Genomic DNA, 56,553 nt, shown 5'->3' with positions numbered 1-56,553 from the left:
CCAGAATTACTACGGAACGCCCAAAGCCTATGTTCAGGAGCAGATGGAAAAAGGGAAAGACGTGATTCTGGAGATTGAGATTCAGGGCGCCCTGGAAGTAAAGGAGAAATATCCGGAGGCAGTTTTAATCTTTGTTACTCCTCCCAGCGCCGAAGAATTGAAAAGACGTCTGACAGAGCGGGGAACCGAATCAGAAGAGGTAATCGAATCCCGCCTGAACAGAGCCTATGAAGAGGCTTCTTATATGAAACAATACGATTATCTGCTAATCAATGACGACTTACAGGAATGCGTAGAGAACATGCATCAGATGATCGCCAAAGAACATTGTAAGATTCAGCAGAATCAGGTATTTATAGAAAACATGAAAAAGGAATTAAAAGTATTTAAGAAAGGGGATTCCATATGATACATCCATCTTACACAGAATTGATTCAGGCAGTAAATAAAACAGGGGAAGACGATGAACAGCCGGTAGTAAACAGCCGCTATTCCATCGTTCTGGCTACAAGTAAGAGAGCGAGACAGATAATCGGGGGTGCACAGCCGCTGGTGCCCCGTGCAGAGGGCAAAAAGCCGTTGTCTATCGCTATCGAAGAGCTGTATAAAGGGGAAGTGAAGATTCTTCCGGAAGAAGAGAAGACCCAGGAAGAAGAAAACCAGGAACAGGAAATTATTTCTCTGGAAGAAGCCCAGGAAGAGACAACTACAGAAACAACAGAAATCTGAATTTCAGGAGGTGCTGCAAAAGGAAATACCTATTTTTTGCGACACCTCTTTATGTTAGGAGTGAAAAATGAAAGTATTATTTATTTCCCTTGGGTGTGATAAGAATCTGTCAGATTCAGAAGAAATGCTGGGGCTGCTGCTTGGGCAGGGATATGAAATGGTTGACGACGAAAAAGAGGCGGAAATTATTGTGATTAATACCTGCTGTTTTATTCACGACGCCAAGGAAGAAAGCATCCAGACAATTTTGGAAATGGCCGGATATAAGGAAGAGGGAAGATGTAAAGTTCTTTTAGTAACCGGCTGTCTTGCACAGAGATATAAGGAGGAAATCCGTCAGGAAATTCCGGAAGTGGACGCTGTGCTCGGAACAACCTCTTATGACGAAATTCTGACGGCAATTGAAGCGGTTCTTAAGGGTGGTTCTTATGAACAGTATAAAGATATTAATTATCTTCCCCAATTACAGGCTAAAAAAGTTCTTACAACCGGGGGGCATTATGGATTCCTGAAAATTGCAGAAGGCTGTGATAAGCACTGTACATACTGTATTATTCCCAAACTTCGGGGCAATTACAGGAGTATCCCCATGGAACGGCTGATTCAGCAGGCTGAGGAAATGGCGGAAGACGGAGTAAAGGAACTGATTCTGGTGGCCCAGGAGACCACTTTGTATGGGAAAGATCTGTATGGAACGAAGAGTCTTCACCTTTTGCTTGAGAAGCTCTGCCGGATTCCCAAAATTCGTTGGATTCGGCTTCTGTACTGCTACCCGGAGGAAATCTACGATGAGCTGATTGCGACCATGGCAAAAGAAGAGAAAATCTGTCATTACCTGGATCTTCCCATTCAGCATGCCAATGATCAGATCCTGAAAAGGATGGGAAGAAGAACCACAAAGCAGCAGTTAAAGGACCAGATTGCCCGGCTGAGAAAGGAGATTCCGGACATTGTGCTTCGTACTACCCTGATTACCGGATTTCCGGGGGAAACCCAAAAGCAGCATGAAGAGCTGATGGAATTCGTAGATGAAATGGAATTTGACCGTCTGGGCGTATTTACCTATTCCCCGGAAGAAGATACGCCGGCGGCCGCTATGGATAACCAGATTGAAGAAGAGGTGAAAGAGGAGCGGCAGGCCGAACTGATGGAACTTCAGCAGGAAATTTCCCTGGAGAAAGGACAGGAAAAAATCGGTCAGGAAATGATTGTTATGGTAGAAGGTAAGGTGGCAGATGAAAACGCCTATGTTGCCAGAACCTACGGAGACGCTCCCAAAGTAGACGGCTACCTGTTTATACAGACAGGAGAGGCGATGATGACCGGAGACTTTGCGAAAGTCAGGGTAACAGGAGCGCTGGAATATGATTTGATAGGAGAGTTGGAAAATGAATACACCAAATAAATTAACGGTACTGCGTATGATTTTAGTCCCTTTTTTAGTTGTTTTCATGCTTACGGGCTGGGGAGGAGCAGGAAATCGCTGGATCTGCCTGGGGATTTTTGTGGCCGCCAGTGTTACCGACTGGCTGGACGGCTATCTGGCCAGGAAATATCATTTAATTACGGATTTCGGTAAATTTATGGATCCTCTGGCGGATAAACTTCTGGTATGTTCCGCACTGATTTGCTTTATTGAGCTTGAAAAGCTGCCGGCCTGGATTGTGATTATCATTATCGCCAGAGAATTTATTATCAGCGGTTTCCGTCTGGTTGCTGCCGATAACGGCGTTGTAATTGCCGCCAGCTACTGGGGGAAATTTAAAACGGTTTCCCAGATGATCTTAATTATTCTACTGCTTCTTAACTTCGGAGGAATTTTTACGACTCTGGAAATGATATTTATTGTTCTTGCAACGGCATTAACGGTTATTTCTTTAATTGATTACATTTGGAAAAACAGACAGGTACTGTCCATGCATAATGCATAATTGTATAAGGAGGAATCCCTATGGTTACAGAAATCATATCAGTGGGAACGGAAATCCTGCTGGGGAACATTGTAAACACCAACAGCGCATATTTATCAGAGATGTGCGCCAGACTGGGACTGAGTGTTTACTATGAATCGGTTGTGGGAGACAATGAAAAACGGATGGCGCAGGTAATAAAAACGGCGCTGGAGCGTTCGGATGTGGTGATTCTGACCGGCGGTCTGGGACCTACGGAAGATGATCTGACAAAAGAAGTTACCGCACAGGTTATGGGTGTGGAATTAAAAGAAGATAAGCACGTCAGAAAAAGAATTGAAAAGTATATGGAAATATACGCGAAAAATCACGCCGGAAGAAAGATTACGGCAAATAACTGGAAACAGGCAATGGTGCCGGAAGGAGCCCTGGTACTGGAAAATTCCAATGGAACTGCTCCCGGTCTGATTATTGAAAAAGACGGGAAAACAGCGATCCTGCTTCCCGGTCCGCCCAATGAACTGAAACCGCTGTTTGAAGAACAGGTTTATCCCTATCTGCGTAAGAGACAGCCCCATGTAATTTATTCCCAGATGGTAAAGATTGCGGGAATCGGGGAAAGCCAGGTAGCCGATGAAATTAAAGACTTAATCCACAGCCAGACCAATCCAACCATTGCTCCTTATGCGAAACCGGGCGAAGTGCATCTGCGGATTACAGCCAAAGCGGACAGCGAAAAAGAAGGAAAGAAACTGGTGAAGCCTCTTGTGCGCGAATTAAAAAGCCGTTTCGGAAAAAATATATATTCTACGGAAGAAAATAAAAGTCTGGAAGAAGCGGTGGTGGAACTTCTGCGGGATCAGAATCTGACGTTATCCCTGGCGGAGTCCTGTACAGGAGGGGCTGTGGCGGCCAGAATCGTAAATGTTCCGGGAGCGTCGGAAGTATTTCTGAACGGATATGTAACTTACAGCAATAAAGCCAAAAGGAAGAGCCTTTTAGTAAAAAAATCTACTCTGAAAAAAGAAGGGGCAGTCAGTGAAAAGTGCGCCAAAGAAATGGCAAAAGGCGGATGTATGGCCGGCAAGACGGATCTGTGTCTGTCCGTTACCGGTCTGGCGGGGCCGGAAGGCGGAACAAAGGAAACTCCGGTGGGAACCGTCTATATGGGATGCTGTTACCGTGGAAAAACCACAGTACAGAAATTCTTTTTTACCGGAAACCGGATGAGAATCCGCGAACAGGCCGTTACCAGCGCTCTGGTAATGCTGCGGGAATGCATTATGGATGCGGCCGCTGCAGATTCCTAAGCAGAAGAAGGAGGGATAATGGGGCAGAAAAATCTGCCCTGCTCCCTTCTTTTTTATTTCATTATTTTCATTAAAGACACTATCCGATCCAGACGTGCGGCTTCCTGTGGAGATTTTCCCATTTTTAATACCTCAATGATGGCGGAGATTTCCTGGGAACTGAAATTCAGTCCCTGCTCTTTTCCCTGTGAGGCGGCGGACATCAGGAAGGGAAGGAGTTCGTTCTGGGATTTCCCCTGCCCCTGGCTGGCCAGGGCAGACAGAAGTTCCAGTTTATCCTTGTCTACAGAAGCAAGTTTGGGATTTTTCATCCAGTCTTTGTTATCGGGCACTTCAATCACCTCTTTTTAAGAACTTTTCATCAGATTTATAATTTCCAGGGTTGCAAGAGTATTTACCAGAGAATCAATTTGACGGCAGGTAGGTTCGTCACAATAATTCTTTAAATCATTTAACATCTCCAGGGGGTCTGAAGACTGGGGAGCCTCGCACATCCGCACAGGGCTTGCGCCAAAAATCTCCCAGGTGTTTTTTAGCTCCAGGATTTTTGCATACAGAGAGACCATCTGCTGCTGAGGAGGACCCAGATAAGGCAGGGCAGCTTTTAATAATTGTCCCTGCCGAGTGGCGACCATCTGATCCAGGGCGGTCATTTCCGGTTTCTTTCTGTCCATACGCAGAGTTCCTTTTTTATTCATCTTATGGTCCCGGGAATTCGGATATGACAAAAAGAAGAAGTCTGACATATGATTAGGTATGACGAAAAAATCAGGAGAAAGGATTGAAATCATGGAACAAAAACAGGGCAGATTGATTATCGACGGAAATTCTTTTTATGAATTGGATTTGGATTGTGTAAATAGAAAAAGAAAAAGGAAAGAGCGGATGGAAGAGTTAAAGCAGCAGAGAAAAGAACAGAAAAAAAGAAAATAAAAGAGGGGGAATGTGTTTTCCATTCCCCCATAAGAAATTTTAGCATCCGCATCCGAATCCGCCGCAGCAGAACAGCAGTACCAGAAGGATAAGACAGGAATTGTCACATCCGTTTCCGCATCCGAATCCGCTTCTGTTGTCGCCGCCGCAGCAGGACATCAGAAGGATGATCCACAGAAGACAACTGCAGGAATTGTTGTTGGCAAGACCTATTCCGTTGTCACATCCGCATCCGTTATCACATCCACATCCACAATTTGTTGCCGCTAAATCACTCATGTTAAGTTCCTCCAAAATTTGATTACACTCCATCATATGTCACCCCCAAAGAAAGGGTGAATCTTTTTGAGCAAATATTTTGTTTCGGGAGACTCCAATCCGTATAGAAAACATTGACATGCTTTTTTCCATCTATTATAATATATTAAAATTATGTAATATTTTTGTAATTAAATTAAAGAAGGAGACACATTTAGCAGTATCTGGATGTGAAAACATCCCGTAGAAAATTGGGAGGAAGATGTATGAGAAAAAGAAGCGGGCATATGACGAGAGTTCTCTTTTGTCTGATATTCCTGGCAGCGGTGGGATTTCTGGCGTTTGGAAATACGAAAGAAGTACAGGCAGCCACGAAGACAGAATACTTCAAGCATGTGGGGAATAAAACCTATTATGTGGATAAAAACGGAAGCTACCATAAGGGATGGCTGACACTGAAAAAGGGGAACACTTCCTATAAGTACTATTTTAATAAGACAACAGGAGTTATGTATACGGGATGGATTTCTGACGGTACCAATCTCCGGTATTTCAGTAAAAATACCACCAGCGATTATACATATGGCGTTCTGGCTACCGGATGGCGGGCCAATGCCAAAGGGGACAAACGGTATTTTGCCACAGAATGGGGCGAGCTGGCCAGAGGATGGGCAACCATTGACGGAGCGAAACATTACTTTAACAAGAGCACCGGCTGGATGTACACCAAGTGGGTGAAAGACGCAGCGGGAAATTACCGGTATTTTGATCCGGAGACGGGCGCCATGTATACGGGATGGCGTTACTGGGGAACACAGAAGCGGTATTTCAATAAGACAAGCGGCGTCATGTATACAGGATGGATTTCTGACGGTACCAATCTCCGGTATTTCCGGAAACCGGGCGACAGTCTGAATTCCTTAAATTACGGTATCATGGCAACCGGCCTTGCAAAACCAACAGTCAACTATTACTATTTTGATACGGGAAGCGGCGTTCTCTTCACCGGCGGACGAAAGGTTATAAACGGAAACAATTATTACTTTGATCCGAAAAATAACGGACGGATGCTGCACGGATGGCTGGAGGAAGACGGAAAGAAATATTATTTCGGCTCTAACGGCGTAATGTATGTAAATAAAACAGCCACCATCAGCGGACAGAGCTGGACCTTTGATTCCAACGGAGTCGCCACGCTGAATAAATATACGACAGACGGCAATGGAAACGTCCGGGTATATGAAAACGGCAGATACTATACGCTGGAACCGGAATTTCTAAGCCATCCCAAAATTGCTGACGGCAGTATGTCCGATACGGATCTGCTGGCAGCCATTACGGACGCAGAAGCCAACGACCAGGGACTTGTGGGAATGACGGCAGTTGCACTGACCATTTTAAACCGGGTGAATTCATCTGATACCTATTATCCCGATACCCTGCGTTACGTGATTTACCAGAAGAGCCAGTACAGTCCTGTGACAGACGGAGCGCTGCTGAGGCGCCTGAATGGACAGTGGGAAGAAAAGAGCACCGCTCTGAAAGCGGCGCAGAACGCAATTTCCATTATGAACGCCTATAAGACACAGGGCACACCGAGAAAAATATCCGGATTTAATATGGGAAATAAAAAAGATTTTGATTTCCTGTTCTTTATGACTCCGGGAGCTTTCGCATCCTGTAATCTGGACTGGGATGCCTGTGAAACCTATCAGTATGTTCCCAGCGGATTAAATCCGGCTTATTCCCATGTATTCTTTGTAAAATGGGTGACCAATTAAAATACATAAACGTTTACGGGAGAAGAGTTGTTGAACAGACAGCTCTTTTTCCATCCAGGCTGATAAAAAGAAAGGACGGAAAATTTGGAAGTTTATCTGACAACAATCGGGATCATTGGGGCGGCCCTGGCGGCAATTGCTGTGGTGATGATAAGGGAAAACTGCAAACGCAGAAAATCATTTCTGGCTATGCTGCGCAGACAGTACGGAGCATGTGCAGAGCGGGAATACCGGCCGGGAGAAATGGAAAGGATTTCCCATTACTTTAAAAGGAAACAGGGGGCAGGATTTCAGATAGATGATATTACCTGGAACGATCTGGATATGGACCGAGTGTATGCTATGGTAAACCGTACGGTTTCTTCCCCGGGGGACGACTATCTGTATGACAGAATGAGAACGCCCGGCTTTTCGGAAGAAGAGCTGAGAGAGCAGGAGAGACTGGTGACATTTTTTCAGTCTCATCCCCGGGAAAGAGAGAAGCTGCAGCTTATCCTGCTGGAAGTAGGACGCTCCCGGTATGGTTCTCTGGCAGATATGGTTTTTACCATCCATGAGGCGCCGTTTATCTCTCCGGTTCCCCATATCATCGGAGATGTGCTTTTGGCAGGTTCTCTGGCTTTTATGCTGGCCGCACCGGTACCGGGGCTGCTGGCTTCGGTGTTCTTTATGTTTTATAATGTAGTTACTTATTATACCGGGAAAGAGAGAAAGAACATAGAACTTTACCTTTCCTGTTTTAACAGCCTGGTGGGAATGCTGCAGGCGGCTAAGAAGATGGAGACTCTGGAATGGCCCCAGATAAAAACCCGGATAGAGGCTATCAAAGAAGGACGAAAAGCTTTCGGAAGTTTTTCTCAGAGAGCGTTTTTCCTGGGGACCAGTTCCGCAACGGATTCGAATCCCTTACAGGCGATTCTGGATTATTTGCGGATTGTCTTTCATATTGATATTCTGGTTTATAATTCCCTGCTTCGGACAGCACAGAAGCAGGAGAAAGCCGTGTTTCTCCTCCTGGACAATATGGGAGCGCTGGATGCGTCCATTGCCATAGGTTGCTTTCGCAAGTTCCTTCCCTATTGGAGCAGTCCTGTTCTGGATAAAGAGGAGACCGGGATTCAGATGAAGGATTTGTATCATCCTCTGATTGAAAACCCGGTGGCAAACAGTCTGGATATGAAAGGCCCGGTGCTGCTGACCGGATCCAATGCTTCCGGTAAATCCACGTTCTTAAAGACGGTAGCCGTCAATGCCATTCTGGCTCAGACCCTGGGCACCTGTACGGCTTCTTATTATCAGGCGCCGTATGTAAAAATACTGACATCCATGGCTCTGAAGGATAATTTGCAGGGAGGGGAGAGTTATTTTATCGTAGAGATAAAGTCTCTGAAAAGAATCCTGGATGAAAGCCGGAAGGGGGAGCCCCTTCTTTGCATTGTAGACGAGGTGCTTAGGGGAACCAATACCATTGAGAGGGTCGCCGCTTCTTCCGGGATCCTCAGGTATCTGAAGAAAGAAGGAGTCTTCTGTATGGCAGCCACCCATGATTTGGAGCTGACCCATATCCTGAGTAAAGAGTATGAGAATTATCATTTTGAAGAGGAAGTCGGAGAAAAAGAGGTAACCTTTTCTTATCAGTTAAAGAAAGGAAGGGCGGATACAAGAAACGCCATCCGTCTTCTGGAGCTTATGGATTATCCGAAAACCGTTGTGGAAAGAGCAGAAACATCGGCAAAGGAGTTTGAACGTACGGGAATCTGGAGAGAATCATAGGAGGAATATTATGTTAGTAAAGATTTATACCGACGGGGCGGCAAGGGGAAACCCGGACGGACCGGGGGGATACGGAACCATTCTGCATTATACGGACCCCAATGGAAAACTGCATGTGAGAGAATACAGCCAGGGTTATAAAAAAACTACGAATAACCGCATGGAGCTGATGGCGGCCATAGTGGGCCTGGAGGCTCTGACCAGACCCTGTCAGGTGGAGCTGTATTCCGACTCCCAGTATCTTGTAAACGCTTTTAATCAGCACTGGATTGATTCCTGGATTCAGAAAGGATGGAAACGGGGAAAAAACCAGCCGGTGAAAAACCGGGAGCTGTGGGAGCGGCTTCTGAAGGCAAAGGCTCCTCATCAGGTGACCTTTCACTGGGTAAAAGGCCATGACGGCCATCCGGAAAATGAACGGTGCGATCAGCTCGCAACCGGGGCTGCAGACGGGGAAGATTTACTGGAAGATCCGGGAATTTAGGCTTGACAAATGAAATCGCCGTTTGTATACTTAGCCATAGATAAGAGAAAGGCGAAGAAGAGAACCAGTAAGCTAAGGAAGGCGGAAAGAGAGCAGCCGGAAGGTGAGAGGCGCAGCGTCAGAATTAGACTGAATACATCTCGGAGCTTTGCACTGAACAGAGAAATCCCAGTAGGCTGCAACGGAGTGGCGGACGTTATCCTGCTAAAGTATTGGAAAGCGATACTTATGAAGGCAGAAGGTGCGAGCCTTTTGTGAATTTAGGTGGTAACACGGGCCCGGCTCTCGTCCTAAGGGACAGAGCCGGGCTTGATTATTATACAGGAGGAAAGAAAAGTGACAGTTTGGGAAGAATTAAAGGCCAGAGGCCTGATTGCTCAGGTAACGGATGAAGAAGAAATTAAGGAACTGGTAAATGCGGGAAAGGCGACTTTTTATATTGGATTTGATCCTACGGCGGACAGCCTTCATGTGGGACATTTTATGGCCCTGTGTCTGATGAAACGTTTACAGATGGCAGGAAATAAGCCAATCGCCCTTTTAGGCGGAGGCACCGGATACATCGGTGATCCTTCTGGAAGAAGCGATATGCGCTCCATGATGACCCCGGAAGAGATTCAGCATAACTGCGACTGCTTTAAAGAGCAGATGAGCCGCTTTATTGATTTTTCCGAAGGAAAAGCGCTGATGGTAAATAATGCGGAATGGCTTCTGCAGTTAAATTATGTGGAACTTTTAAGAGAAGTGGGACACTGTTTCTCTGTGAATAATATGCTTCGTGCAGAGTGCTACAAACAGAGAATGGAAAAAGGGTTAAGTTTCCTGGAATTCAACTATATGATTATGCAGAGTTACGACTTCTACATGCTGTATCAGAAATACGGCTGCAATATGCAGTTCGGCGGCGACGACCAGTGGAGCAACATGCTGGGCGGAACGGAATTAATCCGCAGAAAATTAAACAAAGACGCCTATGCCATGACCATCACCCTGTTATTAAATTCAGAAGGAAAGAAAATGGGAAAAACTCAGTCCGGAGCCGTATGGTTGGATCCCAATAAGACATCCCCCTTTGATTTCTATCAGTACTGGAGAAACGTAGGAGATGCAGACGTACTGAAATGTCTGCGGATGCTTACCTTCCTTCCTCTGGAACAGATTGAGGAAATGGAAAAATGGGAAGGAAGCCAGTTAAATCAGGCCAAAGAGATACTGGCTTATGAATTAACTTCCCTGGTACACGGAGAGGAAGAGGCGAAGAAAGCGCAGGAAGGAGCCAAGGCTCTGTTTTCTGCCAACGGAGATACGGCCAATATGCCGACTACAGAATTAGAAGAGGAAGACTTCCGGGACGGCTCCATTGACGTAATTTCCCTGCTGGTAAAAACGAAACTGGTGACCAGCCGTTCCGAGGGAAGAAGAGCCATCGAGCAGGGCGGCGTTTCCCTTGACGGAGAGAAGGTCACCGATGTGTATCATGCAGTTGCAAAGGAAAATATCCCGGAAGAAGGGCTGATCTTAAAAAGAGGAAAGAAAAAATTCCATAAAATTTGCCTGAAATAATGAATTGTGCTATGATAAAAATTATTGTGGAAGAATGAATTTTCAGTTTAGGAGGAAATAGAGTTGGAGAAATATGGAGTAAATGAACTTCGGAAAATGTTCCTGGAATTTTTTGAGAGCAAGGGACATCTGGCTATGAAAAGCTTTTCTCTTGTCCCGCACAATGATAAGAGCCTGCTTTTGATCAATTCAGGAATGGCGCCTCTGAAACCTTATTTTACAGGGGCTGAGATTCCGCCCAGAAAAAGAGTGACCACCTGCCAGAAGTGTATTCGTACGGGTGATATTGAAAATGTGGGAAAAACAGCCCGTCACGGTACCTTTTTCGAAATGCTGGGAAACTTCTCTTTCGGAGATTATTTTAAGAAAGAAGCCATTGCCTGGTCCTGGGAGTTTCTGACAGAAGTCATCGGACTGGATCCGGATCGTCTGTATCCGTCTATTTATCTGGACGATGAAGAGGCTTTCGAGATTTGGAATAAGCAGCAGAAGATTCCGGCAGAACGTATTTACCGTTTCGGAAAAGAAGACAATTTCTGGGAGCACGGGGCAGGTCCCTGCGGACCCTGTTCCGAAATTTATTATGATCGGGGAGAAAAATACGGCTGCGGCAAGCCGGACTGTCAGGTAGGCTGTGACTGCGACCGCTATATGGAAGTCTGGAACAACGTATTTACCCAGTTTGACAATGACGGGGAAGGACATTACACAGAACTTGACCAAAAGAATATTGATACCGGAATGGGCCTGGAAAGACTGGCTGTAGTGGTTCAGGATGTGGACTCCATCTTCGATGTAGATACCATCTGCGCCCTTCGGAACCTGGTTTCTGAGCTGGCTCAGAAGACTTACGGAGAAAAGGAGACAGATGATATTTCTATCCGTCTGATTACGGATCATATCCGTTCTGCCACCTTTATGATTTCCGACGGAATTATGCCTACAAATGAAGGCCGGGGATATGTTCTGCGCCGTCTGATCCGCCGGGCAGCCCGCCATGGACGCCTGCTGGGCATCGAGGGAAGCTTCCTTGCCAGACTCAGCGCCAAAGTAATTGAGGATTCCAGAGACGGTTATCCGGAATTAGAAGAAAAGAAGGAATTTATCTTTAAAGTTCTTACCAATGAAGAAAACCAGTTTAATAAAACCATTGATCAGGGGCTTCGTATTCTGAGTGAAATGCAGGAAGAAATGAAAAAGGCCCGGAAGACGGTTATGGCAGGTGCGGATGCTTTCAAACTTTATGACACCTATGGATTCCCCCTGGATCTGACAAAGGAGATTCTGGAAGAGCAGGGATATACCATTGATGAAGAAGAATTCCAGAAGGAAATGGAAGAGCAGAGGAAGAAAGGCCGTACAGCCAGAGGCGAAACCAATTACATGGGCGCTGATGCAACCGTATATGATGAGATCGATCCGTCTGTGACTACAGAATTTACAGGCTACGATCACTTATCTTACCAGTCGGAAGTAACTGTACTGACCACAGAGACAGAGATTGTGGACGCTCTTACAGACGGACAGAAGGGAACCATCTTTGTAGAGAAAACCCCATTTTATGCTACTATGGGCGGACAGGAAGGAGATACCGGCCGGATTGAAACTGCCGGGGGCGTCTTTGAAGTAGAAGCTACGATTAAACTGCTGGGCGGAAAATACGGACATGTGGGACATATGGTATCCGGTATGATTAAAACCGGCGACTGCGTGAACCTGCAGGTAAACGAGCAGGGAAGAAAAGATACGGAGAAAAACCACAGTGCGACCCATCTGCTTCAGAAAGCCTTAAAGACGGTTCTGGGTTCTCATGTGGAACAGAAAGGTTCTCTGGTTACTCCGGACAGACTGCGTTTTGACTTCGCTCATTTCCAGGCTATGACGCCGGAAGAACTTCAGAAGGTGGAAGATCTGGTAAATGAAAAAATTCAGGAATCCATTCCGGTAAAAACGGAAATTATGAATATTGAAGAAGCCAAGAAGACAGGGGCTATGGCTTTATTCGGCGAGAAGTATGCAGAAGAAGTGCGTGTGGTCTCTATGGGTGATTTCTCTAAAGAGCTGTGCGGAGGAACCCATGTTGCCAACACCGGAAATGTGATGTTATTTAAAATCGTATCGGAATCCGGAATAGCCGCAGGCGTTCGTCGTATCGAAGCATTAACAGGAAACGGGGTTCTTGCTTATTATAAAAATATGGAAGGTCTTCTTCGCCGGGCAGCAAAAGAGGTAAAAGCTTCGGCAGAAGAACTTCCGGAGAAGATCCGTCATCTTCAGAATGAAATCAAACAGCTCCAAAGCGAAAATGAATCCCTGAAGAGTAAGATGGCAAAAGAGTCTCTGGGGGATATTTCCAGCCAGGTGGAAGAAATCCAGGGAAGAAGCGTCCTGGCAGCAAAACTGGAAAACGTGGATATGAATGGTCTCAGGGAACTGGGCGACCAGTTAAAGGAGAAAGTCAGCCAAGGTGTAATTATCCTGGCTTCTGCTGCCAACGGAAAGGTGAATCTGCTGGTTATGGCTGCTGATGAAGCGGTAAAAGCCGGAGCGCATGCAGGAAATGTAGTAAAAGCGGCCGCAGCCGTTGTCGGCGGAGGCGGCGGAGGACGTCCGAATATGGCTCAGGCAGGCGGGAAAAACCCGGCTGCAATTGAGGATGCACTGAAAAAAGCCAAAGAAGTTTTAGCAGAGCAATTAGCCTGAGAAAAGGGTGTTTCTGAAAAAAAGCGAGAAAAACCTATCGGAATGTCAGGAAAAATATTGACGTAAAAAAAATATGTGCTATAATCTTAGATGTGCAAGAAAAATACCCAGACAGTTGTATTTAAGCACAATCTACAACTGGAGGGAGGTTAGGTGTGAGTCTATGTCAAATGTAATCGTAAAAGAGAATGAGACTTTAGATAGCGCTCTTCGCAGATTTAAGAGAAGCTGTGCCAAAGCAGGCATTCAGCAGGAAATCCGCAAGAGAGAGCATTACGAGAAACCAAGCGTTCGTCGTAAAAAGAAATCTGAAGCCGCAAGAAAACGTAAATATAACTAATTGTGCGCAAAAAATCCCTGACCCAACGGCCAGGGATTTTTTAAAGTTAATCCCTGTTTTTGAGGCGGAAAGGAAACTGTTTTGATTAAAATACTGAAAATGCTGTCAAAAATTTTATTTAACCGTATTTTTTATATTGCCCTTGCCATGCTGATACAGCTGGGCTGGATTTCTCTGATGGTATGGAGACTGAATAATTATTCCAAGTATGTTTCCGTCGGTATCAGTATCCTGAGCTTTCTTATGGTTCTCTGGATTGTGAACAATAAGATAAATCCATCCTATAAACTGGCCTGGACAATTGTCATTCTGGAAATCCCGATTTTCGGCCTGTTGTTTTATATTCTGTTTGGAAAATCCAGAGTGGCGAAGACCATGCAGAGCCATTTTGATGCAGTTCTGGATAAAAGCAGAACCTATCTGAAAGAAGATGAAACAGCCCGTTTGAAAATCCGCCTGATGGATCCTTCGGTGTCCTGTGAATCTTCTTACATTACTAATTTTTCCCGTTATCCGCTGCATGAACATACAATAGCGGATTATTACAGTGTGGGAGACGATATGTTTCCCATCCTTGTAAAAGAGCTGGAGAGCGCCCGTCATTTCATTTTTATTGAATATTTTATTATCAACGACGGGGTAATGTGGAGGACGATTCTTGAAATACTGGAGAGAAAAGCGGCAGAGGGCGTAGACGTGCGTCTGATTTACGATGATTTCGGATGCCTTATGACCCTTCCCCATCAATACTATAAGTTTCTGGAAAAGAAGGGAATTCGCTGCGCCGTATTTAATCCTTTCCGGCCGTTTTTGAGTATTCTGTATAATAACCGGGATCACAGGAAGATCTGTGTAATTGACGGGCATACCGGATTTACCGGAGGAATCAATCTGGCGGATGAATACATCAATCAGAAGATTCGTTTCGGACACTGGAAAGACACCGGGGTGATGTTAAAAGGCGAAGGCGTCTGGAATCTGACGGCCATGTTCCTGCACATGTGGAACGTGGTAAAAAAAGAAACCGGCGAGATCCCTTATGAGAAATATCTGCCTCATGCTTATCATCCGGAGGAATTTCCCGGCGACGGTTTTGTACAGCCTTACTGTGATACCCCTCTGGATTCGGAAATTGTGGGAGAAAATACGTATCTGCATATTATCAACCGGGCGAAAAAATACGTTTATATTTTTACCCCTTATTTAATTATCGACAATGAGATGATGACAGCCTTATGTCTGGCGGCCAAAAGTGGAATTGATGTAAGAATTATGACCCCGGGAATTCCGGATAAAAAAATTGTCTTTTTGCTGACCCGTTCTTATTATGAACAGCTTCTGGAGGCAGGGGTAAAAATCTATGAATACCAGCCGGGATTCCTTCATGCAAAATCCTTTGTCAGTGATGATGAAGTAGCTGTAGTGGGAACCATTAACATGGATTACCGCAGCCTGTACCTGCATTTTGAGAATGCAGTCTGGATGTACCATAACTGTGCGGTAAAAGATATTAAAGAGGATTTTATTAAAACCCTTCCGTACTGCAAATCGGTCAGCCTGGAGTTCTGTAAAGAACGCCCCCTTGCAGTACGTGCAGCCCAAAGCGTTCTGCGGCTGTTTGCACCGATGTTATAGAATTTCTGAATAAGTGACATATTTTCCCAGAGAGATGCCTAGAATAGAAATAGGAAAATCTATCTGGGAGAATAAGAAATGGAAAAAAAGACATTACAAAAAAGAAGCTTTCTGCCAGCCCTGTGCTTCTTCTTTTTTTTGTCCGTAATCTGGCACCCCTGTGTGGCGCTGGCTCAGCCACAGGAAAGGACGGATGTCTCAGCCGATTCCCTGATCGAAGCCCCTTATGGTGTCTTGATGGAGGCGTCCACCGGTCAGGTGATTTACGAAAAAGAAAAAGATACCCAAAGAAGTCCGGCAAGCATTACTAAGATCATGACTCTGATTCTGATTTTTGATGCCCTTGAGGAAGGAAGCGTACATATGGATGATCTGGTAACTACAAGCGCCTATGCAAAATCCATGGGCGGTTCCCAGGTCTTTCTGGAAGAAGGAGAGCAGCAGACAGTAGAAACCCTGATTAAATGCATTGTTATCGCATCCGGAAACGACGCCAGCGTGGCCATGGCGGAACATCTGGCAGGCAGCGAGCAGGAGTTTGTAAAAAAGATGAATGCCAGAGCCAAAGAACTGGGGATGGAGAATACGCATTTTGAGGACTGCTGCGGACTTACAGAATCTGAAAACCACTATACCACAGCTTACGATGTGGCGTTAATGTCCAGGGAGCTGGTGACCCGCTATCCCAAAATCCTGGAATATTCCTCTGTCTGGATGGATACCATGACTCATGTTACCAGACAGGGGGAAAGTGAATTCGGACTGACAAATACCAATAAGCTGATACGAAGCTACGAAGGATGCGTAGGATTAAAAACGGGAAGCACCAGCATTGCCAAATACTGTGTTTCTGCTGTGGCCCAGAGAGATGGGATCACCCTGATCAGTGTGGTAATGGCCGCTCCGGACTATAAGGTACGTTTCAAAGATGCGGCGGCTATGCTGAATCTGGGCTTTTCCAAATGCAGAATCTACCAGGATGAGAATAAAGAAACCCTTCCGGAAATACCGGTGAAGGGCGGCGTCCGGGAAGAAGTTTCCTGTGAATATAAGGGCAGTTTTACCTATCTGGATACCAACGGAGCTTCTCTGGAGGGAATTACGAAAGAAGTAACTTTGCCGGAGGAAACAGAAGCTCCTGTAAAAAAGGGAGAAACAGCAGGCAAAGCTGTTTACTATCTGGATGGGGAAGTCATCGGAGAAATGCCTGTACTTTTTTCAGAAGATGTGAAAGAAGCCGGATTTTTCGACTGTCTGAAAAAAGCGGCAGAGGAACTGTTTTAATGAGAAAACCGCCGGCGGTCCGGCAAAAAACGGGACGCCGGCATAAGGAAGAATAAAGGAGCGAACTATGATTCAGGATATTGCACCGCATACATATCATAATGAATATCTGCCAAGAGAAGCGAAAGACGACGACCTGGTACTGGGATATGGGGAAAGAACGGTTTTTCTGAAAGAAAATCAGGATACCATACAATTCCTTCCGGTCAAAGAGTATGGGGAGGGGAAACGAGAGGCTCTGACCTATCTTTTTACCATTGATGAAACGGCCTTTTACCTGGCAAAGGAGCTGAAAGAAGAAACCTTTCCCGGCTATTCCTATGTGCCTCTTTCCAGACTGCGTACGGCAGTCCCCGGCCACCTGGCTTTTGCAGGGGTAACAGGCTCCCAGCTGGCCCGCTGGTACCAGAGCCATACATTCTGCGGAAAATGTGGAAGTCCCATGAAAAAATCTGATAAAGAAAGAATGCTGTACTGCGAAAACTGCAGACATACTGAATATCCAAAAATTTCTCCGGCGGTGATTGTAGCCGTGCGGAATCAGGATCAGCTTCTTCTTACTAAGTATGAGGGAAGAGAATATAAAAGGTACGCGCTGATTGCCGGATTTTCTGAAATCGGTGAATCGGTGGAAGATACCGTACGCCGGGAAGTGATGGAAGAAGTAGGTTTAAAGGTAAAAAACCTGAAATTCTATAAAAGTCAGCCCTGGTCGTTTACGGATACGCTGCTGATGGGATTTTACTGTGATTTGGACGGGGACGCTACAATTACCCTGGATCGGCAGGAACTTTCTGTGGGGGAATGGCGAAACCGGGAAGAAATACCCGATGAGGGGGAGAATATCAGCCTGACCAAGGAAATGATGATGCGTTTTAAGCATCATCAGGATTAGCTTTTCAAAAAAGCGGTTTCGTGCTATACTACCCAAAGAAATTCAGACAGGGGATACGAGGGAGTTTTATGAAAAAATTTAAAGTCAGGAATTATCGTTATCCGTCAAAAAAAATAAAAGAGGAAACAGGGCGTGTCAGATTCTGCGCTTTCAGCGATCTGCACGGCCTTTCTTTTGGAGAGCAGAACAGCCGCTTAATCGGGCAGATACAGAAATGCTGTCCGGACGGAATCTTTGTGGCGGGGGATATGTTTGTAAGGGAAGATCAGAAGACCATGGAGACTGCCCGGGATTTACTGAGCCGGCTGGCGAAGGAATTTCCTGTCTGGTATGCCCTGGGAAATCATGAATACAGTATGATTCTGAATCCTCAGTACCGGAAAATATATCTGGAATATGAAGATGCGCTCCAGGATACGGGAGTGATATTTCTGCACAACTCCTGGTGTGAGTTCCAGGTACGGGAGACCAGTTTCGTGGTACACGGTCTGGAACTGGAACATGAGTATTACGGCAAACCCCGGACTCCGGATCTGACTCTGGAACATATGGAGGATCTGATTGGAAAACCGGAGGAGGATGCTTATCACATTTTGCTGGCCCATAATCCAAGGTACGGACGGACCTATTTTGACTGGGGAGCACAACTGACCATTTGCGGCCATTATCACGGGGGAATGATTCGCTTTGGGAAGAGGACAGGCCTTATTTCTCCCCAGTTTCAGCTTTTGCCCTCTTACTGCTGCGGGGATTTCCACCGGGGAGATTCCCATTTGCTGGTAAGCGCCGGAATCGGGGAACATACGATTCCCGTGCGGATTCACAATCCGAGAGAGCTGCTGCAGATAGATATTTATCCGGAAAAAACATCCAACATGAAACAGTAAAAGAGGAGACTTATGGCAATTCCTGTAAAATTACCTGTGTTTGAAGGACCCCTGGATTTGCTCCTTCATTTAATTGATAAAAATAAAATTGATATTTACGATATTCCTATTGTGGAAATTACGGATCAGTATATGGAATACATTCACTCCATGGAAACAGAAGATCTGGGAATCATGAGTGAGTTTATGGTTATGGCGGCTACCTTAATCGACATTAAGTGCAGAATGCTTCTGCCCAAAGAAGTTACAGAAGAGGGAGAGGAAGAAGATCCCAGAGCCGAACTGGTGGAACGTCTGCTGGAATATAAAATGTATAAATATATGTCTTACGAGCTGAGGGACAGGATGGAAGAATCTTCCTCTGTCTTTTATAAAACTCCGTCTGTTCCCAAAGAAGTACTCTCTTACCGGGAACCGGCAGATCCGAAGGCTCTTTTGGAAGGGATGACGCTGCAGCGGTTAAACCAGGTCTTTCAGTCTATATTGAAACGGCAGGAAGAAAAGGTGGATCCTATCCGGAGCAAATTCGGAAAAATTGAAAAAGAAGAAGTCAATCTGCCGGATAAAATGCAGGATGTGCGCCAATATGCCAAAGAACACCGGTTTTTCCGGTTTCGGACCCTTTTAAAGGCCCAGGCAAGTAAAACCCAGATTGTGGTAACCTTTCTGGCGATTCTGGAGCTGATGAAGATGGGAGCTATTCGTATCATGCAGGAGCATTTATTCGACGAGATACAGATAGAGACGGTAGATTATACTGCGGGGCTGCAGGAGGAAGAGGAGAATTATGGAAATTAAGGAAATGCAGGCAGCTATTGAGGCTATCCTGTTTACGATGGGAGATTCCGTAGAACTTGCCCAGATTGCAAAAGCGCTGGAGCAGGATACAGAAACCACCAGAAAGATGATTCATCGGATGATGGACTTTTACAGAGAGAAAGATCGGGGTATACAGATCATTGAGATAGAGAATTCCTTTCAGATGTGTACGAAGAAGGAATATTATCAGTACCTGATTAAAATTGCCATGCAGCCGAAAAAACCGGTACTGACAGACGTTATGCTGGAAACCCTTTCTATTATTGCCTATAAGCAGCCGGTAACAAAGGCGGAGATAGATAAAATCCGGGGAGTAAAATGCGATCATGCAGTAAATAAGCTGATTGAATATCGGCTGGTAACGGAACTTGGACGTCTGGACGCTCCCGGAAGACCTATTTTGTTTGGCACTACAGAAGAATTTTTACGGGTATTCGGGGTCCGTTCCCTGGAAGAGCTGCCTTCGGTGAATCCGGTACAGATGGAGGACTTTAAGGCAGAAGCAGAAGAGGAGATTCAGTCTATTACGGAAAACAGCTAAAGGAGGAAGAACATGCCTACCACATACACCCATGATTTGTTCGGAAAGGAAGTTTACCGGTCTCTCGATCCCAAATTAAGAAAGATTATCCGCCGTCATGGTGATTTATACCGGATCGGACTTCACGGACCGGATATTTTATTTTACTATCATCTGTGGAAAAACAGAGTCAACCGGCTGGGTTCCCGGATGCACCGTCAGCCGGCAGCCGCCTTTTTTCAGGAGACAATGGAAAAGGCCAGAGAAACAAAGGATGAAGCCCTGTTTGCCTATCTTCTGGGATTCGCCTGTCATCATCTGCTGGATTCCACCTGTCATCCCTACATTAATTCGGTGAAAGAGGAGGTTTCCCATACCGTTATTGAAAAGGAACTGGATCGTATGCTGATGCTGAAAACCGGGAAGAACCCCTATCGTTACTACCCTTCCTGCTGTATCCGGCCCCGGCATTCCTATGCGGCTGTGATTCATAAAGGAATTCCTCAGGTAAGCACGGGGAAGATTTTAAAGTGTTTAAAACTCATGAAACGTTATACCAATTTTATGGTCTATGATGACGGTGGACGAAAAAGAGCTGTTCTGGTACCTCTTCTGAAATTATTAAAACATCCTTCCCTGGGGGAACATTTAATGAAAGAGTCTTGCGATAAAGCCTGCCTTCCTCATCTGAGGGAACTGGAAAGACTTTATCAGCAGGCGAGAAAAGAAGCCCCCCAATATCTGGAAAAACTGGCGGGGCAGTGGAAGACTCCAGGCCCTCTTCCGGAAAGAATGAACCTGGACTATAATGGAAATTAAACCGTTTACTCGGTTACATGGTTAATTCCCTGCTGGAGAATGGTGGAGACATGATCGTCTGCAAGGGAATAGAAAACCGTTTTTCCCTCCCGGCGGAATTTCACCAGCCGGCTCTGCTTTAATACCCGAAGCTGATGGGAAATAGCGCTCTGGGACATGTCTAAAAGCTGGGCGATGTCGCAGACGCACAGTTCTCTGGCAGATAAGGCATATAAAATACGGATTCTGGTCGGATCTCCGAAAATTTTGAAGAGGTCGGCCAGATCCTGGAGAACTTCCGAATCCGGAATCACGTTTCTCTGAATATAATCATGACAGTGAATCTCTGAACAGATTTCACATTCTTCTTGTTTCTTTTTCATATCATTTTCACCTCGACTTCTATCATACACGAATTTTTCACTTTACGCAAACATATATATAAATCATACAGCAAAGAGGGAGGAGGCGGAGACATCTGACAGTATTAAAGGGCTTCTGGAAATATCTGTTTCTGGCTATTGCTGCAGGGGCGCTTTTATGGACCGGCCCCGTGCAGGCAGAGGAAAGCCATCTGGTACCGTTCATAGCCAGCCAGGTTCAGGAAGAACCGCAGGGACTGTATGCCATGTCGGCAGTGCTGATGGACGGGGACAGCGGTCGTGTACTATTTGAAAAGGATGGCTATATCTTTCGTCCCAACGCCAGCACTACAAAAGTTATGACCTGTATTCTGGCTCTGGAGAATTCAAAAGGCGATGAAATTGTAACCGCATCTTCCAACGCGGCAGCTCAGCCGGATGTCCAGCTGAATATGCAGGAGGGAGAAAAGTTTTACATGGAAGATCTTCTGTATTCTCTTATGCTGAAAAGTCACAATGATACGGCTGTGGCAATTGCAGAACACATTGGAGGTACTGTGGAAAACTTTGCAGAAATGATGAATCAAAAAGCAAAGGAACTTGGGTGCAGAGACACCCATTTTGTCACGCCCAACGGCCTGGACTCCCGGGACGCAGGAGGCGTCCATGGCACAACGGCCAGGGATCTGGCGCTGATTATGAGATATGCCATTGAAAACGAAACCTTTTTAAAGATTACCCAGACAAGATCCTACCGTTTTACTGATATTGAGAAAAAACGGGTATATACGGTAACCAATACCAATGCGTTTCTGGATATGATGGACGGAATGCTTTCCGGAAAGACAGGCTTTACCGGAGATGCAGGATACTGCTATGTCTGTGCCTGCAGACAGGATGGCAGAACTTTTATCGTTGCCCTGCTGGGATGCGGATGGCCCGGAAATAAGACTTACAAATGGTCAGATACGAAAAAGCTTTTAGAATACGGACTGGATAATTATCAGTACAGGACCATCTGGGAAGAACCGGATTTGCCTTCGCTGGAAGTGGAGGAAGGAATTCCAGAGAGCGAAATTCTGACTGACACCGCCCGCACGCCTCTGGCCTGCCCCTGCAGCAGGGAGGAAAAAGAGAGAAAGATACTTCTTCGAAAAGATGAAACCATTCAGATAAAAACGGAGATTCCCAAGAAGCTTGAGGCCCCGGTTAAAGCGGGAGAAAAGGTGGGGGAGATTCGATATTATCTAAACGGAAGCAGGATTTGTTCCTATGACATTATATCAGAAGAGAAGGTGGAAAAACGAAATTATCTCTGGTGTGTAAATAAAGTTTTCCGGGACTTTTTTCACTGAATCAGTAAAGACAGTCACTGCAGGTTCTGCAGCGGCTGTTTTTGCTTTTTAATTTTTTCGGTAAAATGAGGGTGAGGGTTAAATAATTAACATAAATCAACAAAAAGTATTGAAAAAACTTGTTAAAAAAGGTACAATTATAGACAGTGTAGGTTTGATATACTTTAAATTTTTATAAAATGGAGGGCAAAATAGAATGAGTAACGCAACACAAAGTTTAGCGGGCACAAGAATTACTTCTTTGCTTGACGAGAACAGTTTCGTTGAAATCGGCGGCCGTGTAACAGCGAGAAATACCGATTTTAATTTAACTGGAAAGAAACAGCCATCCGACGGTGTCATCACCGGATATGGCGTAATTGATGGAAATTTAGTGTATGTATACAGCCAGGATGTTTCTGTGTTAAATGGAACCGTCGGAGAAATGCATGCCAGAAAGATTTCCAATCTTTACGACTTGGCGCTGAAAACAGGAGCACCGGTAATTGGCCTTTTGGATTGTGCCGGAATTCGTCTGGAGGAAGCAACGGATGCACTCCATGCATTTGGAGAAATTTATATGAAGCAGACTATGGCTTCCGGAGTAATCCCTCAGATTACGGGAATTTTCGGAACCTGCGGAGGCGGTATGGCATTCTTTCCTGCACTGACAGACTTTACATTCCTGGCTGAAGGAAAAGGCAAACTGTTTGTCAACACTCCAAATGCGCTTGCAGGCAATGAAGTTTCCAAATGCGATACAGCTTCAGCAAAATTCCAGAGTGAAGAGACAGGTCTGGTAGACGCAGTGGGAACAGAAGAAGAGGTTCTTGGAAAAATCCGCGAACTTGTCTGCCTTCTTCCTTCAAATAACGAAGACAATGATTCCTATGAAGAATGCAATGACGACTTGAACAGAAGCTGCGAGGCAATGGAAGCCTGTGCAACAGATACAGGACTGGCTCTGGCTCAGATTGCAGACGGACAGGATTTCTTTGAAATTAAAGCAGATTACGGAAAAGATATGGCAGTTGGTTTCCTCCGCTTAAACGGCGTAACCGTGGGAGCCATTGCAAACAGAAGTGAAATTTATAATGAAGACGGAGAAAAGGTAGAATCCTTTGATACGGTTATTTCTTCCAGAGGAGCGAGAAAAGCGGCAGCCCTTGTTAAATTCTGCGACGCATTCTCCATTCCGGTACTTACCCTTACAAATGTTACAGGCTTTGCCGCTACGAAATGTGCAGAAAAGACTATGGCGAAGGCTGTCGGAGAAATGATTCATGCATTTGCAGACGCTACCGTGCCAAAAGTAAATGTAATCATTGGAAAGGCATATGGAAATGCTTATGTGGCTATGAACAGCAAAGCAGTGGGAGCAGATATGGTATACGCCTGGCCGAACGCAGAGATTGGCATGATGGATGCCTCTCTTGCTGCAAAGATTATGTATCCTGATGCCGGCGCGGCAGATCTGACAGAAAAAGCACAGGAATATGCAGCGCTTCAGTCAAATGTGGATTCTGCAGCGGCAAGAGGATACGTGGATACCATTATTGCACCGGAAGACACCAGAAAATATGTCATTGGCGCTTTTGAAATGCTGTTCACAAAGAGAGAAGAACGTCCGAGCAAAAAACATGGTACGGTCTAAGCGAGGTGAAGCAGATGAAGCATAGAATGAAAAAAATAATGAGTATGCTGGTGATAGGAGTCAGCGTCCTTTCTCTGAGCGCATGTGCAGGACAGAAAGAAGATACAGAGAACAAAGGGGACGAACTGCTTTCCCAGCAGGCAGTAACAACCGCAGAGGGGCTTACTGATACCATTGTAGTTCTTACGGATGAAGAGATTGAAAGTTATAAAGAATCTACAGATGATTTTACCGTTCAGGCCATGGAAGCATGGGAAACTTCAAAGGAAGAGCTGGGCAGTTTCGTTTCTTCAGAAGAGGCTCAGGTAGAATATGACGATGAGGTTTATACTGTAACCATTCCCTCTGAATTTGAAAAAGCAGATGCGAACTTTGTTTATACATTTGATGAGACAGGAGTTCCCACAGGGATGAGTATGGACATTCAGTATTCTCTGGCTGTGAATATGCAGAGAGCAGCGCTGAATACAGTGATGGGGCTTGGAGTCGTATTTATCATGCTGATTTTCCTCAGCTTTGTCATTTCCCTGTTCCGGTTTGTTCCGAAGCTTCTGGATAAGAAGAGCAAAGAGACGGAGGAAGATTTAACTCCGGTAACTGTTCCGGCACAGGAGACTGCCGAAGCAGCCGAAGAGGAAGTTCAGGACGATACAGAACTGGTGGCAGTAATTGCAGCGGCGATTGCAGCAGCGGAAGGAACAAGTCCGGACGGATTCGTTGTTCGTTCCATTAAAAAAGTAAACCGAAAAAAATGGTAAAAGTATAATTTTAGGAGGATTTTAATATGAAAAGCTATACAATCACTGTAAATGGAGTCGCATATGATGTTACGGTAGAAGAAACAGGAGCCGCAGCAGGAGCAGTTTCCGCACCGAAAGCCGCACCAAAGGCAGCGCCGAAGGCCGCTCCGAAGCCGGCAGCCGCACCAAAGGCCGCAGCAGGAGCAGGCGCAGTGAAAGTTGCCGCATCTGTACCAGGAAAGGTATTAAAAGTAGAGGCATCTGTGGGACAGGCAGTAAAAGCAGGAGATAATATTGTAATTCTGGAATCTATGAAGATGGAAATCCCAGTTGTTGCTCCTCAGGACGGTACGATTGCAAGCATTGATGTTGCAGAAGGTGCCTCTGTTGAAAACGGAGATACTTTAGCAACAATGAACTAATACGGGAGGTAGTCAAATGACTTATGTAACAGAAACATTGTCTAACCTGATTCATCAGACTGCCTTTTTCAATCTGACCTGGGGCAACTATCTGATGATTGTGGTGGCATGTATATTCTTATATCTTGCGATTAAAAAGGGATTTGAGCCCCTTCTTCTGGTTCCGATCGCATTTGGTATGCTTTTGGTCAACATCTACCCGGACATTATGATTACTCCGGAAGAGGCATCCAACGGGGTAGGTGGACTTTTACATTATTTTTACCTGTTAGATGAATGGAGTATCCTTCCATCCCTTATTTTCATGGGTGTAGGTGCGATGACAGACTTCGGTCCTCTGATTGCCAACCCCAAAAGTTTCCTGATGGGCGCAGCCGCACAGCTTGGTATTTATGTGGCGTATTTCCTGGCAATCTTCATGGGATTCAACGGCAAGGCAGCCGCAGCGATTTCCATCATCGGAGGCGCCGATGGTCCGACTTCCATTTTCCTTGCAGGAAAACTGGGTCAGTCTGCCTTAATGGGACCGATTGCGGTGGCGGCATATTCTTATATGTCACTGGTTCCGATTATCCAGCCGCCGATCATGAAACTCTGCACAACAGAAAAAGAACGGAAAATTAAAATGGAACAGCTTCGTCCGGTTTCCAAACTGGAAAAAATCCTGTTCCCCATAGTAATTACCATCGTTGTATGTCTGATTCTTCCTACCACAGCACCTCTTGTAGGTATGCTGATGCTGGGTAACCTGTTCAGAGAAAGCGGTGTGGTAAAACAGCTGACAGAGACAGCGTCCAATGCAATGATGTATATCGTTGTTATCTTCCTTGGAACTTCTGTAGGCGCATCCACAAGTGCAGAAGCTTTCTTAAACCTGGATACTTTAAAAATCGTAGCCTTAGGTCTGGTTGCTTTCGCATTTGGTACCTTCGGCGGCGTTATGCTGGGTAAACTGATGTGCAAAATGTCCGGTGGTAAGATCAATCCTCTGATTGGTTCAGCCGGCGTATCTGCCGTGCCGATGGCAGCCCGTGTATCTCAGAAAGTCGGAGCGGAGGCGGATCCCACCAACTTCCTTCTGATGCACGCAATGGGACCAAACGTGGCGGGCGTTATTGGTACTGCCGTAGCAGCCGGAACATTTATGGCAATCTTTGGAGTATAAAAGGAGAAGAGAATTATGGCTGAAGTAAATAAAAAACCGATTAAAATTATGGAAACCATTCTGCGTGATGCACATCAGTCTCTGATCGCAACCAGAATGAGTACAGAACAGATGCTTCCCATCGTGGAAAAAATGGATAAAGTCGGCTACCATGCAGTAGAATGCTGGGGCGGAGCAACTTTTGACGCGTCCCTTCGTTTTCTGAAAGAAGATCCATGGGAAAGACTTCGTAAATTCCGCGACGGATTTAAAAACACAAAACTGCAGATGTTATTCCGCGGACAGAATATTCTGGGCTACCGTCCTTATGGAGATGACGTAGTAGAATACTTCGTACAGAAATCTGTGGCAAATGGAATTGACATTATCCGTATTTTTGACTGCTTAAACGATCTGAGAAACCTTCAGACTGCAGTTACCGCGGCAAATAAAGAAAAGGCACATGCTCAGGTTGCTCTTTCCTATACACTGGGAGATGCCTATACTCTGGAATACTGGACAAAAATGGCAAAACAGATTGAGGAAATGGGAGCAGATTCTATCTGTATTAAAGATATGGCAGGACTTCTTCTTCCTTATAAGGCTACCGAGCTGGTAAAAGCCTTAAAAGAAACGGTTAAGATTCCGATTGATCTGCATACTCATTATACATCCGGTGTGGCTTCCATGACTTATATGAAGGCAGTAGAAGCAGGAGTGGATATTATCGACACAGCAATGTCTCCATTCGCTCTGGGTACTTCACAGCCGGCTACAGAGGTTATGGTAGAAACATTCCGCGGAACTCCTTACGATACCGGATTCGATCAGAATCTGCTGGCAGAAATCGCAGATTACTTCCGTCCGATCCGTGATGACGCTCTGGATAGCGGACTTCTGAATCCGAAGAACCTGGGTGTGGATATTAAAACCTTACTGTATCAGGTTCCGGGCGGTATGCTTTCCAACCTGACTTCCCAGTTAAAAGAACAGCATGCAGAAGATAAGTTCTACGACGTGCTGGCAGAAGTTCCCCGTGTAAGAAAAGACTTGGGAGAGCCGCCGCTTGTTACTCCTTCTTCACAGATTGTTGGTACACAGGCTGTATTCAACGTTCTTATGGGAGAACGCTATAAGATGGTAACAAAGGAGACAAAAGACATTCTTCTTGGAAAATACGGCGCTACAGTAAAACCATTCGATAAAGAAGTACAGAAAAAATGTATTGGAGATCAGGAAGTTATTACCTGCCGTCCGGCAGACTTAATTGATGACGAGCTGCAGACTCTGGAAAGTGAAATGGCACAGTACAAGGAACAGGACGAAGACGTTCTTTCCTATGCTCTGTTCCCGCAGGTTGCAGTTGATTTCTTCAAGTATCGTCAGGCACAGGAAACAAAGATTGATGAGACAGTGGCAGACAAAGAAAACGGAGCTTATCCCGTTTAATTGTTCTGGCTGAATCATGGAAAAACAGCAGACGGGTCCGGAAATATACCGAACTGTCTGCTGTTTTTTTGAGACGGGAAGGGAGTTGGAAGTAAATAGTGAAGAAAGCAGATATATGGCAGATCACAATGGAGGAAGAGATGGAACAAATCCGTCTTACTTATGAGAATTTAGATAAGAGGGCCTTTATGCTGGCCGTGCAGATGATCTGCCGGGCAAGGCATATTTATATTATGGGTGTGCGGGATTCCATGCCGATGGCTGCCTTTTTGAGTTCCCAGTTAGCCCTTGTTTCCGACAATCTCCATTTTCTTAATTCCAGCGGAAGCAGGGAACTGCTGGAACAGATGCTCCACATTGGAGAAAGAGACGTAATCATTGGCATCAGCTTTCCTCCCTATTCCATACGTACCTTAAAAGCGCTGGAATTTGCAAGTGAACGCAAAGCTTCGGTAATTACCATTTCTGATGATGCAATGGCTCCCATACATTTGTATTCTTCCTGTAAATTAATCGCAGGAATTGGAGCGGCACAGACTCCCTACTCTCTGGCGGCGCCCATGAGTCTTATGTATCTGCTGGCACGGGAAATCTGCAGAAAAAAGAGAAAGAAAGTTGCCCGTACGCTGGAAGAGATGGAGTATGTAAGAGAGAAATATCAGGTATTTGACAGAGACGGAATGGATTTTTTTCCTTTCCCGAAGAAGGAGTAAAAGGATGTCTGAAATTATTATTATAGGAGGCGGAGCCGCCGGAATGATGGCGGCGGTATTTGCTGCCAAAAAGGGAAACCATGTACAGGTTTTTGAGAAAAATGAAAAACTGGGAAAAAAATTATATATTACAGGAAAAGGACGCTGTAATCTGACCAATGCCTGTGAAACAGAAGAGCTTTTTAACGCTGTGTGTCGAAATCCGAAATTTTTGTACAGCGCTTTTTATTCTTTTAACAGTCAGGATGTAATGGATTTTTTTGAAAAGGAAGCAGGTATTCCTCTGAAAACAGAGAGAGGGAACCGTGTTTTTCCCCGTTCCGATCATTCCTCGGATATTATCCGGGGACTGCAGAATCTGATGAAAAAATACGGCGTTACCGTGCATCTGAATACGGAGGTGGAGTCTCTGATTGCATCGGAAGAACGGGTCAGAGGAATCCGGATAAAAGAAGGGAAAAAAGAAATCCTCTGTGATCAGATAATCGTTGCAACGGGAGGTCTTTCCTATCCTTCCACAGGTTCTACCGGGGACGGATACCGTTTTGCCAAAAGCTGCGGCATGAAAGTTTCTCCCTGTTCCCCCTCGCTGGTACCCCTGGTTACGAAAGAGGACTATATACCGCAGATGCAGGGTCTGTCTCTGAAAAATGTATCGCTTACCATCTTTCGGGGGAATAAGAAAGTTTATCAGGACTTCGGAGAAATGATGTTTACCCATTATGGTGTGACAGGCCCCATGATTTTATCTGCCAGTGCCTATATCGGGGATCAGACGGAAAAGGGCGAACTGAAAGCAGAGCTTGATCTGAAACCGGCGCTGTCTCCGGAACAGCTTGATCAGAGGCTGTTAAGAGAGTTTGAAGGAAATAAAAACAAACAGTTGAAAAATGTGATTGGCGTTTTATTCCCGGCCTCTCTGACACCTGTATTTCTGGAACTGTGCGGAAGTTCTCCGGACAAAAAAATTCATGACATCTCCAGAGAAGAGAGAAGCCGTTTCATTCATCTGATGAAGCACTTTCCTTTTACCATTACCGGAAGAGGGGAGTTTAAAGAAGCCATCATTACCAGAGGAGGCGTATCAGTAAAAGAAGTGAATCCTCATACTATGGAATCCAGGAAGGTACAGGGGCTGTACTTCATCGGCGAAGTGCTGGACTTAGATGCTGTGACAGGTGGATTCAACCTCCAGATCGCCTGGTCCACCGCTTATCTGGCAGCTCAGGCGGCAGGAAACGAAAGGGAATAAAGGAACTTTTTCTTGTACATACGTTCCCTTTGGTATATACTATGGTCACAGGTGGGATAGTTTTGTCCTGAAAACCAGCGAGAAGGGAGTATTACAATGGGTATGAATATTGCAATCGACGGACCTGCAGGAGCGGGGAAGAGCACAATTGCAAGGAAAGTTGCAGAAAAACTATCGTTTTTATATGTGGATACAGGGGCCATGTACCGGGCAATTGCTGTTTACTTTCTGAGAAACGGGCTGGATCCGGAAAAAGAAGAAGATGTGAAACAGGTTTGTGAAAAAGCAGACATCTCCATTGCGTATAAGGAGAAAGAGCAGCGGATTTATCTGAATCAGGAAGATATAACAGGGCTTCTTCGGACGGAAGAAACCGGAAAAATGGCGTCGTTGAGTTCTGCACATCCTCTTGTACGTGAAAAACTGCTGGAAACCCAGAGAGAACTTGCAAGAAAGAATTCTGTTGTGATGGACGGCCGGGATATTGGTACAAAAGTGCTGCCGGAAGCGGAGGTTAAGATCTATCTGACCGCCAGCGTTCACACCCGGGCGCTGCGCCGTTATCAGGAGCTTAAGGAAAAGGGAATTGACTGTCAGCTTTCTGAAATAGAAAAAGATATCGAAGACAGAGACTACAGGGACATGAACCGTCCGGTCTCCCCCCTGCGTCAGGCGGAGGATGCAGTTCTGGTGGACTCTTCAGAGATGACGATTCCTCAGGTTTTAGATAAAATTCTGGAAATCTGTAAAGAAAAAGTCGGATAAGGAGCTGGAAATGAGAGTAATTACAGCAGATTCCGCAGGTTTTTGTTTCGGAGTAAAACGGGCGGTAAATACCGTATACGAGCTGACAGAATCCTGCGATACTCCCATATATACTCTGGGACCTATTATTCATAACGAAGAAGTGGTCTCTGATCTGGAAAAAAAGGGAGTCAGAGTTATTGAAAAGGAAGAGGAACTGAAAAAGATTACAGAGGGAACCGTTGTAATTCGTTCTCACGGAGTGGGAAAGAAGGTGTACCGGCAACTGGAAGAACAGGGACTTTCCTATGTGGATGCAACCTGTCCCTTTGTTTTGAAAATTCACCGGATTGTGGAGGAGGAAAGTCAGAAGGGAAAGCAGATTATTATTGTGGGAGATCCCAGCCATCCGGAGGTGCAGGGAATCTGTGGCTGGTGTTTTTCCTCCTGTACGGTAATTCGAAACAAAGAGGAGGCCCAAAATCTGGAACTGAAAGAGGGCGTTTCTTTTTGTATTGTTTCTCAGACGACATTTAATTACAACAATTTTAAAGATATAGTTGAAATTCTAAGGAAAAAGAGTTATGATAATAATGTTTTAAATACGATTTGCAATGCGACTGAGCAGAGACAGAAGGAAGCAAAAGCAATCGCTGAGAAGGTGGATACGATGCTGGTAATCGGCGGAAGAAACAGTTCCAACACTCAGAAATTATTTGAAATATGTAAAAATGAATGTGACAATACTTACCACATACAGACACTTGTTGACTTGGATTCTGAAATGTTCCAATCCAGTAGTTGTGTAGGTATTACAGCAGGGGCGTCAACCCCAAAGAAAATTATTGAGGAGGTTCAAGAACATGTCAGAATTAAGTTTTGAACAGATGCTAGAGGATTCGGTGAAGACCATCAGAAACGGAGAAATTGTAGAAGGAACCGTCATTGATGTAAAGGAAGATGAAATCATTTTAAATATTGGTTATAAAGCAGACGGAATCATTACAAAAAGCGAGTACTCCAACGACCAGAACCTGGTACTTGCAGACTGCGTTCATCCGGGAGATACCATGGAAGCGAAAGTTCTCAAGGTAAACGACGGAGAAGGACAGGTTCTGCTGACCTATAAGAGACTGGCGGCAGAGAAAGGCAACAAACGTCTGGAAGAAGCCTTTGAAAACCAGGAAGTATTAAAAGCTCCTGTAAAACAGGTATTAGACGGCGGTCTGAGCGTTGTTGTCGAGGAAGCCAGAGTATTTATTCCGGCCAGCCTGGTATCTGACGTATATGAGAAAGATTTATCAAAATACGCAAATCAGGAAATTGAATTCGTGATTACAGAGTTTAATCCGCGCAGAAGAAGAATCATCGGTAACCGCAAACAGCTTTTAGTAGCAGAAAAAGAAGCAAAACAGAAAGAATTAATGGAACGTATCCATGCCGGCGATACCGTTGAAGGCGTTGTTAAGAATATTACCGATTTCGGTGTATTTATTGATCTGGGCGGTGCAGACGGACTTCTGCATATTTCAGAAATGTCCTGGGGAAGAGTAGACAATCCGAGAAATCTCTTCAAAGTAGGGGACAATGTAAAAGTCTTAATCAAAGAGATTAACGGCGATAAAATTGCTTTAAGCCTGAAATTCCCGGAAGAGAATCCATGGCTGACAGCAGCAGAGAAATTCGCTGCAGGCAATGTGGTAACAGGAAAAGTTGCCCGTATGACAGACTTCGGCGCTTTCGTAGAACTTGCTCCGGGCGTGGACGCACTTCTTCACGTTTCCCAGATTTCCAGAGAACACGTGGAAAAACCGGCAGATGTATTATCTATCGGCCAGGAAATCGAAGCAAAAGTGGTTGATTTCAACGGAGAAGAAAAGAAAATCAGCTTAAGTATGAAAGCTCTGGAACCGGCAAAAGAAGAAGCTGCTCCGGAACAGGAAGAAGCTGCAGACGAAGAATAAAAACAAAAGAAAGGCCCGAAAGGCCTGAGAGATGTCCCTCAAAGCAGAGGTGAAAGATTCTGCTTTGGGGGATTTTATTTTGTAATAGGAAATCCGACGGATTTCCTTCAGGATTCAGGAAAGGTGTAAAATTCTGGAGAAAATATTGTGCCGGACATAGCGTTGAAGTTCTTCGCTGCTGCTTAGGAACTGTTCTGTACAGGGAAACCAGGTATAACAGTTTTGCACAGTGGCCGGAATACGCAGAGCAGGATCCAGATAAGAACCCAGGCTTTTATGAATTGCCGTATCTTCTCCGGGGAGATAGTAATAATTTTTATAATCAGAATAAAACTGCCGGAGATTTCCATTTTTCATTGTAATAGACAGACGAAGTGTTTTTTCCTGTCCGGTAAGGTAAAAGCCGTCTCCTCCATGGGAAAATAAAACCGGAAGGGGATATTTAAGATCCAGGGTAAGAAGCAGTTCCCGGTCGGTTGTATTTACCCTTTGGATTTGAAAATCACCCTCTAAAAACGCGCAGTAAGAAAGAAGAGGAGACAGGGAAAAGAGTCCTTCCAGGTCTTCCTGGTTGTGGCCCAAAAGGAGTTCCAAATCCTGGGAACAGGGATTTTTCCGGTAGGCTTTATAGAGAGAAATGCAGTCTTTTCCGCTGCAGTTTTTTCTGTGTTTATCCGGGTATAAAAAGGATTCCAGACTGACCTGGCGAAGCCGGGGCAGCTTTAATAATTCTTTCAGAGGTCTGGCTTTCAGGTAAAGATCCAGAGAATTTTTTCCGGAAAAACAGGTGGGAAGCTGATATTTGCGAAACCGGTATTCCAGAAAAGGAATGTCGAAACGGGAACCGTTAAAGTGAACATAAGTGGAATAGTCCCCGGCATAATCCAGAAATGTTTCCAGAAGTTCTGGCTCCTGGGAAGGATCTTCGCAGAACCACTGGCGGAGACAGGTACCGCTGTCTTTCTCATAAGAAAGGCAGCCGATAAGATATACCTGACAGTGTTCTTTTGCCAGACCGGTAGTCTCAATATCAAAAAACAAGGTGTTATCCCTGGTACAATTTTCAGATTTCCAGAAGTCCCAAAAGCTCTCTTTCGCTGACGGAAGGCTCAATATTTTTTTAACAATCATGATAATTTTTTACCTTTCTTAGATTGTTCTTAATTATATCCCAAAACTTTCAAAAAACATAGTGATTTTCTTAAAAAAAAGATGTATTATTAAATATATCCAAATAAAATACAATGAAATGTATTAAAAAGGCGAATGCTTATAAAACATAAAGGAGGGATTATATTATGGGAGTTTTGACCTTTAAAGGTGGAGTCCATCCATTTGAAGGGAAAGAACTATCGAAGGACAAACCGGTGCAGGAATATCTGCCTCATGGTGAGATGGTATATCTTTTATCTCAGCATATCGGCGCTCCGGCCAGTCCAATCGTAAAAAAGGGAGATCGGGTTTTAGCAGGGCAGAAAATCGCCGAAGCCGGCGGATTTGTCTCTGCACCTATCCATTCTTCTGTTTCCGGTACAGTGAAAAAAATAGAACCCCGTGTAACCGCACAGGGGGGCAAATGTGATGCGATTATTGTTGAAAATGACGGTCAGTACGAGGAAGTTTCTTATGAGCCGGTTACCGATCTGAATGCACTTACCAAGAAAGAAATTTTAGAACGGATTAAAGAAGGCGGAGTTGTGGGAATGGGCGGCGCCGGATTTCCCACCCATGTGAAACTTTCTCCGAAAGAACCGGAGAAAATAGAGTATGTTCTGGTCAACGGGGCGGAATGCGAACCTTATCTTACCAGTGATTACCGCAGAATGCTGGATGACGGGGAAAAAGTGGTGAAAGGTCTGGAAATCATGCTGAAGCTTTTTGATCATGCCCGGGGCTGTATCTGTATAGAAGATAACAAACCGGAATGTATCGCCAGAATGAAAGAACTGACTCAGAAAATGTCCCGTATTGAAGTAAAAGAACTGAAAACGAAATATCCTCAGGGCGGTGAGAGAACACTGATTTATGCGGTTACCGGCAGGGAAATAAATTCTTCTATGCTTCCTGCGGATGTGGGCTGTGTAGTAGATAATGTGGATACGGTAACAGCTATTTATGAAGCCGTTATGCTGGGACGTCCCGTAATGGACAGAATTGTTACTGTCACAGGCGACGGCATCGAGAATCCCGGGAATTTCCTGGTGAGAACAGGAACCAATGTCAGAGAGCTGATTGAAGCGGCAGGAGGACTGAAGGGTGATACCCAGAAAGTAATTTCCGGAGGTCCTATGATGGGATTTGCACTGTATCAGCTGGATGTACCCTGTGCGAAAACTTCTTCTTCCGTTCTCTGTCTTCAGGAGGATCCGGTGGCAAAAACAGAGGAAACTGCCTGCATTAACTGCGGCAGATGTGTTTCTGTCTGTCCCGGTCATGTCCTTCCTTCACGTCTGGCTACTTTTGCTATGCATGGAGATATGGACAGCTTCCAGAAATTTGACGGCATGGAGTGCTGCGAGTGCGGATGCTGCAGTTACATATGTCCTGCGAAACGGCCATTAACCCAGTCCATTAAATCTATGAGGAAAATGGTTCTGGCCATGCGGAAAAAGAAATAATAGGGAGGAAAGAGAGCATGAACGAGAAATTTCACGTGTCATCCAACCCTCATGTAAGGGATAAGATGACCACCAGCCGGATTATGCAGATGGTTGTCCTGGCTTTGCTTCCTGCAAGCATATTCGGCATTTATAATTTTGGACTGCGGGCGCTTCTGGTGATTCTCATATCCGTTGCAGCCAGCGTGGGAAGCGAATTTGTCTATGAGTATTTTATGCATAAAAAGATAACGGTGAAGGACTTCAGCGCCGTTGTAACCGGACTTCTTCTGGCTTTGAATATGCCCCCGCAGATTCCTCTTTGGATGCCGGCGCTGGGCAGCATCTTCGCTATTATTGTGGTAAAACAGCTTTTCGGAGGACTTGGCCAGAACTTTATGAACCCGGCTCTTGCAGGAAGATGTTTTCTGCTGATTTCCTTTACGGGTCCAATGACCAATTTCGCCACTACCGGAAAGAATATTGTGGATACGGTTTCCGGAGCAACGCCGCTGGCTGCTTTAAAAGCAGGCGAAGCAGTGGATGTTTCCAGTATGTTTCTGGGTAATATTAAAGGAACCATAGGAGAAACTTCTGTGATTGCCCTGCTGATCGGAGCTGTTTTCCTGCTGGCGATGAAGGTGATTGATCTTCGGGTTCCGCTGACTTACATAGGCAGTTTTTCCATTTTTATTCTTTTATATAAATTAGTCGGAAGCCATACTCTTGACTGGCAGTTTTTGCTGGCTCATCTGTGCGGCGGCGGTTTAATGCTGGGAGCCTGGTTTATGGCCACAGATTATGTGACGACCCCCATTACCAAAAAAGGGCAGCTTGTTTACGGATGTGTGCTTGGTATATTAACGGCGATTTTCCGTCTTTTCGGCGGTTCAGCGGAAGGCGTTTCTTACGCAATTATCTTCAGTAACCTTCTGGTTCCGCTGATCGAACGCGTAACACTTCCTACTGCATTCGGCAAAGGAGGTAAGAAGAAATGAAAAACACAATTATGAAAGACACCATTATTCTGACGGTTATCACCCTGGTTTCAGGATTCCTTTTAGGGCTTGTAAACCATATTACCGAGGAGCCCATTGCACATCAGCAGCAATTGGCAAAAGAAGAGGCTTATGCGGCAGTATTTGAGGAAGCGGACTCCTTTGAAGGGGTTTCTGTGGAAACGGATCTTCAGGAGTATGTAAACGCTCAGGGATATGAGGCCCAGACCATAGATGAAATTATGGAAGCAAAGGATGCTTCCGGGGAAACTCTGGGTTATGTCATGACTGTGACGTCCTCGGAAGGCTATGGAGGAGATATTCAGTTTGCCATGGGAGTACAGGAAGACGGAACCATGAACGGAATTTCCATTCTTTCCATCAGCGAGACAGCCGGACTGGGCATGAAGGCGGATACAGAGGAGTTTAAGTCTCAGTTCGCCGGCGTACAGACGGATGCTTTTGAATACACCAAGGACGGCGCCACCCAGGATAATCAAATCGATGCAATCAGCGGCGCTACCATTACGACCAATGCCATGACAAACGGCGTCAACGCCGGTCTTGCCGCGTTTGCATATGAGAAAGGAGGAACACAGTAATGGCGAAAACGAATTCTCCTGTGGAACGGTTACAGAACGGAATTATTAAAGAAAATCCCACATTTGTTTTAATGCTGGGTATGTGTCCTACCCTGGCAGTCACCACATCTGCCACAAACGGAATCGGTATGGGACTGACCACGACAGTTATCCTGGCAGCTTCCAATATGATGATTTCCATGCTTCGGAAAATCATTCCGGATAAAGTGCGTATGCCTGCATTCATTGTAATTGTTGCTTCTTTTGTTACCATCGTACAGTTTCTTCTGGAGGCGTTTATTCCTTCTTTATATGCGGCTCTGGGTATTTATATCCCGCTTATTGTAGTAAACTGTATTATTCTGGGACGTGCGGAAGCCTACGCTTCAAAGAATCCCGTGATTCCCTCCATCTTTGACGGAATCGGCATGGGTCTTGGATTTACTCTGAGTATTACCTGTATCGGCGCTGTCCGGGAATTATTAGGAGCAGGCCAGTTATTCGGCAAACAGCTTTTGCCTCTGGCAGACTCTGCCCAGGGAATCATGGGGTATGAGCCGATTACCATTTTTGTACTGGCTCCGGGTGCGTTCTTTGTTCTGGCTATGCTTTCTGCATTGCAGAATAAATTTAAACTGGGCGCGGCTAAAAGAGGAATTGATCCCAGTAACCCGGACAAATGTTCAGGAAGCTGTGTTTCCTGTCATAACAGTATGTGCAGCGGGAAAGGAGGAGAGAAGGCATGAAGGAATTATTAATGATTGGAATTGGAGCAGCCCTTGTAAACAACGTGGTTCTGAGCCAGTTTTTAGGACTGTGCCCCTTCCTTGGCGTTTCTAAAAAAATTAATACGGCAGCGGGTATGGGTGCAGCCGTTATTTTCGTTATCACCCTTTCTTCCTTTGTTACCAGTGTGATTTATTTACTGATACTGGAGCCTGCCGGTATGTCTTATCTGCAGACCATTGTATTTATTCTGATCATTGCGGCTTTGGTACAGTTTGTGGAAATGTTTTTAAAGAAATCCATGCCTGCCCTTTATAAGAGTCTGGGTGTTTACCTGCCTCTGATTACCACCAACTGCGCCGTACTGGGTGTGGCAATCATCAATGTTCAGGACAGCTATAATATTCTGGAAGGAACTATCAACGGACTGGCTACTGCAGTAGGTTTCACAATCTCCATTGTGATTATGGCAGGTATCCGGGAAAAAATCGAATACAATGATATTCCGAAAGCATTCCAGGGATTTCCGATCGTTTTGCTGACTGCAGGACTGATGGCTATTTCCTTTTTCGGATTTTCAGGATTAATTTAAGGAGGAGAACAGTATGACAGCGATTATCATTGCAACAGTGATTGTTGCAGGAACAGGCCTCTTTATCGGGATTTTCCTGGGAATTGCCGGCAAAAAGTTTGCCGTTGAAGTAGATGAACGGGAAATCGCCGTTCGGGAAATGCTGCCGGGAAATAACTGCGGCGGCTGCGGATATGCCGGCTGTGACGGTCTGGCGGCAGCTATTGCAAAGGGAGAGGCTCCCTGTAACGCCTGTCCGGTGGGCGGCGAACCAGTGGGGAAAGCCATTGCGGAAATTATGGGAGAAGAGCTGACAGAGACGGTCCGTCAGGTTGCATTTGTAAAATGTGCCGGAGACTGTGAGAAGACTCAGGAAACCTTTGATTATACAGGAGTGGAAGACTGTGAAATGATGGCTTTTGTTCCGGGAGGCGGAGCCAAAGGCTGTGTCTATGGATGTCTGGGATTTGGAAGCTGCGTTAAGGCATGTCCCTTTGATGCCATCCATATTGTAAACGGAATTGCCAAAGTGGATAAAGAACAGTGCAAAGCCTGCGGAAAATGCGTGGAAAAATGTCCGCGTCATTTGATTGAGCTGATTCCTTACGCACAGCAGACAAAGGTAGTATGTGCTTCCAGAGGAAAAGGAAAAGAGGTCACCGCAAATTGTGAGGTTGGCTGCATTGGCTGTAAGAAATGTGAGAAAACCTGTCCGAACGGCGCAGTAACCGTAACGGATTTCTGTGCCCACATTGATTATGAAAAATGTACAGACTGCGGGGCATGTAAAGAAGTATGCCCGCGTCAGGCTATTCAATAGTTTGCTTTTTTATACTTCCTGTGATATGATAGCGTCAGTATGTTCTGACGCTATTGTATTTCAGGAGAAAGTATGAAAAAGGCAGATAAACTTTTTTTGGCAGTTGTGGCCGGGATTTTTCTGGCCGCATCCTTTCTTTTTTTTCATTACAGACCCTCCGGCGGCGGATACATTCGAATTACTGTAGACGGAACGCTGTATGGAGAGTACTCTCTTAATGAAGATCAGACAATTTCCATTAATCAGACAAATATCTGTCAGATACAGGATCAGAAGGTTCGAATGATTGAAGCGGATTGTCCGGATCATTTATGTATGAAGCAGAAACCAGTGGGAAAAGACGGAGGTTCTATTATTTGTCTTCCCAATAAAGTAGTTATTGAGCTGGTTTCCCAGGGAGAAAAGTCGCCGGATCAGTTAGATGATGTGGCGTAGTTTGAAAATCAGATAAGGCAAAAACATGAATAAAAGACTTGCTTATTTAGGACTGTTTTCAGCAGTTGCCATGATACTGGGGTATGTGGATACGCTTCTTCCTGTTTTTCCCGTTCCGGGAATTAAACTGGGACTGGCGAATTTAGCCGTAATTCTGGCATTGTATTTCTATGGCCCCAAAGAGGCGCTGCTGGTTTCTTCTGTCCGTATTTTAACTTTGGGATTTTTATTTGGAAATTTATTTTCGATTGTATACAGCTTCTGCGGTGCGGTTTTAAGCCTGGGCGTTATGACCCTGTTAAAAAAGGTAAACCGGTTCAGTCTGGTGACAGTCAGCATTGCCGGAGGAATCAGCCACAATCTGGGACAGCTTGCAGCAGCCTCTCTGATCGTGGAAAATTTTCATTTGTTTTATTATTTTCCGGTGTATTTTATGGCCGGGTTCCTGACAGGTCTTGCCATTGGTGTGGCTGCCGATCAGGTAAAGAGACGGATAGGAGTAGAAAAATAGAATGTTAGCATATATTACAGGAGAGATTACAGAGATTACAGAGCATGGAATTATCCTTGATAATCAGGGAATGGGATATGAAATCGCCATGCCGGTTTCCCATCTGGACCGGGGAGGAAGACCCGGGAAAAAGGTAAAAGTACATACTTATTTTCATGTGCGGGAGGATGCGGTACAGCTCTATGGATTCTGGCAGAAAGACGAACTGGAGGTATTTAAACTGCTTCTGGGAGTAAATGGAATCGGTCCCAAAGCAGCCCTGGGGATTCTTTCCGGGCTAAGTGCGGATGAGCTGCGTTTTGCAGTTTTGTCCGATGATGTGAAAACCATTTCCAAAGCCCCCGGAGTGGGAAAGAAAACGGCACAGAAGCTGATTCTGGAATTAAAAGATAAGTTAAATCTCCGGGATGCTTTTGAACAGAAACTTGCAAATGAAGAGAAGGAACCAGAAAGAATGCAGATCAGCAATGCGAAGCAGGAGGCTGTGGAGGCATTAAGGGCACTGGGCTATGGGGGCGCAGACGCTCTCAGAGCCGTTCAGAAAGTCGATCATGCAGACACAATGGATGTGGAAACGTTGCTGAAGGCAGCGCTGAAGAATATGTAACGGAGTAGGGAAATGGAAAAACGAATCATTACTACGGATGTCACAGAAGAAGATTTGAAACTGGAGGGCAATCTGCGCCCGCAGCTTCTGGACGAATATATCGGACAGGAAAAAATCAAAAGCACCCTGAAAATTTATATCGAAGCGGCCAGACAGAGGGGAGATGCTCTGGATCATGTGCTGTTTTACGGCCCTCCGGGACTGGGAAAGACCACTCTGGCAGGAATTATTGCAAATGAAATGCAGGTGCATCTGAAGGTTACCAGCGGCCCAGCCATAGAAAAACCGGGAGAAATGGCAGCCATATTAAACAACCTCCAGGAGGGAGACGTACTGTTTGTAGATGAAATCCACCGTTTAAACAGACAGGTGGAGGAGGTTCTTTATCCCGCAATGGAGGATTTTGCCATTGATATAGTAATCGGGAAAGGAGCCTCTGCCCGTTCCATCCGTCTGGATCTGCCCCAGTTCACCCTGATCGGAGCTACAACCAGAGCCGGACTTCTGACAGCGCCCCTGCGGGATCGATTCGGAGTGATGCATCGCCTGGAATTTTATACCCGGGAAGAGCTTAAAACCATTGTACTGCGTTCTGCAGAAGTTTTAAATGTGGAAATTGAGGAAAGAGGAGCCGAAGAGATTGCCGGTCGTTCCAGGGGAACGCCCCGTCTTGCCAACCGTCTTTTAAAAAGAGTGCGGGATTTTGCTCAGGTGAAGTACGACGGAAAGATTACTTACGAAGTGGCTGTCTTTGCTCTGGATCTCCTGGAAGTGGATCAGCACGGACTGGATAAGAACGACCGGAAAATTCTGAAAACCCTTATCCTGAATTTTCAGGGCGGTCCTGTGGGGTTGGAAACCCTGGCGGCAGCAATCGGAGAAGATGCGGGAACACTGGAAGACGTCTATGAACCCTATCTTCTGCAAAACGGTTTTCTGAACCGCACGCCCAGGGGAAGAGTGGCCTCAGACCTGGCCTATTCACACCTTGGAATTACAAAACCGAAATAAAAGGTTGTCTTTTGACAAAATTCGATTATAATAGAAGTAAGATTGAGAAAGAACTTTAGGAGGCTTGTACTATGGCAGCAAAGAACACAGCACAAGTAATCATAGGTGGTAAGATTATTACGCTGGGGGGCTACGAATCAGAAGAATATTTTCAAAAAGTAGCGTCTTATATGAATGGAAAAATAGCAGAATTAAGTGAGATGCCCGGATATTCCCGGCAGCCCATGGAAACGAAACACACATTATTAAGTTTAAATATTACGGACGATTATTTTAAAGCCAAAAGGCAGGCCGAGATTTACGAACAGGATTTGCAGCAGAAAGATCAGGAAATGTATGATTTAAAACATGAATTGATTTCCCTGCAGGTGCAGATTGAGGCGTCACAGAAACAACTGAATCAGGAAGAAGAAGAGAAAAACAGCCTCCGTGCCAGAATCAGCGAACTGGAAAAGGAACTGGACGAAATGCTGCAGGATTAAAATATACATAGTGGAAGGGATTGCTTCGGTAATCCCTTTGTTTTATCTTTGGAAAAAGAAAGGACGGAAAAGGGGTATGATAGAACTGTTAGCGCCCGCCGGCTCTTACGAAAGTTTCCTCGGCGCCATTTACGCAGGCGCAGATGCTGTCTATGCAGGAGGAGAGAAATTCGGGGCCAGAGCCTATGCACAGAATTTCAGAGAAGAAGAGCTCCTTGCTGCTATCGATGAAGCCCATATTTATGGTAAAAAACTTTATCTGACAGTAAATACGCTTTTGAAAAATCAGGAAATGGAAAAACTCTTATATGAATACCTGGCTCCTTTTTATGAACGGGGGCTGGATGGTGTGATTGTTCAGGATCTCGGGGTACTGCGTTTTATCCGCAGGAATTTTCCCGGTCTGCCTCTTCACGCCAGCACCCAGATGACGGTAACCGGCATTCATTCGGTAAAGCTTTTGGAAGAGGAAGGAGCCAGCCGGGTGGTGCCGGCCAGAGAACTGTCTCTGAAGGAATTAAAGGCAATCCATCGGGCCAGTCCCCTGGAACTGGAGGTGTTTATACACGGGGCCCTTTGTTACTGCTACTCGGGCCAGTGTCTCTTCAGCAGCATTCTGGGAGGCAGAAGCGGAAACCGGGGGCGCTGTGCCCAGCCCTGCCGGCTTCCCTACCAGCCTTCCCGGGATGGAAAAACCTATAAAAAGAGCACCCATCTTTTAAGTCCCAAAGATTTATGCGCTCTGAAACTGCTGCCTGAAATTATACAGGCAGGATGTTCTTCTTTCAAAATTGAAGGAAGAATGAAGCAGGCAGCCTATACCTCGGGAGTGGTTTCCGTCTACAGAAAATATCTGGATCGGTATCTGGAACTGGAAAGACAGTTTCAGGGAAAACCGGATCAGGAAGAACTGATAAAAGCGGCCTATCAGACGGAAGAAGAGGATGAAAGGCTTCTGCAGGAGCTTTTCAGCCGGGGAGGCTTTAACCAGGGGTATTATAAACAGCATAACGGTCCCTGGATGATGGCCTTTGAAAATGAAAAAAAGACAACCAGAGAGACTTTTGAGATTAGAAAGAAACAAGAAAAAATTAAGGGAAATTTAATACTCTTTTCGGAAAGTCCTGCTATACTAGAGGTATCTTTCGGGAAAAATCAGGTGACCCTTACAGACGGACTGGTGCAAAAGGCGCAGAAACAGCCGGTGACCAGGGAGCGGATTCTGGAACAGATGAATAAACTGGGCAACACGCCTTTTTGCTTTGAAGAATTCCATCTGGAAATGGATGAGAATATTTTCATCCCCATGAAGGTGCTCTCCCGTATGAGAAGAGAAGCCCTGGAGCAGTTACAGGAGCAGATTCTCTCCTCTTATCGGAGAATTCTTCCTGTCAGAGAAGAGCATCAGAAACTATCCGGAAACCAGTCTGTACCAAAGACCAGGGTATCTTCCCTGCCGCTGTATGCAAGCTGTGAAACCAGGGAGCAGTTTGCGGCCTGTCTAAAGTGCCGGGAGCTGGCAGGAATTTACGGTCCGCTCTCCTGTATAGAAGAAGCCCTGGAAAAGGGCGTTCATAATGAAAAAGAGCTGTATCTGCTGCTTCCCAGAATAGTAAGGGGAGAAATTCCCACTGAGATTCTCAGCCGTATGGAAAAAGCTCTGGAGAAGGGGGCAAAAGGATTTTACGTATCTTCTCTGGAAGCCTTTGGCGCCCTTTGGGAAAGGGGATGGAGTTCTTACTGTGTAATGGATCCTTCTCTGTATACCTGGAACCGGGAGGCACAGGTATTTTTTGGGGAGAAATCCGTTCTCCGTGACGGTGTTCCCCTGGAACTGAATTACAAAGAGCTGCTTCACCGGGATAACCACAGCAGTGAGCTTATGATTTACGGGTATCTGCCCCTGATGGTTTCCGCTCAGTGTGTCCGGAAGAACCTGTACCGGTGCACCAGGGAAGGCGGCCGGGTTTATATGAAAGACCGGAAGGGAAAAAAGTTTCCCGTTGTCTGTGTCTGCGATCCCTGGCAGAATGGGGAAAATCAAAAGTGTTATAACGTGATTTACAACCATCTGCCGTATGGCCTTCTGGCAGAATGGAAACAGGCAGAGAACCTTCAGCCGGCATCTCTTCGGATGGCTTTTACAGTGGAAAACCAGGCGGAAGTAAAAAAAGTTTTAAAAGATTTTACAGATACTTATAAGTATGAGACAGAACCCCCGGCCCGCGATTTTACAAAAGGGCATTTCAAACGGGGAGTAGAGTAGGTGGAAACGTGATAAATGTAATTATTGAATTATCAAAATATCTGATTCTGACGCTTATGATTCTATACACTTTTCAGTGCTTTCATATGTTCCGCTACACAGATGAACAGGAGAAGCGCCATTTGCTGCGGAAACAGATTATGCTTACGTTCTTTATGAATTTTACGGCGTTTTTAAATATCTATCTGATTACAGAGGACTTTGAGGTGATTCTGTTTTATGTGGAAATGACAGGACTGTTCGCCGCCGTACAGATTTTATTCCGGATATTTTATAAAAAGGCTTCGCTGCTTCTGATTAACAATATGTGTATGCTTCTTAGCATCGGCTTTATTATGCTTTGCCGGTTGGATATGGAGAAGGCCAATAAGCAGCTTCTGATTGTTTCGGCAGCCTGTATTTTAAGTCTTATTATTCCGGTTATGATTCGGAAAATGAAATTTCTGAAAAAGCTTACCTGGGTTTACGCAGGCGCGGGTATCCTGCTGCTGACGATGGTGCTGGTTCTGGCCCAGACCACGTATGGAGCCAAGCTTTCTATCATGGGCTTTCAACCCACGGAGGTTATTAAAATTACCTTCGTTTTCTTTATGGCGGCTCTTCTGTGGAATGATGCCAGTTTCTCCCAGGTGGTAAAGGCTACGATTATCGGCGGTCTGCATGTGCTGATTCTGGTTTTCTGCCGGGATTTGGGAAGCGCGGCGGTATTCTTTATTACCTACCTGGTTATGATTTATGTAGCGACGAAAAAACTGCGTTATCTGGCCATCGGATTCGGCGGAGGCGCAGGGGCGTCGGTAATCGCTTATTTTCTGTTCGGACATGTCCGTCAGAGAGTGGTGGCCTGGAAGGATCCCATGGCAGTTTATAATGAGGAAGGCTATCAGATTGTTCAGTCGCTTTTTGCCATCGGAACCGGAGGCTGGTTCGGCATGGGACTGTGCCAGGGCTCTCCCAAAAGTATTCCCGTGGTAACGGATGACTTTATATTCAGTGCCATTTGTGAAGAACTGGGCGGACTTTTTGCCATTTGTATGATTCTGGTCTGCATGAGTTTCTTTCTGATGATTGTAAATATTTCTCTGCAGATTAAGAATCCTTTTTATAAACTGATTGCTCTTGGTCTTGGCACGGAATATGCGTTCCAGGTATTTCTTACCATTGGAGGGGCTACCAAATTTATTCCCATGACAGGTATTACCCTTCCCCTGGTCAGCTATGGCGGAAGTTCTGTGATGAGTACAATTATTATGCTGGCAATTATCCAGGGACTGTATATATTGAGAGAAGACGAGGATGAGGAATTTGAAAGACTTAAGCAGGAAACAGCAAAAAGAACTGAAAAAGCAGGCGAAATACGATGAAAAAATGAGAAAGAAAAAGAAACGGGCAAAAAACCGGGAATATGCCATTGTTTCGTATTTCTTTGTTTTTATCTTTGTGGCCATGATTGGATACCTGGTTTATTATGATGCTGTGAAAAGCGAAGAATTTATCAACAGCCCCTATAATACCAGACAGGACACCTTTGCCGATCGGGTTGTCCGGGGAACCATTCTTTCTTCGGACGGGGAAGTGCTAGCCCGTACCGATGTGGACGGAGAGGGAAATGAGACCAGGGTCTATCCTTATTCCAATATTTTCGCCCATGCAGTAGGATATGCGGATCAGGGAAAGAGCGGACTGGAGTCAGAAGCGAATTTTCAGCTATTGAGTTCCCATGCCTTTTTCCTGGAACAGATGAAAAACCAGTTTCAGGAACAGAAAAACACAGGGGATACGGTAGTGTCTACGCTGGACGCCAATCTGCAGGTTACAGCTTACAATGCCCTGGGAGACAGACGGGGCGCTGTGGTAGTTCTGCAGCCGTCTACGGGGAAAATTCTGGCCATGGTAAGCAAACCGGATTTTGATCCCAATACCATCGGAAGTGACTGGGAATATCTCATCAGTGATGAAAGCAACAGCAGCCTTTTAAACCGGGCTACTCAGGGCCAGTATCCTCCCGGATCCACTTTTAAAATTGTGACGGCTCTGGATTATTACCGGGAACATAAAACTCTGGAGGGATTTTCCTATCTTTGCCAGGGAACCATTACCCGGCAGGAACATACGATTCAGTGTTACGGAGGAGCTGTTCACGGACAGCAGGATCTGTATTCTTCTTTTGCCAATTCCTGTAACTGCGCTTTTGCACAAATGGGACTGGATCTGGGAGGGTCTTCTCTGGACGATACGGCAGATTCCCTTCTGTTTAACCAGAAGCTTCCGCTGACAATGAATTATAAAAGAAGCAGCTTTTCCCTGAACAACAGTTCCGGGGATCCTCTGATCATGCAGACCTCCATCGGACAGGGAAATACTCTGGTATCTCCTATGCATATGGCTTTAATTACCAGTGCAATTGCCAATAACGGGGTGCTGATGAAACCTTATATGATTGATCAGGTGCAGAATTATCAGGGAGAATCTGTAAGCCGGACGGAACCGGAGGTTTACAGACGTCTGCTAAGCACTCAGGAGGCAAATCTTTTAAATAAACTGATGCAGCAGGTGGTTACCAGCGGAACTGCCTCCTCTTTAAACGGAAGAGGATACAGTGTGGCAGGAAAGACAGGTTCTGCGGAATATACGGACACCGGAGAGAGTCATTCCTGGTTTGTGGGATTTTCCAATACGGAAAATCCGGATCTGGCAGTGAGTATTATCGTGGAGAGCGGTGGAACAGGGAGCGAGGCCGCCGTTCCCATTGCCGGAGCGATTTTTGACGCATATTATTACAGTTAACGACATCTTGTGAAATTAGTTGCCAGTTATCTGAAAAAGAGGTATACTAATAATAGTTTTTGAGACACACGCATTACAGGAGGAATTGCAATGATAGAAGCAACGAGCTGTGGCGGTGTGGTAATTCATCGTGGAAAGATACTGGCATTGTACAAGTCTTATAAAAACCGATATGAAGGATGGGTGCTGCCAAAAGGTACCGTGGAAGAGGGAGAATCCTTTGAAGAGACCGCTCTTAGAGAAGTCAGGGAAGAAACCGGCGTAGATGCTTCCATTATAAAGTATATCGGGAAAAGCCAGTACAATTTCACCGTTCCGGAAGATACGGTTACGAAGGAAGTGCATTGGTTCTTAATGACATCCGGAAGTTACCGCAGCAAGCCGCAGAGAGAAGAATTTTTTGTGGATTCCGGCTATTATAAATTCCACGAAGTTTATCATTTACTGAAATTTGCCAATGAAAAGCAGATTGTTGAAACTGCATACCATGAATATCTGGAACTGAAACGCACCAACCTGCTGAACGCACACAAATATTGTTAAGAGGAACAGGGGCTGTGAAAAGAATACAGCTCCTGGTTTAAATTAGAACAGACGGGCAATAATTAGACAGGGGATTTTATATGTTAAACTGGTATTCAAAACTTTTTGTGGGAGAAGGTGCAAGAAAAAACCTTTCCAGAACCATTCTGAAAATTAAGGCGGGACGGCTGGCAGCAGGAATTTATGTAATTACCCTTTCTGCCAATCCGGATAATCTGCTGGAATTTTTTCGTGCAGACCTTTTAAAACAGAAAGCTTTCCGGTTGAACTGTCCTCCTATTATCGGAATTGCAAAAGGCAAAGACGAGGCAATGGATTTGGTGGCTCAGATTCTGCAGGAAACTTATGCCTGTGCAGGAACGTTTTGTGTAGAAGAATACTTGAAAAACAGGTGATGTGATGCTACATATCCTATGGATTTTATTAAAGATAATATTGCTGATAGTCGGAATTGCGCTGGGACTTCTGCTTCTTTGTGTTCTTCTGGTTTTCTTTTGCCCCGTAACATACAGGGGAACCGGAAGTTATCAGAATAAGAAGCCGGAGGCGTCAGCTAAAGTTTCCTGGCTGTTTCATATCCTTACGTTTCAGTTTGAATACAGGGAGGAAACATCTGTATTCCAAGTGAAAATTCTGGGGATTTCCGCAGACAGGTATCAAAGTCTGCTGGGCCGTCTGAAAAGAAGGAAAAAGATTTCTCTGCCTCCCCAATCAGAGGAAGCGCCAAAAGAGACAGTTCCCTTTTCCGAAGCCGTAAAAGAAGAGGCGAAGCAGGAGGAGAAGAGCCCTGAGAAATCTGCAGAACCCGTAAAACCGGAACCTGTCCGGAATAAGAAAAGGGAAGAGAAAAAGAAAAAAGAGAAAACAGGGATTTTTTCCAGAATCCGAAAGAAGATTTCGGACTGGAAGAGGACATGGAAAGGACTGGGACGACAGATTTCATGGTGGAGAACCTTTCTGGAGCAGGAGCAGATTCAGGAGGCCCTTCGGTTTCTATGGTCGGAGATACGGGATTTGCTGAAACATATTTCTCCCAGACACTTATCCGGGTACGTACGCTTTGGGCTGGAAGATCCCTCTTTGACAGGGGCAGTGCTGGCAGGACTTGGAATTACCTGTCCCATACACAAAAACCGGCTGGAAATCCGCCCTGTATTTGACGAAACCGTGTTCGAGGCCCAGGCAAAGGTTTCCGGGCGCATATTCGGGGTTTTCCTTATAAAAATCCTGCTTTCTGTATACTTTAATAAAAATGTAAAATATATGATAAAGAGATGGAATCAAAAGGAGGGCTAAAGAGATGGCTGAAGAAAATACTTTCAGGGAAACCGTACAATCCTTATTCAAGGGAATGGACAGCTATATTTCGGCAAAGACAGTAGTAGGAGATGCGATTCATATTGGAGATACCATTATCCTGCCTCTGGTCGATGTAGCTTTCGGAGTGGGAGCCGGAGCATTCGCCGGAGAGAAAAAGAACAACGGAGGCGGCGGCCTGACCGGAAAACTGACCCCCTGCGCCGTGCTGGTAATCCAGAATGGAACAACGAAGCTGGTGAATATTAAAAACCAGGACGGGCTGACAAAAGTGTTGGATATGGTTCCGGATTTTGTAAATAAATTTACTTCTTCCGGCGAAACTGTCACCAAAGGAGAAGAGTAAGTATTCATTTTTTATTTTCCGGCATATACTGGAGTAAGGAGAAAAGCAGAAGAGGGGCTTTCCATGAATCGGTTGTTGGGATTCATACTCTTTTTCATCGGCGTGGGAATGGTGCTGGCTTTGGTTCTTCCCAGATGTGTCGCCACAGGTGTGATTGCCGGAGCTCTGCTTCTGGTAGGGTATCACTTGTTTTGCTGTTAATTAATGCCGCTACAGAGAAACCTGCAGCGGCATTTTTGTATTTTTTATTACAGAACAAAGAGGACAAGTCCTCGGAGCGATTTTTATGTAATAGGAAATCCGACGGAATTTCCTATTACATAAAAAATGCCCCTGCCGTTTAACGTGCAGGGGATGATTTTTTTGATTATGCTCTTTCTACTTTACCGGATCTCAGGCAAGAAGTACATACGTAAGTTTTCTTTGCAGCTCCGTTTTCTGTCTTAATCTTAACTGATTTCACATTGGATTTCCACATTTTATTGGATCTTCTATGAGAATGGCTCACATTGTTGCCAAAATGAGCAGCTTTTCCACAAATTGCGCACTTAGCCATTATAGCACCTCCTTGACGCTTTTTTTCAACAGATTTCATTTTAACAGAATGCCTCTTCTTTTGCAAGAGAAAAAGGAAAAAAATCAAATTATTATTTCATTTTTATGGAAAACGGGTTATAATACATACATAATTTATTTGAGAAAACAAATGGAGGTAACTATATGAATGGACGTATCGATTCCGGTCTGGGACAAATCGTCATTGATACAGATGTAATCGCAACCTACGCAGGTAGTGTTGCTGTCGAATGTTTTGGAATCGTCGGTATGGCGGCTGTCAGCATGAAGGACGGTCTGGTAAAACTTCTGAGAAAAGACAGTCTTAAGCACGGCATCAACGTAAAAATGGAAAATAACAAAATTCATCTGGATTTTCATGTAATTGTTGCCTATGGGGTAAATATCAGTACCATAGCTGAAAATCTGGTCAGCAATGTAAAATACAAGGTCGAAGCCTTTACAGGAATGGAAATTGAGAAGATCAATATCCTGGTGGAAGGTGTTCGTGTAATAGATTAATTAAGGAGGATACCTGCGTTGAATACAAATACCATTGATGCCGAAATGCTGTCTAAAATGTTTCTGGCTGGGGCAAAAAATCTGGAAAACAAAAAAGAATGGATTAATGAATTAAATGTTTTTCCGGTTCCGGACGGCGATACAGGAACAAATATGACTATGACGATCATGTCTGCTGCTTCTGAAGTCAGCCTGATAGAGACGCCCACGATGGAGAATCTGGCGAAGGCTATCTCTTCCGGTTCTCTGAGAGGAGCCCGGGGAAATTCCGGTGTTATTCTGTCTCAGCTGCTCCGTGGTTTTACAAAACGTGTGAAAAATGAAGAAGTTCTGGACGCTTTTACCATTGCAGAAGCTCTGCAGAAAGGGGTGGAAACCGCCTACAAAGCCGTTATGAAACCCAAAGAAGGAACCGTATTGACGGTTGCCAGAGAAACGGCCCAAAAGGCCAGGGAAATCGCTGAGGACTGTGAAGATCTGGAAACTTTTCTGGAAGATATTTTCGCCCATGCAGAAGCAACCCTGGAGAAGACACCGGAGATGCTGCCTGTCTTAAAGGAGGCGGGGGTCGTGGATTCCGGCGGACAGGGTCTGGTGGAGGTCTACCGGGGAGCCATTGACGCCTTCCTGGGAAAAGAACTGGATTTAAGCTTTGAGAAACCGGCGAAAGCTCCTTCCCTGACTCCTATAAGCCCCCAGGCGGAACAGGATATTAAATTCGGCTACTGTACAGAATTTATCATCCTGTTGGATAAAGAAATGCCGGAGACAGAGGAGAAGAGCTTTAAGGAATTTTTAAATTCCATTGGAGATTCCATCGTGCTGGTGGCGGACGATGAGATTGTCAAGGTTCATGTGCATACGAACCATCCGGGCAAGGCCATAGAAAAGGCTCTGACTTACGGCGCCCTTTCCAGAATGAAAATCGATAATATGAGGGAAGAGCATCAGGAAAAACTCATCAAAGACGCGCAGCGTCTGGCAGAAGAGCAGGCCAGACAGGAGCCGGAAAAAGAGGTGGGATTTATCAGCGTATCCGCAGGGGAAGGAATTGAGAAAATCTTCCGGGAATTAGGCGTGGATTATATCATTGAAGGTGGACAGACCATGAATCCCAGTACGGAAGATATGTTAAACGCCATTGAAAAAGTAAATGCAAAAGCCGTTTACATCTTCCCTAATAACAAAAATATCGTTCTGGCAGCCAATCAGGCCAGAGATCTCACGGAAGACAAGGATATTATTGTTATTCCCACAAAGACAATTCCCCAGGGAATCAGCGCTTTGATTAATTATGTACCGGAGAAAACCGTAGAAGAGAATACCCAGGCTATGATGGAAAGCATGCAGAATGTGAAGACAGCTCAGATTACTTATGCAGTACGGGATACCCGGGTAGATGAAAAGGAAATCCATGAAGGAGATATTATGGGTATCGGAGACGGCGGAATCCTTGCCGTATGTAAAGATATAGAAACCGCAGCAAAGGAAGCGGCTTTTTCCATGGTTGACGAAGATTCGGAAATTATCAGTATTTACTATGGAGAGGAAGTAAGCTTAGAGGAGGCAGAAGCTCTGGCAGAAGCTCTGGAAGACTGTTATCCGGACTGCGATGTGGAAGTAAATTACGGCGGACAGCCGATTTACTATTATATTCTTTCTGTAGAATGAAGCTTCGGGAATTAAAAGGAATCGGGGAAAAAACAGAAAAACTTTTTCAGAAAATCGGCCTTGAAACAACGGAAGATTTGCTTCAGTATTATCCCCGCACCTACGACGCTTACCAGGAGCCGGTTTCCATCGGGGAAATCGGCGAGGGAAGCCTGTGTGCAATAAGGGGAACAATTACTTCCGGAATCTATTTGAACCAGGTGAGAAATTTATCAGTTGTCTCAGTTACGGCTGCAGACAACAGCGGAAAGATTTCTCTTACCTGGTTCAACGCACGTTATCTGAAAAGTATCCTGAAAAAGGGAAGCGTGTTTGTATTTCGGGGGAAGGCGGTGAGAAAAAAAGGAACTCTGGTCATAGAGCATCCGGAAATTTTTACTCCTGCCGCCTATGAGGAAATGGTTCACCGTCTGCAGCCTGTCTACGGTCTGACCGCAGGGCTGACCAATAAACTGATCACAAAGACAGTGAAACAGGTTTTGGACAGGAAACCTTTATTTCAGGAATATCTGCCGGAAGAATACCGGGAGAAATACCATCTGGCAGATTATAATTTTTCTGTTACATCCATCCATTTTCCGGAAAATATGGAGATGCTTCTGTCTGCCAGGAAGCGTCTCGTCTTTGATGAATTTTTGTTCTTTATTTTGGCCGTCAGACGGCTGAAAGAGAAGACAGAAGATACGAAAAACGAATTCCCAATGAAGGAGGTCTGGTCCACAGAAACGGTTATCGAAAATCTGCCCTACACCCTTACCAATGCACAGAAAAATGTGTGGTATGAAATAGAGAGAGATCTGAAGGGACGCAGTCTGATGTCCCGTCTGATTCAGGGAGACGTGGGCAGCGGTAAAACGATTCTGGCCTTTCTGGGAATGATTATGACTGCAGAAAACGGGTATCAGAGCGCGCTGATGGTACCTACGGAAGTGCTGGCTCAGCAGCATTATCAGGCTCTTCTGCATTTGATAGAGGAAAACCGGCTGGATTTTTGCCGTCCACTTCTTCTTACCGGTTCCAATACGGCAAAGGAAAAGCGGGAGCGGCATCAGGCCATCGAATCCGGAGAAGCCAACCTGATTATCGGGACTCATGCCCTGATTCAGGAAAAGGTACATTACAAAGATCTGGCCCTTGTTATTACAGACGAGCAGCATCGGTTCGGTGTGCGTCAGAGAGAACGGCTGGCCTCTATGGGAGCCGTGCCCAATATCCTGGTTATGAGCGCGACTCCTATTCCCAGAACCCTTGCAATTATTTTGTACGGGGATCTGGATATATCTGTAATTGATGAACTGCCTTCCCGGAGGCTGCCCATCAAAAACTGTGTGGTAGATACTTCCTACCGTCCCAAAGCCTATCAGTTTATTCAAAGGCAGATTCAGGCAGGAAGACAGGTCTATATTATCTGCCCGCTGGTAGAGGAAAGCGAAGAGATGGAGGCGGAAAATGTACTGGATTATACGAAAAATCTGAAAGATATTTTTCCCGAAGAGATCTCTATTGCCTATCTTCATGGAAAGATGAAACCAAAAGAAAAGAATCAGATTATGGAGAAGTTTGCTTCCGGACAGATACAGATTCTGGTATCCACAACTGTGGTAGAAGTTGGGGTAAACGTTCCCAATGCTACAGTAATGATGATTGAAAATGCGGAGCGTTTCGGGCTGGCGCAGTTACATCAGCTGAGAGGAAGGGTAGGAAGAGGAGAGCACCAGTCCTATTGTATTTTTATCCAGGGAAATAAAGAAGAAAAGACTTCCAGACGGCTGAAAATTTTAAATGAATCCAACGACGGATTTTTTATCGCATCGGAGGATTTGCGGCTGAGAGGCCCCGGAGATTTCTTCGGAATCCGACAGAGCGGGGAAATGAATTTCCGGCTGGCGGATATTTATCAGGATTCAGAAATTCTGAAAAAAGCCAGTGAAGCGGCCGCAGGAATCCTCTCTCTGGATCCGGATTTAAACCTTCCTCAGTTTGCTCTTTTGAGAGAACGGCTGGAAATATACCAGGATATGAAACTGGAAAATCCGGGGCTCTGAGAAAAAAAACTTGCAAAATAATTAGAAACGTAGTATTCTATCAGCGATATAGAGTTTTAATTTTTTTAACTTGTAAGGAGGCTATTATGGCTAATAAAACAACAACCAAAAAAGCAGAACCTAAGGCAACAACTGCAAAAACAACCACAGCATCAAAGGCTCCTGCAAAGAAACAAGATGACGTAGCAACGACAGTTGTCGAGACCGAAGCAAAAGCAGAAAAGAAAACCACTGCAAAGACTACGAAAACTGCCGCTAAAAAACCGGCAGCTAAAAGAACAACGACCAGAAAGACAACTGCAAAAACTGCACCGGCGATAAACGAAGAAGTATATATTCAGTTTCTTGGAAGAGAAGTTTTTGCCAAGGATGTCGTAGAGAACATTAAAAAAGTATGGACCGATGAGATGGGCAAGAAAGCGGCAGATATGAAAGAACTTAAGGTATATATTAAACCGGAAGAAAATGCAGCTTACTATGTGATTAACGGTGATGTAACCGGCTGTGTGAGTTTATAATTACATGGGAAAAAGGCTCAGATGAGTTTGGTCATCTGAGCCTTTTTCGATTCAGTTAGTACTGTCCGCCAGTCATCTGTCTTTCCTGCGCTTCAATCATTTTCTTTACCATATATCCGCCTACGCTTCCGTTCTGTTTGGAAGTCAGGTTTCCGTTGTAACCGTCTGTCAGCGGAACGCCAAGTTCGTTTGCAACCTCATACTTAAAACGATCTAATGCACTTTTCGCTTCAGGTACTGCTGCTGTGTTTGAAGATTTTCTAGACATAATCATTTCCTCCTTGGTTGTTGTTTGTTTTGTGTTACAATGGTAGTATGTGATATTTAAAAAAATATAATCTAGAAATTGTTTCAAGAACTGGAGAAAAAATGGTAACATTTACGGAGAAAAAGATTATAATTATTAATTTTGCATAAAATTCAAAACTTAATTGCACTTTATTTAGCTATTTGTTATACTTAAACAAGAAGTTCTGAAGATATATGAGAAAAGAAACCGGGGATGTGAATTTATTAACGTATAGAGAGGTGGACGCAAGTATGAATTTAGGTATCATCGCACACAACAGTAAAAAAGTACTTATCGAGGATTTTTGCATTGCTTATAAAAATATTTTATCCAAACATGAGGTTTATGCCACCGGCACCACCGGGCGGAGGATTGAAGAAGCTACCGGGCTGCATGTGCACAAGTTTCTCTCCGGCAGCATCGGAGGAGACAAGCAGTTTATGGAAATGGTGGAGCGTCAGGATTTGGATCTGGTTATTTTGTTTTATAATCCGGTGATGGTGGATCCCAAGGAACCGGATGTGATTGCAATTGCAAAACGGTGCGATCAGTATAATATCCCGGTGGCAACCAATATTGCCACTGCAGAGCTTTTAATTTTAGGTCTGGCCCGCGGTGATCTGGATTGGAGATTGAATTTAAGATGAGAGTGATTGCAGGAAAAGCCAGAAGTCTTCCCCTGAAAACAGTTCCGGGTCTTGCCACCCGCCCTACTACAGATCGAATCAAAGAGACGCTTTTTAATATTCTGCAGCCGGAGCTTTTGGACTGCCGCTTTCTGGATTTGTTTGCAGGAAGCGGAGCCATTGGAATTGAAGCTTTAAGCAGAGGCGCTTTCCGGGGCGTATTTGTGGAAAAGGATCCCAGAGCTGTAAACTGTATTTTACAGAATCTTCAGTTTACCCATCTGAAAGAGCAGGCAGAGGTGATAAAGGCAGACGTTTTGCAGGGACTTTCCTGCCTGCCGCAGGAAGAGCCTTTTGACGTGATTTTTATGGATCCTCCTTATGGGAAAGAACTGGAAAAGCAGGTTCTTACTTATTTAAAAGATTCTTCTCTTGTTACACCCGATACCCTTTTGGTTGTGGAGACAGATTTAAAGACCGATCTGTCTTATGCAGAAAATCTTGGTTTTCAAATTACAAAAACAAAAAAATACAAAACAAATGCACACTATTTCCTGTGCAGAAAGTGAGAAACAGTTCTATGGTAATTGCAGTATATCCCGGCAGTTTCGACCCGGTCACTTATGGTCATTTAGACATTATTTACCGGGCAAGCAGCTCTTTTGATCAGGTAATTGTAGGAGTTTTATGCAATTCTGCAAAAAGTCCGTTGTTTTCTGGTGAAGAACGTGTTAATATACTAAAGAAGGTAACCGATGATATTCCAAACGTAACAGTGAAGCAGTTTGACGGATTATCTGTCAATTTTGCAATTGAGAATCAGGCAGGCGTGATTGTCCGCGGTCTCCGTGCGGTTACAGATTTTGAATATGAGCTTCAGATGGCTCAGACCAATCGTGTTCTCGCACCGAATGTGGATACGATCTTTTTAACTACCAGCCTGGAGTATGCGTATTTAAGTTCAACAACAATGAAAGAAGTAGCAGCGTTTGGAGGCGACATCAGTAAATTTGCACCGCCTCTTGTGGTAGAGGCAATTCGTGACAAAATGAACTTATAAGAGAAATTCATGAAATGAGGAGAGTGTACAAGTATGGCCAGCAGAATTGAACAAATTATCGAAGAAATTGAAGAATATGTAGACAGTTGTAAATATCAGCCCTTGTCTACAACGAAAATCGTGGTAAATAAAGAAGAAATCGAAGAGCTTTTAAGAGAGCTTCGTTTAAAAACTCCCGATGAAATCAAACGGTATCAGAAGATCATCAGCAACAAGGACGCTATCCTGGAAGACGCACAGGCAAAGGCGGACAATATCATTGCAGAAGC

64 protein-coding genes (2 of these 64 only partly in view) are annotated in these 56,553 nt (G+C 45.0%); 57 read left to right on the top strand and 7 right to left on the bottom strand.

From position 1 onward, the window contains the following. The 5 genes from gmk to B5F53_RS05025 form a co-directional block, all read left to right on the top strand. Positions 1-409: the 3' portion of a guanylate kinase gene (gmk, locus tag B5F53_RS05045; RefSeq protein ID WP_087220688.1), read on the top strand. 227 nt of this gene lie to the left of the window's left edge; the window shows 409 of its 636 coding nt (coding positions 228-636); the start codon falls outside the window, past its left edge; its stop codon occupies positions 407-409. Then, positions 406-729: a DNA-directed RNA polymerase subunit omega gene (rpoZ, locus tag B5F53_RS05040; protein WP_087220685.1), complete on the top strand. Its 324-nt coding sequence runs from the start codon at positions 406-408 to the stop codon at positions 727-729. Before gmk ends, rpoZ begins: the two co-directional genes overlap by 4 nt. A 67-nt stretch (positions 730-796) precedes the next feature. Then, on the top strand, positions 797-2,134 hold the full coding sequence (gene rimO, locus B5F53_RS05035; RefSeq protein ID WP_087220682.1) for a 30S ribosomal protein S12 methylthiotransferase RimO: 1,338 nt from the start codon (positions 797-799) through the stop codon (positions 2,132-2,134). After that, positions 2,118-2,660 carry a CDP-diacylglycerol--glycerol-3-phosphate 3-phosphatidyltransferase gene (pgsA, locus tag B5F53_RS05030; protein WP_087220679.1) on the top strand — a complete coding sequence of 181 codons (543 nt, stop codon included), beginning with the start codon at positions 2,118-2,120 and terminating at the stop codon, positions 2,658-2,660. Before rimO ends, pgsA begins: the two co-directional genes overlap by 17 nt. Before the next feature lie 20 nt (positions 2,661-2,680). After that, a complete protein-coding gene (locus B5F53_RS05025) occupies positions 2,681-3,949 on the top strand; it encodes a competence/damage-inducible protein A (protein ID WP_087220676.1) in 1,269 nt (422 codons plus the stop codon). A 53-nt stretch (positions 3,950-4,002) separates the two neighbouring features. On the opposite strand, the gene B5F53_RS05020 is transcribed toward B5F53_RS05025, so the two are convergent. After that, on the bottom strand, positions 4,003-4,281 hold the full coding sequence (locus B5F53_RS05020; protein WP_242970248.1) for a hypothetical protein: 279 nt from the start codon (positions 4,279-4,281) through the stop codon (positions 4,003-4,005). Between the two features lie 15 nt (positions 4,282-4,296). After that, positions 4,297-4,623 (bottom strand): hypothetical protein, encoded by a 327-nt coding sequence (locus B5F53_RS05015; protein ID WP_087220673.1) that lies wholly within the window; start codon positions 4,621-4,623, stop codon positions 4,297-4,299. 115 nt (positions 4,624-4,738) lie between these two features. Between B5F53_RS05015 and B5F53_RS20080 the strand changes: the two genes are divergently transcribed. Then, the gene (locus tag B5F53_RS20080) at positions 4,739-4,882 is read left to right on the top strand and encodes a hypothetical protein (protein ID WP_204246907.1); all 144 of its coding nucleotides are present in this window, start codon (positions 4,739-4,741) and stop codon (positions 4,880-4,882) included. Positions 4,883-4,921: 39 nt separating this feature from the next. Here the strand turns inward: B5F53_RS20080 and B5F53_RS05010 are convergent, their stop codons facing one another. Continuing rightward, positions 4,922-5,161, bottom strand: a complete 240-nt coding sequence (locus B5F53_RS05010) for a chorion class high-cysteine HCB protein 13 (protein ID WP_087220670.1) — start codon at positions 5,159-5,161, stop codon at positions 4,922-4,924. Positions 5,162-5,406: 245 nt separating this feature from the next. Here B5F53_RS05010 and B5F53_RS05005 point away from each other — a divergent pair, with 245 nt between their 5' ends. From B5F53_RS05005 to B5F53_RS04940, 13 genes are all read left to right on the top strand, one after another. Then, positions 5,407-6,921, top strand: coding sequence for a cell wall hydrolase (locus B5F53_RS05005; RefSeq protein WP_087220667.1), 1,515 nt, complete (start codon positions 5,407-5,409; stop codon positions 6,919-6,921). 84 nt (positions 6,922-7,005) lie between these two features. Continuing rightward, complete coding sequence (locus B5F53_RS05000) at positions 7,006-8,694, top strand: MutS-related protein (protein ID WP_087220664.1); 1,689 nt, start codon at positions 7,006-7,008, stop codon at positions 8,692-8,694. Positions 8,695-8,704: 10 nt separating this feature from the next. Next, positions 8,705-9,178: a ribonuclease HI gene (rnhA, locus tag B5F53_RS04995; RefSeq protein ID WP_087220661.1), complete on the top strand. Its 474-nt coding sequence runs from the start codon at positions 8,705-8,707 to the stop codon at positions 9,176-9,178. A 336-nt stretch (positions 9,179-9,514) separates the two neighbouring features. Further along, the gene (tyrS, locus tag B5F53_RS04985) at positions 9,515-10,741 is read left to right on the top strand and encodes a tyrosine--tRNA ligase (RefSeq protein WP_087220655.1); all 1,227 of its coding nucleotides are present in this window, start codon (positions 9,515-9,517) and stop codon (positions 10,739-10,741) included. 63 nt (positions 10,742-10,804) lie between these two features. Then, on the top strand, positions 10,805-13,444 hold the full coding sequence (gene alaS / locus B5F53_RS04980) for an alanine--tRNA ligase (protein ID WP_087220652.1): 2,640 nt from the start codon (positions 10,805-10,807) through the stop codon (positions 13,442-13,444). 163 nt (positions 13,445-13,607) lie between these two features. Then, entirely contained in the window at positions 13,608-13,784 is a 177-nt protein-coding gene (gene rpsU / locus B5F53_RS04975; RefSeq protein WP_004222305.1) for a 30S ribosomal protein S21, read from the top strand. A 99-nt stretch (positions 13,785-13,883) separates the two neighbouring features. Further along, a complete protein-coding gene (cls, locus tag B5F53_RS04970) occupies positions 13,884-15,419 on the top strand; it encodes a cardiolipin synthase (RefSeq protein ID WP_087220783.1) in 1,536 nt (511 codons plus the stop codon). Between the two features lie 78 nt (positions 15,420-15,497). Continuing rightward, positions 15,498-16,703, top strand: coding sequence for a D-alanyl-D-alanine carboxypeptidase family protein (locus tag B5F53_RS04965; protein ID WP_087220649.1), 1,206 nt, complete (start codon positions 15,498-15,500; stop codon positions 16,701-16,703). 67 nt (positions 16,704-16,770) lie between these two features. Then, entirely contained in the window at positions 16,771-17,598 is an 828-nt protein-coding gene (gene nudC / locus B5F53_RS04960) for an NAD(+) diphosphatase (protein WP_087220646.1), read from the top strand. Positions 17,599-17,666: 68 nt separating this feature from the next. Beyond that, positions 17,667-18,485 (top strand): metallophosphoesterase, encoded by an 819-nt coding sequence (locus B5F53_RS04955; protein ID WP_087220643.1) that lies wholly within the window; start codon positions 17,667-17,669, stop codon positions 18,483-18,485. A 12-nt stretch (positions 18,486-18,497) separates the two neighbouring features. Next, positions 18,498-19,283 carry a segregation and condensation protein A gene (locus B5F53_RS04950; protein WP_087220641.1) on the top strand — a complete coding sequence of 262 codons (786 nt, stop codon included), beginning with the start codon at positions 18,498-18,500 and terminating at the stop codon, positions 19,281-19,283. Beyond that, the gene (gene scpB / locus B5F53_RS04945) at positions 19,273-19,845 is read left to right on the top strand and encodes an SMC-Scp complex subunit ScpB (RefSeq protein WP_087220638.1); all 573 of its coding nucleotides are present in this window, start codon (positions 19,273-19,275) and stop codon (positions 19,843-19,845) included. Before B5F53_RS04950 ends, scpB begins: the two co-directional genes overlap by 11 nt. 12 nt (positions 19,846-19,857) lie before the next feature. Next, positions 19,858-20,643, top strand: a complete 786-nt coding sequence (locus B5F53_RS04940) for a zinc dependent phospholipase C family protein (protein ID WP_087220636.1) — start codon at positions 19,858-19,860, stop codon at positions 20,641-20,643. Positions 20,644-20,648: 5 nt separating this feature from the next. Here B5F53_RS04940 and B5F53_RS04935 read toward each other — a convergent pair whose 3' ends face one another. After that, positions 20,649-21,005: an ArsR/SmtB family transcription factor gene (locus B5F53_RS04935; RefSeq protein WP_087220633.1), complete on the bottom strand. Its 357-nt coding sequence runs from the start codon at positions 21,003-21,005 to the stop codon at positions 20,649-20,651. A gap of 170 nt (positions 21,006-21,175) precedes the next feature. Between B5F53_RS04935 and B5F53_RS04930 the strand changes: the two genes are divergently transcribed. The 11 genes from B5F53_RS04930 (at position 21,176) to rpsA (ending at position 32,400) form a co-directional block, all read left to right on the top strand. After that, on the top strand, positions 21,176-22,339 hold the full coding sequence (locus tag B5F53_RS04930; RefSeq protein WP_242970247.1) for a D-alanyl-D-alanine carboxypeptidase family protein: 1,164 nt from the start codon (positions 21,176-21,178) through the stop codon (positions 22,337-22,339). A gap of 196 nt (positions 22,340-22,535) precedes the next feature. Continuing rightward, positions 22,536-23,972 carry an acyl-CoA carboxylase subunit beta gene (locus tag B5F53_RS04925; protein ID WP_087220629.1) on the top strand — a complete coding sequence of 479 codons (1,437 nt, stop codon included), beginning with the start codon at positions 22,536-22,538 and terminating at the stop codon, positions 23,970-23,972. Between the two features lie 14 nt (positions 23,973-23,986). Next, positions 23,987-24,730 carry an OadG family transporter subunit gene (locus B5F53_RS04920; RefSeq protein ID WP_242970246.1) on the top strand — a complete coding sequence of 248 codons (744 nt, stop codon included), beginning with the start codon at positions 23,987-23,989 and terminating at the stop codon, positions 24,728-24,730. 26 nt (positions 24,731-24,756) lie between these two features. Next, positions 24,757-25,134, top strand: coding sequence for a biotin/lipoyl-binding carrier protein (locus B5F53_RS04915; RefSeq protein WP_087220626.1), 378 nt, complete (start codon positions 24,757-24,759; stop codon positions 25,132-25,134). A 16-nt stretch (positions 25,135-25,150) separates the two neighbouring features. Then, complete coding sequence (locus tag B5F53_RS04910) at positions 25,151-26,299, top strand: sodium ion-translocating decarboxylase subunit beta (protein WP_087220623.1); 1,149 nt, start codon at positions 25,151-25,153, stop codon at positions 26,297-26,299. Positions 26,300-26,314: 15 nt separating this feature from the next. After that, entirely contained in the window at positions 26,315-27,727 is a 1,413-nt protein-coding gene (locus B5F53_RS04905; protein ID WP_087220620.1) for an oxaloacetate decarboxylase subunit alpha, read from the top strand. Between the two features lie 98 nt (positions 27,728-27,825). Continuing rightward, a complete protein-coding gene (locus B5F53_RS04900) occupies positions 27,826-28,440 on the top strand; it encodes a MurR/RpiR family transcriptional regulator (protein WP_087220617.1) in 615 nt (204 codons plus the stop codon). Between the two features lie 4 nt (positions 28,441-28,444). Continuing rightward, a complete protein-coding gene (locus B5F53_RS04895; protein ID WP_087220614.1) occupies positions 28,445-29,692 on the top strand; it encodes an NAD(P)/FAD-dependent oxidoreductase in 1,248 nt (415 codons plus the stop codon). Between the two features lie 96 nt (positions 29,693-29,788). Then, complete coding sequence (cmk, locus tag B5F53_RS04890) at positions 29,789-30,457, top strand: (d)CMP kinase (protein ID WP_087220610.1); 669 nt, start codon at positions 29,789-29,791, stop codon at positions 30,455-30,457. Between the two features lie 10 nt (positions 30,458-30,467). After that, positions 30,468-31,319 (top strand): 4-hydroxy-3-methylbut-2-enyl diphosphate reductase, encoded by an 852-nt coding sequence (ispH, locus tag B5F53_RS04885; RefSeq protein WP_087220607.1) that lies wholly within the window; start codon positions 30,468-30,470, stop codon positions 31,317-31,319. Beyond that, positions 31,300-32,400 carry a 30S ribosomal protein S1 gene (rpsA, locus tag B5F53_RS04880; protein ID WP_087220604.1) on the top strand — a complete coding sequence of 367 codons (1,101 nt, stop codon included), beginning with the start codon at positions 31,300-31,302 and terminating at the stop codon, positions 32,398-32,400. Before ispH ends, rpsA begins: the two co-directional genes overlap by 20 nt. A gap of 114 nt (positions 32,401-32,514) precedes the next feature. On the opposite strand, the gene B5F53_RS04875 is transcribed toward rpsA, so the two are convergent. Continuing rightward, positions 32,515-33,531, bottom strand: a complete 1,017-nt coding sequence (locus B5F53_RS04875) for a ribonuclease H-like domain-containing protein (protein ID WP_087220601.1) — start codon at positions 33,529-33,531, stop codon at positions 32,515-32,517. Between the two features lie 167 nt (positions 33,532-33,698). Here B5F53_RS04875 and rsxC point away from each other — a divergent pair, with 167 nt between their 5' ends. From rsxC to B5F53_RS20075, 19 genes are all read left to right on the top strand, one after another. Further along, a complete protein-coding gene (gene rsxC / locus B5F53_RS04870; protein WP_087220598.1) occupies positions 33,699-35,018 on the top strand; it encodes an electron transport complex subunit RsxC in 1,320 nt (439 codons plus the stop codon). A gap of 17 nt (positions 35,019-35,035) precedes the next feature. Next, positions 35,036-35,995 carry an RnfABCDGE type electron transport complex subunit D gene (locus B5F53_RS04865; protein WP_087220595.1) on the top strand — a complete coding sequence of 320 codons (960 nt, stop codon included), beginning with the start codon at positions 35,036-35,038 and terminating at the stop codon, positions 35,993-35,995. Then, positions 35,992-36,597 (top strand): RnfABCDGE type electron transport complex subunit G, encoded by a 606-nt coding sequence (locus B5F53_RS04860; protein WP_087220592.1) that lies wholly within the window; start codon positions 35,992-35,994, stop codon positions 36,595-36,597. The genes B5F53_RS04865 and B5F53_RS04860 overlap by 4 nt, the downstream gene beginning before the upstream one ends. Beyond that, complete coding sequence (gene rsxE, locus B5F53_RS04855) at positions 36,597-37,322, top strand: electron transport complex subunit RsxE (protein ID WP_087220589.1); 726 nt, start codon at positions 36,597-36,599, stop codon at positions 37,320-37,322. Before B5F53_RS04860 ends, rsxE begins: the two co-directional genes overlap by 1 nt. After that, positions 37,319-37,894, top strand: a complete 576-nt coding sequence (locus B5F53_RS04850) for an electron transport complex protein RnfA (RefSeq protein WP_087220586.1) — start codon at positions 37,319-37,321, stop codon at positions 37,892-37,894. The genes rsxE and B5F53_RS04850 overlap by 4 nt, the downstream gene beginning before the upstream one ends. Before the next feature lie 13 nt (positions 37,895-37,907). Further along, positions 37,908-38,693 carry an RnfABCDGE type electron transport complex subunit B gene (locus B5F53_RS04845; protein WP_087220583.1) on the top strand — a complete coding sequence of 262 codons (786 nt, stop codon included), beginning with the start codon at positions 37,908-37,910 and terminating at the stop codon, positions 38,691-38,693. Between the two features lie 72 nt (positions 38,694-38,765). Next, positions 38,766-39,128: a NusG domain II-containing protein gene (locus B5F53_RS04840; RefSeq protein WP_087220580.1), complete on the top strand. Its 363-nt coding sequence runs from the start codon at positions 38,766-38,768 to the stop codon at positions 39,126-39,128. Between the two features lie 25 nt (positions 39,129-39,153). Next, positions 39,154-39,639, top strand: a complete 486-nt coding sequence (locus tag B5F53_RS04835) for a Gx transporter family protein (RefSeq protein WP_087220578.1) — start codon at positions 39,154-39,156, stop codon at positions 39,637-39,639. Position 39,640: 1 nt separating this feature from the next. After that, positions 39,641-40,246 carry a Holliday junction branch migration protein RuvA gene (ruvA, locus tag B5F53_RS04830; protein ID WP_087220574.1) on the top strand — a complete coding sequence of 202 codons (606 nt, stop codon included), beginning with the start codon at positions 39,641-39,643 and terminating at the stop codon, positions 40,244-40,246. 12 nt (positions 40,247-40,258) lie between these two features. Next, complete coding sequence (gene ruvB / locus B5F53_RS04825) at positions 40,259-41,257, top strand: Holliday junction branch migration DNA helicase RuvB (RefSeq protein ID WP_087220572.1); 999 nt, start codon at positions 40,259-40,261, stop codon at positions 41,255-41,257. 71 nt (positions 41,258-41,328) lie between these two features. Beyond that, a complete protein-coding gene (gene zapA / locus B5F53_RS04820) occupies positions 41,329-41,739 on the top strand; it encodes a cell division protein ZapA (protein WP_087220569.1) in 411 nt (136 codons plus the stop codon). Between the two features lie 76 nt (positions 41,740-41,815). Next, the gene (locus B5F53_RS04815; protein ID WP_087220774.1) at positions 41,816-44,005 is read left to right on the top strand and encodes a peptidase U32 family protein; all 2,190 of its coding nucleotides are present in this window, start codon (positions 41,816-41,818) and stop codon (positions 44,003-44,005) included. An 8-nt stretch (positions 44,006-44,013) separates the two neighbouring features. Next, entirely contained in the window at positions 44,014-45,369 is a 1,356-nt protein-coding gene (locus B5F53_RS04810; protein WP_087220566.1) for an FtsW/RodA/SpoVE family cell cycle protein, read from the top strand. Then, positions 45,302-46,792: a peptidoglycan D,D-transpeptidase FtsI family protein gene (locus B5F53_RS04805; RefSeq protein ID WP_087220563.1), complete on the top strand. Its 1,491-nt coding sequence runs from the start codon at positions 45,302-45,304 to the stop codon at positions 46,790-46,792. Before B5F53_RS04810 ends, B5F53_RS04805 begins: the two co-directional genes overlap by 68 nt. A 90-nt stretch (positions 46,793-46,882) precedes the next feature. Beyond that, positions 46,883-47,335, top strand: coding sequence for an NUDIX hydrolase (locus B5F53_RS04800; protein ID WP_087220560.1), 453 nt, complete (start codon positions 46,883-46,885; stop codon positions 47,333-47,335). Between the two features lie 80 nt (positions 47,336-47,415). Beyond that, a complete protein-coding gene (locus B5F53_RS04795; protein WP_087220557.1) occupies positions 47,416-47,730 on the top strand; it encodes a hypothetical protein in 315 nt (104 codons plus the stop codon). Between the two features lie 4 nt (positions 47,731-47,734). Further along, entirely contained in the window at positions 47,735-48,631 is an 897-nt protein-coding gene (locus B5F53_RS04790) for a DUF2953 domain-containing protein (protein WP_087220554.1), read from the top strand. Between the two features lie 4 nt (positions 48,632-48,635). After that, positions 48,636-48,998: a GerW family sporulation protein gene (locus B5F53_RS04785; RefSeq protein ID WP_087220549.1), complete on the top strand. Its 363-nt coding sequence runs from the start codon at positions 48,636-48,638 to the stop codon at positions 48,996-48,998. A gap of 63 nt (positions 48,999-49,061) precedes the next feature. Next, entirely contained in the window at positions 49,062-49,199 is a 138-nt protein-coding gene (locus B5F53_RS20075; RefSeq protein ID WP_204246906.1) for a hypothetical protein, read from the top strand. A gap of 166 nt (positions 49,200-49,365) precedes the next feature. Here B5F53_RS20075 and rpmB read toward each other — a convergent pair whose 3' ends face one another. Further along, positions 49,366-49,554, bottom strand: a complete 189-nt coding sequence (rpmB, locus tag B5F53_RS04780) for a 50S ribosomal protein L28 (RefSeq protein ID WP_087220546.1) — start codon at positions 49,552-49,554, stop codon at positions 49,366-49,368. A 164-nt stretch (positions 49,555-49,718) separates the two neighbouring features. On the opposite strand from rpmB, the gene B5F53_RS04775 reads away from it, so the two are divergent. The 4 genes from B5F53_RS04775 (at position 49,719) to B5F53_RS04760 (ending at position 54,309) form a co-directional block, all read left to right on the top strand. Continuing rightward, positions 49,719-50,075, top strand: a complete 357-nt coding sequence (locus B5F53_RS04775) for an Asp23/Gls24 family envelope stress response protein (protein WP_087220543.1) — start codon at positions 49,719-49,721, stop codon at positions 50,073-50,075. A gap of 18 nt (positions 50,076-50,093) precedes the next feature. Continuing rightward, positions 50,094-51,746, top strand: a complete 1,653-nt coding sequence (locus tag B5F53_RS04770; protein WP_087220540.1) for a DAK2 domain-containing protein — start codon at positions 50,094-50,096, stop codon at positions 51,744-51,746. After that, positions 51,743-53,791, top strand: a complete 2,049-nt coding sequence (gene recG / locus B5F53_RS04765; RefSeq protein ID WP_087220537.1) for an ATP-dependent DNA helicase RecG — start codon at positions 51,743-51,745, stop codon at positions 53,789-53,791. The genes B5F53_RS04770 and recG overlap by 4 nt, the downstream gene beginning before the upstream one ends. Before the next feature lie 86 nt (positions 53,792-53,877). Next, on the top strand, positions 53,878-54,309 hold the full coding sequence (locus B5F53_RS04760) for a DUF6465 family protein (RefSeq protein WP_087220534.1): 432 nt from the start codon (positions 53,878-53,880) through the stop codon (positions 54,307-54,309). Between the two features lie 55 nt (positions 54,310-54,364). On the opposite strand, the gene B5F53_RS04755 is transcribed toward B5F53_RS04760, so the two are convergent. After that, entirely contained in the window at positions 54,365-54,577 is a 213-nt protein-coding gene (locus B5F53_RS04755; protein ID WP_204246905.1) for an alpha/beta-type small acid-soluble spore protein, read from the bottom strand. A gap of 272 nt (positions 54,578-54,849) precedes the next feature. On the opposite strand from B5F53_RS04755, the gene B5F53_RS04750 reads away from it, so the two are divergent. The 4 genes in view from B5F53_RS04750 to B5F53_RS04735 are tightly spaced (at most 33 nt apart) and all read left to right on the top strand, a layout consistent with a single transcriptional unit that may run on beyond the window. Then, complete coding sequence (locus B5F53_RS04750) at positions 54,850-55,245, top strand: methylglyoxal synthase (RefSeq protein WP_087220768.1); 396 nt, start codon at positions 54,850-54,852, stop codon at positions 55,243-55,245. Further along, entirely contained in the window at positions 55,242-55,793 is a 552-nt protein-coding gene (gene rsmD / locus B5F53_RS04745) for a 16S rRNA (guanine(966)-N(2))-methyltransferase RsmD (protein ID WP_087220531.1), read from the top strand. The genes B5F53_RS04750 and rsmD overlap by 4 nt, the downstream gene beginning before the upstream one ends. 11 nt (positions 55,794-55,804) lie before the next feature. After that, a complete protein-coding gene (gene coaD / locus B5F53_RS04740; RefSeq protein ID WP_087220528.1) occupies positions 55,805-56,284 on the top strand; it encodes a pantetheine-phosphate adenylyltransferase in 480 nt (159 codons plus the stop codon). A gap of 33 nt (positions 56,285-56,317) precedes the next feature. Further along, on the top strand, positions 56,318-56,553 hold the start of the coding sequence (locus B5F53_RS04735; protein ID WP_087220525.1) for an ATPase. The gene runs 385 nt beyond the window's last position; the window shows 236 of its 621 coding nt (coding positions 1-236); the start codon lies at positions 56,318-56,320; its stop codon lies off the right edge, out of view.

The sequence above is a fragment of the Blautia sp. An249 genome, from assembly GCF_002159835.1.
In the GTDB taxonomy this organism is placed as follows: domain Bacteria; phylum Bacillota; class Clostridia; order Lachnospirales; family Lachnospiraceae; genus Blautia_A; species Blautia_A avistercoris.
The sequence above is the reverse complement of the archived record's forward strand: the minus strand, read 5'-3'. Positions and strand labels throughout refer to the sequence as shown.

What these genes read in the sequence shown, in the direction of transcription:
- rsxE (WP_087220589.1), top strand. Translation starts at nt 36,597, where the DNA reads ATGGCGAAAACGAATTCTCCTGTGGAACGGTTACAGAACGGAATTATT.
- ruvB (WP_087220572.1), top strand. Translation starts at nt 40,259, where the DNA reads ATGGAAAAACGAATCATTACTACGGATGTCACAGAAGAAGATTTGAAA.
- nudC (WP_087220646.1), top strand. Translation starts at nt 16,771, where the DNA reads ATGATTCAGGATATTGCACCGCATACATATCATAATGAATATCTGCCA.
- rpsA (WP_087220604.1), top strand. Translation starts at nt 31,300, where the DNA reads ATGTCAGAATTAAGTTTTGAACAGATGCTAGAGGATTCGGTGAAGACC.
- rpsU (WP_004222305.1), top strand. Translation starts at nt 13,608, where the DNA reads ATGTCAAATGTAATCGTAAAAGAGAATGAGACTTTAGATAGCGCTCTT.
- rsxC (WP_087220598.1), top strand. Translation starts at nt 33,699, where the DNA reads ATGGGAGTTTTGACCTTTAAAGGTGGAGTCCATCCATTTGAAGGGAAA.
- B5F53_RS04760 (WP_087220534.1), top strand. Translation starts at nt 53,878, where the DNA reads ATGGCTAATAAAACAACAACCAAAAAAGCAGAACCTAAGGCAACAACT.
- rimO (WP_087220682.1), top strand. Translation starts at nt 797, where the DNA reads ATGAAAGTATTATTTATTTCCCTTGGGTGTGATAAGAATCTGTCAGAT.
- zapA (WP_087220569.1), top strand. Translation starts at nt 41,329, where the DNA reads ATGGCAGCAAAGAACACAGCACAAGTAATCATAGGTGGTAAGATTATT.
- B5F53_RS04940 (WP_087220636.1), top strand. Translation starts at nt 19,858, where the DNA reads ATGCCTACCACATACACCCATGATTTGTTCGGAAAGGAAGTTTACCGG.
- B5F53_RS04895 (WP_087220614.1), top strand. Translation starts at nt 28,445, where the DNA reads ATGTCTGAAATTATTATTATAGGAGGCGGAGCCGCCGGAATGATGGCG.
- B5F53_RS05015 (WP_087220673.1), bottom strand. Translation starts at nt 4,623, where the DNA reads ATGGACAGAAAGAAACCGGAAATGACCGCCCTGGATCAGATGGTCGCC.
- B5F53_RS04955 (WP_087220643.1), top strand. Translation starts at nt 17,667, where the DNA reads ATGAAAAAATTTAAAGTCAGGAATTATCGTTATCCGTCAAAAAAAATA.
- cls (WP_087220783.1), top strand. Translation starts at nt 13,884, where the DNA reads ATGCTGTCAAAAATTTTATTTAACCGTATTTTTTATATTGCCCTTGCC.
- B5F53_RS04860 (WP_087220592.1), top strand. Translation starts at nt 35,992, where the DNA reads ATGAAAAACACAATTATGAAAGACACCATTATTCTGACGGTTATCACC.
- rpmB (WP_087220546.1), bottom strand. Translation starts at nt 49,554, where the DNA reads ATGGCTAAGTGCGCAATTTGTGGAAAAGCTGCTCATTTTGGCAACAAT.
- B5F53_RS04950 (WP_087220641.1), top strand. Translation starts at nt 18,498, where the DNA reads ATGGCAATTCCTGTAAAATTACCTGTGTTTGAAGGACCCCTGGATTTG.
- B5F53_RS04925 (WP_087220629.1), top strand. Translation starts at nt 22,536, where the DNA reads ATGAGTAACGCAACACAAAGTTTAGCGGGCACAAGAATTACTTCTTTG.
- scpB (WP_087220638.1), top strand. Translation starts at nt 19,273, where the DNA reads ATGGAAATTAAGGAAATGCAGGCAGCTATTGAGGCTATCCTGTTTACG.
- B5F53_RS05025 (WP_087220676.1), top strand. Translation starts at nt 2,681, where the DNA reads ATGGTTACAGAAATCATATCAGTGGGAACGGAAATCCTGCTGGGGAAC.
- B5F53_RS04915 (WP_087220626.1), top strand. Translation starts at nt 24,757, where the DNA reads ATGAAAAGCTATACAATCACTGTAAATGGAGTCGCATATGATGTTACG.
- B5F53_RS20075 (WP_204246906.1), top strand. Translation starts at nt 49,062, where the DNA reads ATGAATCGGTTGTTGGGATTCATACTCTTTTTCATCGGCGTGGGAATG.
- recG (WP_087220537.1), top strand. Translation starts at nt 51,743, where the DNA reads ATGAAGCTTCGGGAATTAAAAGGAATCGGGGAAAAAACAGAAAAACTT.
- B5F53_RS04920 (WP_242970246.1), top strand. Translation starts at nt 23,987, where the DNA reads ATGAAGCATAGAATGAAAAAAATAATGAGTATGCTGGTGATAGGAGTC.
- B5F53_RS04840 (WP_087220580.1), top strand. Translation starts at nt 38,766, where the DNA reads ATGAAAAAGGCAGATAAACTTTTTTTGGCAGTTGTGGCCGGGATTTTT.
- B5F53_RS04910 (WP_087220623.1), top strand. Translation starts at nt 25,151, where the DNA reads ATGACTTATGTAACAGAAACATTGTCTAACCTGATTCATCAGACTGCC.
- rpoZ (WP_087220685.1), top strand. Translation starts at nt 406, where the DNA reads ATGATACATCCATCTTACACAGAATTGATTCAGGCAGTAAATAAAACA.
- B5F53_RS20080 (WP_204246907.1), top strand. Translation starts at nt 4,739, where the DNA reads ATGGAACAAAAACAGGGCAGATTGATTATCGACGGAAATTCTTTTTAT.
- pgsA (WP_087220679.1), top strand. Translation starts at nt 2,118, where the DNA reads ATGAATACACCAAATAAATTAACGGTACTGCGTATGATTTTAGTCCCT.
- B5F53_RS04790 (WP_087220554.1), top strand. Translation starts at nt 47,735, where the DNA reads ATGCTACATATCCTATGGATTTTATTAAAGATAATATTGCTGATAGTC.
- B5F53_RS04875 (WP_087220601.1), bottom strand. Translation starts at nt 33,531, where the DNA reads ATGATTGTTAAAAAAATATTGAGCCTTCCGTCAGCGAAAGAGAGCTTT.
- cmk (WP_087220610.1), top strand. Translation starts at nt 29,789, where the DNA reads ATGGGTATGAATATTGCAATCGACGGACCTGCAGGAGCGGGGAAGAGC.
- B5F53_RS04935 (WP_087220633.1), bottom strand. Translation starts at nt 21,005, where the DNA reads ATGAAAAAGAAACAAGAAGAATGTGAAATCTGTTCAGAGATTCACTGT.
- B5F53_RS04845 (WP_087220583.1), top strand. Translation starts at nt 37,908, where the DNA reads ATGACAGCGATTATCATTGCAACAGTGATTGTTGCAGGAACAGGCCTC.
- rnhA (WP_087220661.1), top strand. Translation starts at nt 8,705, where the DNA reads ATGTTAGTAAAGATTTATACCGACGGGGCGGCAAGGGGAAACCCGGAC.
- B5F53_RS04850 (WP_087220586.1), top strand. Translation starts at nt 37,319, where the DNA reads ATGAAGGAATTATTAATGATTGGAATTGGAGCAGCCCTTGTAAACAAC.
- B5F53_RS04775 (WP_087220543.1), top strand. Translation starts at nt 49,719, where the DNA reads ATGAATGGACGTATCGATTCCGGTCTGGGACAAATCGTCATTGATACA.
- B5F53_RS04965 (WP_087220649.1), top strand. Translation starts at nt 15,498, where the DNA reads ATGGAAAAAAAGACATTACAAAAAAGAAGCTTTCTGCCAGCCCTGTGC.
- B5F53_RS04755 (WP_204246905.1), bottom strand. Translation starts at nt 54,577, where the DNA reads ATGTCTAGAAAATCTTCAAACACAGCAGCAGTACCTGAAGCGAAAAGT.
- ispH (WP_087220607.1), top strand. Translation starts at nt 30,468, where the DNA reads ATGAGAGTAATTACAGCAGATTCCGCAGGTTTTTGTTTCGGAGTAAAA.
- ruvA (WP_087220574.1), top strand. Translation starts at nt 39,641, where the DNA reads ATGTTAGCATATATTACAGGAGAGATTACAGAGATTACAGAGCATGGA.
- B5F53_RS04785 (WP_087220549.1), top strand. Translation starts at nt 48,636, where the DNA reads ATGGCTGAAGAAAATACTTTCAGGGAAACCGTACAATCCTTATTCAAG.
- B5F53_RS04815 (WP_087220774.1), top strand. Translation starts at nt 41,816, where the DNA reads ATGATAGAACTGTTAGCGCCCGCCGGCTCTTACGAAAGTTTCCTCGGC.
- rsmD (WP_087220531.1), top strand. Translation starts at nt 55,242, where the DNA reads ATGAGAGTGATTGCAGGAAAAGCCAGAAGTCTTCCCCTGAAAACAGTT.
- B5F53_RS04805 (WP_087220563.1), top strand. Translation starts at nt 45,302, where the DNA reads ATGAGGAATTTGAAAGACTTAAGCAGGAAACAGCAAAAAGAACTGAAA.
- B5F53_RS04795 (WP_087220557.1), top strand. Translation starts at nt 47,416, where the DNA reads ATGTTAAACTGGTATTCAAAACTTTTTGTGGGAGAAGGTGCAAGAAAA.
- B5F53_RS04905 (WP_087220620.1), top strand. Translation starts at nt 26,315, where the DNA reads ATGGCTGAAGTAAATAAAAAACCGATTAAAATTATGGAAACCATTCTG.
- B5F53_RS04800 (WP_087220560.1), top strand. Translation starts at nt 46,883, where the DNA reads ATGATAGAAGCAACGAGCTGTGGCGGTGTGGTAATTCATCGTGGAAAG.
- coaD (WP_087220528.1), top strand. Translation starts at nt 55,805, where the DNA reads ATGGTAATTGCAGTATATCCCGGCAGTTTCGACCCGGTCACTTATGGT.
- B5F53_RS05005 (WP_087220667.1), top strand. Translation starts at nt 5,407, where the DNA reads ATGAGAAAAAGAAGCGGGCATATGACGAGAGTTCTCTTTTGTCTGATA.
- B5F53_RS04835 (WP_087220578.1), top strand. Translation starts at nt 39,154, where the DNA reads ATGAATAAAAGACTTGCTTATTTAGGACTGTTTTCAGCAGTTGCCATG.
- B5F53_RS04865 (WP_087220595.1), top strand. Translation starts at nt 35,036, where the DNA reads ATGAACGAGAAATTTCACGTGTCATCCAACCCTCATGTAAGGGATAAG.
- B5F53_RS05010 (WP_087220670.1), bottom strand. Translation starts at nt 5,161, where the DNA reads ATGAGTGATTTAGCGGCAACAAATTGTGGATGTGGATGTGATAACGGA.
- B5F53_RS04750 (WP_087220768.1), top strand. Translation starts at nt 54,850, where the DNA reads ATGAATTTAGGTATCATCGCACACAACAGTAAAAAAGTACTTATCGAG.